The following is a 56,438-nucleotide window of genomic DNA, read 5'->3' as shown; positions in this document are numbered from 1 at the left end:
ACGGTGAAGGATGCCGCCGCCGCGCGGCAATCGGTTTTCTATGCCACCAGCATCATGGGGTATTTCTATATCCTCATCCTGATCATCGGGCTGGGCTCGCTGAGCGTCTTGGCGGGCCATGCGGATTATGCGGATGCGGGCGGTGTTCTGATCGGCGGCGCCAATATGGTGGCGATCCACCTGTCCCACGCTTTGGGCGGTGATCTGATGCTGGGCTTCATGGCGGCGGTCAGCTTTGCCACCATTCTTGCCGTGGTGGCGGGGCTTACGCTGTCCGGCGCGGCCACCGTGGCGCAGGACCTGTATGCCAGCCTCAGCGATCATGCCAGCGAGGAACGCACCATGGGCGTCAGCCGCATCGCCACGCTGGTGATCGGCGTAGTGGCGGTGATTCTGGGCTTCGTGTTCGAGGGGCAGAATGTGGCCGTGACCGCCGCTTTCGCGCTGGCCGTGGCGGCCAGTGTCAATTTTCCCATCATCATCATGGCCATGTACTGGAAGGGTCTGACCACGCGCGGCGCCGTTGCGGGCGGCCTGATCGGGCTGGTGGTGGCGGTGGTGCTGATCCTGCTCTCTCCCGGTGTGATGGTGGATGTGCTGGGCAAGCCGGCGGCGATCTTCCCCTATACCTATCCCACCATCATCGCCATGCCGCTTACGTTTCTGGTGATTCTTGTGGTATCCTGGCTGGACCGCAGTGACCGTGCCGGGACCGACCGCGCCCTGTTCGAGGCACAGCGCCAGCGCTCGGAACTGGGTACCGGCATCGAATCCGCCAGCGATCACTGAACGCCAACCGGATCGGGGGCATGATGCACCGGGCCAGAACCAGCACTGCCAAAACCGGCAAGGGCGCCACGGACGGGGCGGACAAGCCCGCCAGCGGCTCGCTCAGCGGGCTTTACAATCAGTTCCCCGTGCTGGGCGAACATGCCCGCGCCGCGGCGGAGGCGGTACGCGCGCTCGGCACCCCCGCGTTCGAGGACAGGCTGATGGCTTTTCTGTCCGCCGTGGTGCCGGTGGATCACTGCGCCGTCTTCACCTATTCCCCAAAGGGGGAGGCGGGCCACCTTTTCACCCACAGCACCATGCCCGATGCAAGGGCGGAGGCGCTGGCGCGGGACTATGTGGAACGCTTCCACGATCAGGACCCCAATTTCGAGGCCCTGCGCGAGATGGGCGGGCAGGACTATGCCGCCCTGATCCACCGCCGCCCGGACGATATGGACCCGGCCTATCGCAACCACTTCTTCGACCGCACCGGCCTGATCGACAAGACCGCCAGCGTGGGGCGAATCGAAGATGGGCAGGTCTATTGCAACTTTTATCGCATGTCCGGTTCAGCGCCGTATTCCAGTGAGGACATGCACGCCCTGGAACAGGTGATGCCGCTGGCCACGGCGCTGGTGGCGGCGCATTACACGCTGGCCCGCGCGCGCGGCGACGTGCATCTGGACAATGGCAGCGAAAACCTGCACCGGCAGTCCATCGTGCACAATGTGATCAGCCGGGACGCCCCGCCCTTTGACCGGCTCACCGACCGGGAACGGCAGGTGTGCGAGCGTATCCTGCTGGGCTATACCACCACCGGTATCGGGCTGGACCTGGCCATTGCGCCCACCAGCGTGGCCACCTATCGCAAGCGCGCCTATCACAAGCTGGGCATCGCCAGCCAGAACGAGCTGTTTTCCCTGTGCCTGAAGGCGGCCAGCGCCGGTTGAGGGGCCTTGCGCCGCTGTCCCTTTTTCCGACGACAGCCGGGCGCGCGCCGCTGGGGTATGACAAGAGCGTTGGCAAAAGAGGGGGAGACTTTGGCCATGCCGTATGTACCACCCAGATATGAGCCCAGTGTGCCGCCCGCCGTGGCGGCGGGCGAGACGGAAGAAACCGACGTGGCCGTTGTGGGCGCCGGGCCGGTGGGGCTGGCGCTGGCGCTGGACCTGGCCCGCCACGGCGTGCGCGTGGTGCTGCTGGACCGGGATACCCAGCTTTCCGACGGGTCCCGCGCCATCTGCTATGCCAAGCGCACGCTGGAGGTGATGGACCGGTTGGGCTTTGGCGAAACCATGCTGGATAAGGGCGTGAGCTGGGATGTGGGCCGGGTCTTTTTCGGCGACGCGCCGGAACCGGTTTACAGCTTCGATCTGCTGCCGGTGAAGGATCAGAAATTCCCCGGCATGATCAATATCCAGCAATATTACAACGAGGGTTACAATGTGGCTCTGGTGCAGGACCATGACCGGGTGGACCTGCGCTGGGGCAATGAAGTGGTCGCCGTCATGGACGAGGCGGACGGCGTGCGCCTTGACGTGCGGACCCATGCCGGGTCGTATGGCCTGCGCGCCCGCTGGCTGGTGGCGGCGGATGGCTGCCACAGTCCGATCCGCAAGATGCGCGGCATTCCCTTTGAGGGGGAGACCTTTCAGGACAACTTCCTGATCGCGGACGTGAAATTCTCCCGCCCCTATCCCAGCGAGCGGCATTTCTGGTTCGATCCGCCCTTCGCGCCGGGCCGGAGCGTTCTGCTGCACAAGCAGCCGGACGATGTGTGGCGGATCGATTTTCAACTCGGCTGGGATATCGACCGGGACGCGGTGGTCAAACCGGAAAATGTGACACCGCGCATCCGCGCCATGCTGGGGGACGGGATCGATTTTGAATATGAATGGATCAGCGTCTATACCTTCAATTGCCGCAAGGTGGATCGCATGGTGGACGGGCGCGTCATCTTTGCCGGGGACAGTGCCCATCTGGTCTCCCCCTTCGGCGCGCGCGGGGCGAACAGCGGCATTCAGGACGCGGACAATCTGGCCTGGAAGCTGGCGCTGGTGGTGCGCGGCGACGCGCCCGAAAGCCTGCTGGCCAGCTATGATGCGGAACGCCAGCACGCGGCCCGGATCAATATTCTCAATTCCACCCGATCCACCGATTTCATTACGCCGAAAAGCGATATTTCCCGGCTGTTCCGGGACAGCGTGCTGGAACTGGCCCGCACCGAGCCCTTTGCCCGCGCCTATGTGAATTCGGGCCGGCTGTCCACGCCGGTGCCGTATCCCGAAAGCCCGCTGAACACGCCCGACGCGGGGGAGTTCCACAGCCCCTGCGCGCCCGGCACGGTGGCGCTGGACGGGCCGGTGCGCGCGCGGGACGGGGACGGCTGGTTGCTGGACCATCTGGGCGACCGGTTCCACCTGCTGCTGTTCAAGGCGGACGGGGTGCTGGACAAGGCGGATTACGAGGCGTTGAGCGCCCTGATGGCGGACAGCCCCGTGCCGGTTCAGCCGCTGGTGATCAGCGACGATCACCCGGACGGCGGCGCGATCCCCGTTCTGGCGGATGAAAAGGGGCTGCTGGCCCGGCGCTATGATGCCCGTGACGGCAGTTGTTATCTGATCCGCCCGGACCAGCATGTGGCCGCCCGGATGCGCAGCTTCGATGCGGGGGCCGTGCGCGCCGCGCGGGATCAGGCGCTGGGCCGCGATGCGCGCGTGGCGGCAGCCTGACAAGGGGAGGACATCCATGAGCCAATTGGCGCAAACCACACGCCCGGAAGACCCGGATCGGGTCTATAATCTGATCATCGACATGCACCGGGACATGAGCGAGGCGGAAAGCCATGCGGCCAATGCCCGGCTGATCCTGACGCTGGCCAACCATATCGGCGACGGCGACGTGATCGCCGAGGCCACCGCCCTGGTGCGCCGGACCATGGGCCACAGTGTGGCGGACCCGGTGGATCATATCGCATCCGATGCCTTGAAAGGGGAACCATCATGACCAAGCCATTCGCCTCATCAGCGGACCTGACGGAAAAGACCGAAACCCTGGAAGTGCTGGCGGACGGGGTTTATGCCCTGACCGCGGAGGGCGACCCCAATGTGGGCGCCATCGAGGCGGAAGATCATCTGATCGCCTTCGAGGCCCGCGCCACGCCCAGCGCCGCGCGCGACTGGCTGGCACAGCTTCGCCAGCATACGGACAAGCCGGTGCGCTATCTGGTGTTGTCCCATTATCATGCGGTGCGGGTGCTGGGCGCCAGCGCTTTCGAGGCCGACAGCATCATCGCCCACGACATGACCCGCTTTCTGGTGGACGAGCGGGGCAAAGAGGACTGGGACAGTGAGTATGGCCGGATGCCGCGCCTGTTCCGCCAGCCGGAGGAAATCCCCGGCCTGACCCATCCCGACATCACCTTCAACGACCGGCTGACCCTGCCGCTTGGCGGTGACCGGGGGGATCTGGTGCTGGAACATTGCGGGCGCGGCCATACGGCGGGGGATATCATCGCCTGGCTGCCCCGGCACAAGATTCTGTTCGCCGGTGATCTGGTGGAAGCCGAAGCAGCGCTTTATACCGGCGATGCCTTTCACATGGAATGGGCCGCCGATACGCTGAACCGGATCAAGAGCTATCAGGCCGAGGCACTGATCGGCGGCCGCGGCGCGGTGGTCAGGGGCCGTGATGCGGTGGACAAGGCCATCGAGCAGACCCGTGGCTTTCTGACCGGCATGATCGAGGAAGTGGGCGCCGTGCACAAGGCGGGCGGCACGCTGAAGGAAGCGTTCGACAAGACCCATGCCCGGTTGGCGCCCAAATTCGGGGCGTGGCCGATCTTCGAACACTGCCTGCCCTTTGACGTGCAGCGCCTGTGGGATGAATTCGACGGCGTGGACTGGCCCCGCATCTGGACGGCGGAGCGCGACCGCGAGGTTTGGGACCAGTTGCAGGATTAGGCCCGCCGCGCACGTTTGCGCGAGGCTGCGTGCCGCCTGAACGCGGGAGGGCAGCATGACGGCGCATCAGGAAAGGGTGCCCGAATTTATGCAGGGTCTTGATGTTGAACCAGGGCGTGACCACGCCCCGCGCACGTTTGCGCGAGGCTGCGTGCCGCCTGAACGCGAGAGGGCAGCATGACGGCGCATCGGGAAAGGGTGCCTGAATTTATGCAGGGTCTTGATGTTGAACCAGGGCGCGACCACGCCCCGCGCACGTTTGCGCGAGGCTGCGTGCCGCCTGAACGCACACAGAAAGAGAAAGGAGCCATGCCATGCTGAAGGGCATTCACCATGTGGCCTATCGCTGCCGGGACGCCAAGGAGACGGTGGACTTTTACCGGCACTATCTGGACATGGATTTCACCGTCGCCATTGCCGAGGACAAGGTGCCGTCCACCGGTGAGCCGGACCCGTATATGCATGTGTTCCTGGACGCGGGGCGGGGCAATATTCTGGCCTTTTTCGAATTGCCCACCCAGCCGGACATGGACCGGGACCGCAACACGCCCGAATGGGTGCAGCATATCGCCTTCGAGGTGGACAGCGTGGACACGCTGAAAAAGGCCAAGGCCCGGCTGGAAGCGGACGGGATCGAGGTGGTGGGGTTGACGGATCACACCATTTTCCAGTCGATCTATTTCTTCGATCCCAATGGCCACCGTATCGAACTGGCGGCCCAGACGGCGCGGCCTGGTATGGAAGAGGAACTGAAACGGGTTGCCGAAGACATGCTGGAAGAATGGTCGCGCACCAAGAAGGCACCGCGCCATGCGGCCTGGATGCATGGTGAGGGATCGTTTCCCGGCGCGCTGGACTGAGCCCGCCGGGGCATGGGCGTGTGGATACGAACAGCAATTTTGAAGGGGGAGTGTGATGAAACTGGCAAGCCTGAAAGAGGGCCGCGATGGCCGGCTGGTGGCGGTGAGCAGCGACCTGACGCGCATGGCGAGCGCGGCGGATATCGCGCCCACCCTGCAAGCGGCGCTGGATGACTGGGCCAGTGTGCTGCCACGGCTGCGCGCGCTGTCGGAAAGTCTGGACAGTGGCGCCACCAAAGGCGAGCCGTTCGACGAGGCGGACTGTCACAGCCCCCTGCCGCGGGCCTATCAATGGGCGGACGGTAGCGCCTATGTGAATCATGTGGAACTGGTTCGCAAGGCGCGCGGGGCCGAGATGCCGGAAAGTTTCTGGGATGATCCGCTGATGTATCAGGGCGGGTCGGACAGTTTTCTGGCGCCGCATGATCCCGTCACCCTGCCGCAGACCGAGGGCTGGGGCGTGGATTTCGAAGCCGAGGTGGCGGTGATCACCGATGACGTGCCCATGGGGGCCGATCCGGTAAAGGCGCGCGATCACATCAAGCTGGTGATGCTGGTGAACGATGTGTCCCTGCGTGGCCTGATTCCCGGCGAACTGGCCAAGGGTTTCGGGTTTTTCCAGAGCAAGCCGTCGAGCGCCTTTTCCCCGGTGGCGGTCAGTCCCGACGCGCTGGGCGATGCTTGGCATGGCGGCAAGCTGCACCTGCCGCTTCTGTCCACCTATAATGGCCGCCTGTTCGGCAAGCCCGACGCGGGCGTGGACATGACCTTCGATTTTGGCCGCCTGATCGCCCATGCGGCCAGAACCCGCCCGCTGACGGCGGGAACCATCATCGGGTCGGGCACGGTATCCAACAAGCTGCATGGCGGCGCGGGCAAGCCGGTGGATGCGGGTGGCGCGGGCTATAGCTGTATCGCCGAAATCCGCATGATCGAGACCATCGAGACCGGCGAGGCGAAAACGCCCTTCATGGCCTTTGGCGACCGTATCCGCATCGAGATGCTGGACCCGGCGGGCAACAGCCTGTTCGGCGCCATCGACCAGACGGTGGCGGTCACCGGCTGACCGGAGCCGCACCTTTCATCCTTGATGGTTGCGCCCGGTGTGATCTTTCCTATGATCCCGTTCTGGCGTGTGATTCGTGTTTCATATCTGCGGGGTCAGCCGGTCAATGCAGGATCAGAAGCGTGTGGACGTGGTGATGGAAACGAGTGTTTCCGCCATCACCATTGTGGACGCCGCGGGTGCCATCATCTACGCCAATCCGGCGGCGGAGGCATTGTACGGGCTGACGCGGGACAGCCTGACCCGGCGTGGCTATAACGATCCCGAATGGCATATCACGGCGCTGGATGGCGGCCCCATGCCGGATGAAGACCTGCCGTTCCGCCGCGTGATGGCGACGGGGGAAGCGGTTCATGATATCCGCCATGCCATTGTCTGGCCCGATGGCAGGCGGCGGTTTCTGAGCATCAATGGCGCCCCCTTCGCCTGGGAAGGGGACCGGCTGCGGGAAATGGTCTTTTCCGTGCAGGACATCACCCACACGCTGGAACAGGCACGCAGTCGATCGGCGGGAGAGGCTTTCTATCGCGGCCTTCTGGACGATCACCCTTTTCCGGTGGTGCATTACGGGCCGGATACCGGCATCCTTTTCTGCAATCGTGTCACGCTGGAATTTTTCGGCCTTGAACTGGGCGATGTGCTGGGCCGCCGCTGGTCCGACATGCTGTCGGATGCGGCGGCGATGGAGGATGCGCGGGCGGCGCTCGCGCGTCTTGAGCCGGATGCCGCAACCGTCGTGCTGGAGCAGCAGCACCGGGATGCGGAAGGCCGCCTGCGCACCGTGCGCTGGACCAATCGGGGCTTTTTCGATGCCGAAGGCCGGCTGGTGCGCGTTCAGGGCGTTGGCGAGGACATTACCGACCATCTGCACGCCAGGCGGGAACGTGAACGCAGCGAAGTGCGGTTTCGCCGCCTGTTCGAGACCACGCCGGACGGCCTGATACTGGTGGATGAAAACCGCACCATTGTTGAGGCCAATCCGGGCGTGCGCACCCTGCTGGGCTATGAGCCGTCGGACCTGGTGGGCACGTCGGTGGAAACCTTGGTGCCGGCGGATTTTCGGGAACACCATGCCGCGCTGGCCGAGCATTTCATGGTGCAGCCGGGGGAGCGGGCGCACATGATGGCCATGATGCGGCAGGTGAGCGCCGTGCGCGCCGACGGACAGCGGCAGCCCGTGGCGATCATGCTGAAAAAGATGGAACTGGGCGGGGCCACAATGGTGCTGACCATCATTCGTGACCGGGAGGAACTGGAAAACCGCAATATCGAATTGCTGGAAATCAGCCAGAAATTACAGCGCGAAGCCCGCCGCGCCGAGGAGGCGAGCGCCGCCAAGACCCAGTTCCTGGCCACGGTCAGCCATGAATTGCGCACGCCGCTCAATGCCATTCTCGGTTTTGCCGACCTGCTGGACAAGGGCCAGTATGGCGCCCTGTCTGACGAGCAGCGGGAAGTGATGGATATTGTGCTGACCCAGGCGCGCCACCTTCTTTCGCTGATCAACAGCATTGTGGATGTGGCCGGGTTGTCCCGCGCGAAAGGGCCGCCGGTGGCACAGGTGGAAATAGATCTGGCGGCCCTGTTGCAGGACATCGTGCGCGCCTACCGGATGCAGCCGGATGCGCGCCATCACAGGTTTGCAAGCCGTTTGCCGTCAGAGCCGGTGACGGTTTATGCCGACCCCACGGGGGTTGCCCAGATCGTCAATAATCTGTTGAGCAATGCGGTGAAATTCAGCCGCGACGGCAGCACCGTCACGGTGGGTCTGGAACGGGGGGAGCAGTTTCACGCCATCGCCATCACGGATGAGGGCCAGGGCATGGCGCGGGAGCAGGTTCGGCAGGCCACCGCCCCTTTCTGGCGCGGCGCCAATGTGCTGCAAAGCCAGGAACAGGGGCTTGGGCTTGGGCTGACACTGGCCAAGGGGCTGGCGGAGGCGCAGGGCGGGCGGCTTGATATCGAGAGCGTGCGCGGCCACGGCACCACCATGCGGGTCTACCTGCCCGTTTCGGCGGCGGATGTGTGTGACGAGGATGCGGACTTCATCTGATGGTCGCGGCCCTTCGCCCTTCAGGGGCCTGCCGGGGTAAAGGCGGGGTCATCCGTACCTGCGTCGGACAGCGGGGGGGTTAGCCGCCCTGCTTGAAAGGCGGGCCGCTGATGCTGGATGCGGTCTCGCCAAGCGCATGAAGTGCCGCGGTCACGTCTGTCAGATCATTGCCCTGGCCGGGGTGGTTCATGCCTTCTTCCGAGGCCACGGACAATTCCCGCGCATCATATTCCCAGATGCGCAGCAGGGCCACCTTGTCGTCATGGGAAAGGGCCGTGTCGTCCACAATGGCCTGCGGCGCATCATAGCGCTTCAGGGCGGCCCGGAGCGCGCCCGCCGGGGACAGATCCTTCTGGCCCGGATCATGCTGATGATGGCTCATGGCGCCCTCCTTTCGTCTTGTCCGTTTGCCGCGAGGGGCCCGTTCATCCGGGCCGCCGCACGGGATGGCAGGACTCATGTGGGGCTGAAAGGCGGCGCCGTAAAGGGCCCGGCCCCCGAAGAGGCCGGGCGGAACACGGAATTCAGGGAGGCGATCAGTCAGCGCCCGCGTCATTCTTTGGCATGTCGGACCACTCGCTTTCGGCGCGCTTTTGAAGGTCCATCAGGTCGGAATTCCACATGTTTTGAACGCGATCGTTCAGGTTCAGGTACAGCTTGCCGTCCACGATGTCATAGACCGTGGGATCGGCGATCACCTTGTGACCCATGGCGATGCCATAGGCGCAGTAGCCGTCATAGGCCGGCAGGTATTTTTCCGGGTCAGCCTTGAATGTGTCGGCGTTTTCTTCCGTGGCAAAGAGATAGTTCTTGCCGTCATGCACCACCACATGATTGCCGGTGCCCCGTTTCGGGCCGCCTTCCTGATGATAGGACACCAGGTCATAGCCCCAGACGGCCACGGTGCTGCCTTTCGGGGCATCCCCCGCATGGGCGGAAAAGGTGAACAGGGCCAGTGCGAGGCCCGCGATCAGCGTGCGGATAGCGGTCATTGGGGTGTCTCCCTTGTTTGGGGCGAAAATCGCCCATGATGGCAGGGAGCCTAAACCTTTATCCCCAAGAGCGCCAACAAGCACTCACGGGGATGTGAAGGGCGGCCGGCACGTATGCCGACCGCGGTTTCAAAGGCCGCAACAATCAGGAATTGGTCATCTTGTCCCAGTTGGTGCGGGCTTTTTCCAGGTTCATGTCCAGGTTCTTTTCCCACATGCCCTGAACCTTCTTGTCCAGATTCAGGTAAAGCTGCCCGTCAACGATCTTGTAGGCCAGCGGGTCCACATGCAGCTTCTTGCCCATGGCCATGCCCATGGCGCAATAACCGCCAAAGGCGGGCAGATATTTGTCGGGGTTCTGCTTGAAGGTTTCGGCGTTTTCCGCATTGGCGAACAGATAGGTGGTCCCGTCGTGGGTCACGGCGTTGTGGCCGTTGCCGCGCCGGGGCTCATCTGCCTTGAAATAGGACACCAGGTCATAGCCGCCCACGGCGACGGATGCGGTGGGGCCATCCGCCAGGCTGGCGCTGGTGGCCAGGCCCAGAAGGGCCAGCGATACAGTCAAAATCTTGATCATCTTCATCGGTTCGTCCTTTTATTGCGAAGCAGTTGCTGTCGGATCGCCGTCATCATGACAAGTCTGGCGCGCGGCGCCCAATCACGATGCCTTGAGGTGCGGTTTCGGGCACAAGCGATTGCATCCGCGCCGCCCAGCGCTTAGACAGGACGCTGGTTGCAACCCGAAACATGTATCGAGGCCATGGCAGACACCGCATTCAAAGCCGTTATTTTCGATCTGGACGGCGTCATCACCGATACCGCCCATTATCATTTTCTGGCCTGGCAGAGGCTGGCCCACCAGTTGGGTGTGTCCTTCGAGGCGCAGGACAACGAAGCCCTGAAGGGCCTTGGGCGCCGGGAATCGCTTGAAGAAATCCTGAAAAAGGGCGGCATTGCGCTGGATGAGGCGGAAAAGGATCGCCTCGCCGCTGAAAAGAATGCTCATTATCAGGATCTGATCACCGCCCTGGGGCCGGATGACCTGCTGCCCGGCGTGGCGGCGGCGTTCGATCAGATCAGGGCCGCCGGGTGCGCCATCGGCCTGGCCAGCGCCAGCCGCAATGCGGCCACCGTGGTGCGGGCGCTGGGCATTTCGCATCGGTTCGATGTGATGGGTGACGCCGCGAAGGTGGCCAACAGCAAGCCGGCGCCGGATATCTTTCTGGCCAATGCGGAGGCGCTCGGCCTGGACCCCGCCCATTGCCTGGGGGTGGAGGATGCCGCTTCCGGCGTGACGGCCATCAAGCGCGCGGGCATGACGGCGCTGGGCGTGGGGTCCGCCCATATCCTGGCCGAGGCGGACTATGTGATCCCCGCCATGACCGCCTTTGACCTGGCGGACTACAGCCCCGCCTGACAGGGCACCGCCTTGCGGGCGCCTCTGCGGGGGCTCTGTGGGTGCCCGCCGGGCCGGTTTATCGGCTGATTCCCCTGCTTCCCCCGCGCAGGTCTTCTTCGGCGTCTTCCTGCGTGGGTTCGCCGCCACAGCTTCCGCGTACCACGAGCCGACCATCCAGCAGCACCGACCGGGCCGGACGGCCCTGCAGGATTTCCAGCAATACCGTGACCAGGGCGTGTGCCCCTTCCGCCATGTTCTGGCGTACCGTGGTCAGGGTGGGGTTGAAGTAGCGCGCCATGGGCACATCGTCATAGCCCACCACGGAAATATCGCGCGGTATCTTGTGACCCGCCGATTCCAGCGCGCGGATCGCCCCCATGGCGATGGCGTCACTGGCGGCCAGAATGCCGTCAAATCCGAATGTTTCCTTGCTCAGCAGCGCCTTGACCGTCCGATAGCCGGATTCGATGGTGAAGGATGCGGGCGTCTGCGTAAGCTGGGCATCAATGCCCACCTTGAGCGCCTCGGCCATGGCCCGCTGTGCCCCGCGATAGCGCAGCTCGATTTCCGGGTGTTCGATGGAGCCGAGAAACAGGATGCGGCGGCGCCCCACATCCAGCAGGTGTGTCATGGCCTTGCTGGCGCCCAGGGCATTGTCCGTCCCCACGGTGGCGTAATTGGCATCGGGCAGTTGCGCGCCCCAGACCACGAAGGGCGTTCCCTCTGCGGCCAGGGCTTTCAGCCGGTTGTCCCGCGCGCCCTGACCCACGATGATCAGGCCGTCCGCCCGCTTGGTCTGAAGGAAATAGCTGTTCCAGTCCTGATCCGCGATCAGCGCGGTGGACAGCAGCATGTTATAGCCTTCCTGGCCCAGTTCCTCCGCCAGACCACCGAGCATTTCCAGCATGAACGGGTCGGAGATGGGCTGGCCGGTATCCTCGTCCTTCAGGATGATGACCGCCACCGTCTGGGTGCGCTTCAGCCTCAGATTGCGGGCGCTTGTGTTGACATGAAAGCCCACTTCGTCCGCCAGCGCGCGAATGCGCCGCTTGGTCCGTGCATTGACCAGCGGGCTGTCGCTCAGGGCGCGGCTGACCGTGGCCTCGGATACGTCCGCCAGTCTGGCCAGGTCGGCCAGTGTGCGTGGTTTCGATGTTCCCTGATCCTGTGTCACACGCCCCCCTCCGCGTTGGGCCGCGGGGGCGCCCTTCCCCCGATCGGCAGATACGAACCCACAAGCCGGGTTGCCTCCCTCGTCCGGCTGTGCCAAACCACCCCATGGCTGGCTGCCGCCCCCGTGCGGGGCCAGCGGGCCGGATACTAAGCCAGATGGAACGGGGGTGCAATCGTTTGCACCCATGGTTTGACCGAGCGGTCATGTTTTGTGCCGCCCGCGGCGGTGAAAAGCGTGGAAGTGAGAGCATGGAGACAGGCAGGATCAATGGCGGGGTCAATCTGGTGGGGGATATTGGCGGCACCAATGCCCGCTTTGCCCTTGCCGATGTGGACAGCGACGCGATCCACAGCCCGCGCACATTGCCGGTAGCGGACTTCCCCACACTGGAAGATGCCATGCGCGCCTATCTGGACGGGCAGGGCGTTTCCGGGGTGGATCGGGCCTGCGTGGCGGTGGCCGGGCCGGTTTACGGCGACCATTTTTCCCTGACCAATGCCCACTGGTCCTTTTCCTGCTCGGCGGTGCGAAAGCGCATGGGCTTCCGCTCGCTGGACCTGCTGAATGACTGGGCGGCCATGGCCTATGCCGTGCCGCCCATGCCGGATGAAGCTCTGTGCCCGGTGGGCAATGGCGGCCCCCGCCCGCGCCGGACGCTGGTGGCGCTGGGGCCGGGCACCGGGCTCGGCCTGGCGGCGCTGACACCGTTCGGCCATGAAAACTGGGCCCTGATATCGGGTGAGGGCGGCCATATCGCCTTCGCCCCCCTGAACGCCCGCGAACGGGATCTGCTGGCCGTGCTGGAAGGCATGGTGGGTGGCCGCGTATCGGTGGAGCGTCTGCTTTCCGGCATGGGGATCGAATCGGTCTATCAGGCGCTCGCCCGGCTGGACGGGGTGTCCGCGCCCCTGAATACCGCCGCTGACATTTCGCAGGCGGGGCAGGATGGCACCGATCCGCTGGCGGTGGAGACCCTGAAAATATTCTCGGCCACCCTGGGTTCTTTCGCGGGCGATGTGGCCCTGTTGATGGGGGCCTATGGCGGCGTTTATCTGGGCGGTGGCATATTGCCCCGCATGAAGGACACCTTCCTGAAATCGGACTTTCGCGCCCGGTTCGAGGACAAGGGCCGGATGCGCCCCCTGATGGAAGCCATGCCCACTTTCCTGATCGAGGAAGACTATCCCGCCCTGCACGGCGCGGCGGAATTTCTGGCCCTCAAGGATGCGGACTGATCATGCCGGGAATGGCCGTTCCGGGAATGGCCGCACGCAGCGCCTGAAAGGGGTGGGTCAGGACGTGTCCATATGATCCATATACCGCGCGAGAAGGTCCAGCGCCACGGGGCCGGGCCGGCCGGCGGCGATGGGGGTCCCGTCCAGCGACACGATGGGGGTCACGGCGCTGGTGGTGCTGGTCAGAAACAGTTCCCGGCCCGCGCGGGCCTCTGCCGGGGTGAAGCCGTCCTCCACCACGGGCAGGCCCGCCTGATCCGCCAGTTTCAGCACCACCTGCCGGGTGATGCCGCACAATATGTTGGCGCTGAGGGGGCGGGTGCGCAGGGTGCCGCCCGCGTCCACCAGCCAGATATTGGTGCTGCTGCCTTCGCTGATGGTGCCGCCCGCATCCACCATCACTGCCTCAAAGGCGCCGGCTTCCGCCGCCTGCTGTTTGGCCATCACATTGGGCAGCAGCGAGATGGACTTGATATCGCAGCGCGCCCAGCGCTGGTCCGGCGCGGTCACGGCGGCCACACCCTTGCGGGCGCGGGCGGCCACCGCATCGAAATTCAGCCGCTTGACCGTGACCACCAGCACGGGCCGGAGATCGTCGGGGTATTTGTGGTCCCGGCTGGCGGCGGTGCGGGTGACCTGCACGTAAACAAAGCCGTCCCGGTGGCGATTGCGCCGCACCACCTGTTGCAGAACCTGTCGCAGCGGGCCACGGGCCATGGGCGCGGGAATGGCCAGTTCGGCCAGCGACCGGTCCAGCCGATCCAGATGCGCCTCCAGGTCCACCAGGCGGCCCCGGCGCAGGGCGATGCCTTCATAAACGCCGTCGGCGAACTGATAGCCGCGATCCTCGATCGAGACCCCCGCCCGCGACACCGGCACATAGCGCCCGTCCACATAGGCAATACCGGGGGTCAGGCGCGTGCTGCGCCGGGGATGTGGGTTCATGGTTCGCCCTCTCTGTCCGCATGGCCGGGCAGGCTGTATAGCAGCACAACGGCCAGCCATGCCAGCCCCGCCACCACGGCGGTAAGCGGCAGCAGGCCGCGTTCCACAAAGGGCGCGATGGCGGCGGTCATCAGCGCGGCGATGCCGGTGACCGACAGCAGGATCAGCGCCGACCCCCGGTCATCATCGCCGCCGGTGGCCCTGAGCGCCGCCACGAAGCCCGGCCCCACCCGCAGACCAAGCCCCGCATTGAGCAGCCAGAACAGATATTTCAGGTCGCCCGCGTCGCCGCGCCCGGCAAGGGCATAGCCCAAAAGGGCCGTGCCGCCCAGCGCGGCCACCAGTGTGCCGGCGCGGATCATCGCCTCGGCACCGGTGCGGGCCACCAGCCAACCGGCGCCATTGGCGGCCAGGATGAAGGTGGTCACGCCGATCATCTGCATCAGGATAAAGTCGCCAATGGTGCCGCCCATGGCGCGCACCATCACGGCGGGCGCGCTGAAAACAAAGGTGAGCAATGCGGCCAGCACCAATGTGTGGCCGCTGGCATAGCGCAGGAAGCGGGGGTTGCGCAGCAGCGGGCCATAGCCGCCTTTGCCGCTGGCGCTCTGGCCGGTGCCCACGCGCGGCAACAGGCCGCGCCAGCCCAGCGCCACTCCGGTCAGGGCCAGTGCCACCGCGCCGGTCAGCCAGAAGGCGGCGGGCCATGAAAAATGCTGGAACAGCCAGGCGCCCAGCAAGGGCGCAAAGCCGGGGATCAGGGCTTCCACGCTGCCCATGAGCGACAGCGCGCGTATGGCGCCCGCATCGCTGAACAGGGACCGGATCAGCCCCGGCGCCAGCACCGCCGGGCCGCTGGATGCCAGCCCCTGTGCGAAACGCACGGCGATCAGGCCATCAATATCATTCACCAGCCCGCCCGCCAGCGATATGACGGCAAAGGCGGCCAGCGCGGCGATGAACAGGCGCCGCCGCCCCAGCCGGGCCGACAGGGCGCCGAACAGCGGCAGCCCCAGCGTGGCCCCGGCCACGAAGGCGGCCATGATCCACTGTGCGCGCGCCGTGCTGGTCTGCATCAGGTCCGGCAGGGCGGGGACGGCGGGCAATACCAGGTCCACGGCGCTGAGCGCGGTGGCGGTGGCGGCGATGATCAGCAGGCTGGCAAGACGGGGCCGGACGACCGGCGACAGGGGTGGGGTCACGCGTCGGGCCTTTCACCGCCGGATTTCCGCGCCTTGCTTTCCTTTTTGCCCGCGCCCGTACCCTTTTTGTCAGGCCCGGCCCCTTTACGATCGGCGAACAGGAAGCCGATGGCGAGCGGTGCCACCTGGTCGGGCGCTTCCACTTGCGGATAGTGGCCAACACCCGCCAGCCTTTCCACTTTCATGTCCGGCACCCGGATGGACAGCACATCCGCCATGTGCACGCCGGATACCGGATCATCCAGCCCGTTGATCATCATCAGCGGCACCGTGGTGCCCTTCAGCGCCCCCACCCAGCGGCTTTCATACGCCTTGCGTTCCGCCATGTAGCGGATGCGCCGGGCCAGCGCCGGGCGGCCCTGTTTGCCCATGATTTCGTCCCAGAACAGGTCCAGCAGGGCCGCATCCGGCTGATGCTTTTTCGAAAACACAGCGGCAAAGGCTTTCTTGAACCGATCCGCCGCCATCAGGCGGGCCACAAGCCCGCCCAGCGGGCTGGCCAGCAGCTTTTGCGCCCGGCGCGGGCGGTGCAGTTCGGGCACGATGCCACCGTTCAGGAACAGGCAGCGGGTGATGCGGAAGGGCAGGCTTTTTTCCAGTTGCCGGGCCAGCAGTTCCTGCGCCACCGTATCGCCCACATCATGGGCCAGCAGGCGAATTTCCGTCAGCCCCAGATGCTCGGCGAGCGCCGTGACCATATCCGCCTGTGCCATGATGCTGGCCGCCTTGCCGTGCTGGGTGGTGCTGCGGCCATAATCCAGCAGGTCGGGCAGGATCAGCCGGTCATGGGCGCTGAGCGCATCGCACAGCCACACCCAGTCGAACGAGCTGGTGGGAAAGCCGTGCAGGCAGATCGTGGCCCCGCTGCCGGGCTCCGCGGCGTCTGAGTCCCCGCTTCCGCTGGCGCTGTCATCGCATTCGGCGGCGTCTTTGGCGGGAATGTCCCGGAAAAACACCTGGTGGCCGTGCAGGCTGACGGTTTCGCCCGCCCCGGCCCATTGATCCGGTGTTTCCGGTGGCGGGGTGATGGGGGCGTTTCCGCCGTCGGTGGGTGTGGTGCTTTTCCGTGGCCCGTTCATAGCCTGCATACTCCGCTTGCCGTGTTGTGTACCCTGCCGTCGTTGTGTGCCCCGTGATGTGGTGTCCGTTCATCAACCCCGCCTGCCACCGCGCCGGGGTGCCGTGCGGCGGTGGAAGTCGGGCGGTTTTCCCCTGAGCCAGCGTGTGAAGGCGGCGATGTCCCCGTCCTGGCGCAGGGTATCCAGCCGGTGATGGGTGCGGGCCAGCGTGGCATTGTCGAACAGGGAATGGATCTTGCGGTGGCAGATCGGATGAAGCCAGACGGTTTCCGTGCCGCCACGGGCCTTCGGGATCAGATGGTGTGCTTCCCGCCTGCGGCCCAGGGGCCTGTCACAGAGCGGGCAGATATCCGTGCTTTCCCGCATTGGCGGCCAATCCGTCTTGCCCATTCCCTGTTCGGTTCGCTTGCGGCCCGCCCCTTGTCCGGGCGTGGCCATAGTTAATCAGGCCGCTTCCCCAGGTTCAAGTTTTCCTGGCGGTGGACTTAAGGAAATGTTCATTACCCCCGACTAAGCTGCGCCTGCACGAGTACGGTAATTGAAAAGTGGTATGGCGTAGTATGACAGGCTCCACAAATCCGTTGACGGCTGGCGATCAGCCCGGCCCTTTGTCCAGTCCCGTGGGGACATCGCTGGCCGTGCGCCGTTTCTTCCCGGAGGAGAGCCACGGTCTGCCGGGCGCGTTTCAGCCCGTTCTGGCCTGGTGGAAGCATTTGCGGGGGGACCGGCAGATGCCGTACCGGGAGGACATGAGGTTCCGGGATCTGCGCGGCTGGCACAGCTCCGTTCTGCTGAGCGAAGTGACCGAATGCGCCACCGATTGCACCTGCCGCCTGGCGGGGGAGGACGTGCGCACCGCCTTTTGCGGGCGGATCAGGCCCGGCACCCGCTACAGTTCGCTGGACTTTCTGCCCGATGAAACCCGCAAGGATCATATCGCCGCCCTTGTGGAAGATGGCGTGCTGGGCCATGGCGTGGGGCAGGTCACCATGGGGGAAGGGCGCACCGTTCCCCTGGATGTGCTGGACCTGCCGCTGGCCGACAAGGCCGGCAGAGCCGCCTTTATCCTGGCCTTTTTTGCCTTTCCCCTGCCCATTCAGCTTACCTGACGGGCCCCTGACGGGCCGTTGCCGCGTACACCCCCTTGATCCCGGCGCGCGGGCAGGTCACGTTGTCGTGGTCGACCACAAGGCCGGAAGGGGGACATATGGCCGAGATCGCGCGCCTGACGGGCGGCCCCGTGACCACGCTGGAATGCAGCCTGACCGGTGAACAGGGCTATGCCCCAGGCCAGGTACACGGCCTGTCCGCCGCCGGGCGCCCCCTGCTGGTGCGGTATGATCTGGCCCGGCTGGCCGATACGCTGGACCGGGATGCCATCGCGGCGCGCCCCGGCGGCTTCTGGAAATGGCGCGAATTGCTGCCGCTTCAGGACAGCGCCAATCTCATCCGACTGGGCGAGATGGATACGCCGCTCATTGAAACCCCTGAACTGGCGGCCCCCGGTGGCCTGGTGGCGGTCAAGGATGAAGGCCGCCTGCCCACCGGCAGCTTCAAGGCGCGGGGGCTGGGTGTGGCGGTATCCATGGCCAGGGAACTGGGCCTTGAGCGGCTGGCCATGCCCACCAATGGCAATGCGGGGGCGGCACTGGCCGCCTATGCCAGTCGGGGCGGGCTTGAAAGCTATATTTTCTGCCCCGAAGACACGCCGGAAGCCAATGTGCGCGAAATCGCCCTGCAAGGCGGCCATGTGTGGCGTGTGAACGGCCTGATCAATGATTGCGGCAAGATTGTCGGCGATGGCAAGGCGGCGGCGGGCTGGTTCGATCTGTCCACATTGAAAGAGCCCTATCGCATCGAGGGCAAGAAGACCATGGGGCTGGAACTGGCGGCGCAGCGCGGCTGGCGGCTGCCCGATGCGATTTTCTACCCCACCGGTGGCGGCACCGGCCTGATCGGCATGTGGAAGGCTTTCGACGAGATGGAGCGACTGGGCTGGATTGGCGCGCACCGCCCGCGCATGTTCGCGGTGCAGGCACAAGGGTGTGCGCCCATCGTGCGCGCCTATGAGGCGGGTGACCGCCACGCGCCCCTGTGGCAGGATGCCCACACCTTCGCCGCCGGGATTCGCGTGCCGGTGGCGGTGGGGGATTTCCTGATTCTGGACGCGGTGCGCGAAAGCGGCGGCGCGGCCCTGGCGGTGAGCGATGCCGCCATCGAATCCGCCCGCGCCCGTGCCGGGGTGAAGGCCGGGTTGTTGCTCTGCCCGGAAGGGGCCGCCACACTGGCGGCCTATGACATGGCCGTGGACCGGGGCCTTCTGGCGCCGGATGCGGATACGGTTCTGTTCAATTGCGGCAGCGGGCTGAAATATCCCATGCCGGATCGGGCGGGCACGCTGGACCGGTTTCAGCCGATCGATGCGGCCCGACTGGTAAAGACCACGCAAAAGGGGGATGATTGAATGACGGCGATTGTGAAACGGCTGTCGGCGGCGCTGGCGCTTCTGGTGATGATGATTGGGGCCGGTACGGCGGGCCGGGCGGCCCCGCTGGATTATTTCCTGGAGGCGGACACCACCTATGAATCCGCCATTCCCACGCCGGAAAGCGTGCTGGGCCATGAACTGGGCAGCCAGCCCGTGCGGCACGATCTGATGGTGCGCTATATCCGGGCGCTGGGAAAGGCGAGTGACCGGCTGTCGGTGGAGACCATCGGCTACAGCCACGAGAACCGCCCCATCCTGTTCATCACCGTCACCTCACCGGACAATCGCGCCCGGCTGGACACGATCCGCGCCAATCATCTCAAGCGCACCGATCCGGCAAGCGCGGATCAGGCGTCTGACGATCTGCCCGTGGTCACATGGCTGAATTATGGGGTGCACGGCGCCGAGGCGAGCGGCATGGATGCCGCCATTCCCACGCTGTATCATCTGGCCGCGGCGCAGGGGGAGCGGATCACCGCGACGCTGGACAACAGCGTTATTCTGATCACCGCCATCTTCAACCCGGACGGCCATGCCCGCCGCGCCGCCTGGGTGACCAGCCGGATGTCGAAGATAACGGCCACCGACCCCGCGGACGAGGTGCACAATGCCCGCTGGCCGGGCGGGCGCACCAATCATTACTGGTTCGATCTGAACCGCCAGTGGCTGTTGCAGACCCAGCCGGAAAGCCGGGCCTGGCTCAGCGCATGGCACAAGTGGAAACCCCATGTATCCGCCGATTTCCACGAAATGGGGCCGAATTCCACCTATTATTTCCACCCCGGCGTTCCGGCGCGGAAATATCCGCTGATCCCGGATCAGGGCCGCAAGCTGCTGCATGACATGGCGGATTTTCATGCCGACGCGCTGGACGCGGCGGATCGGCTTTATTTCTCCGAGGAAGGCTTCGACAATTTCTATATCGGCAAAGGCTCCACCTATCCGCAGGTGAATGGCGGGCTTGGCATCCTGTTTGAGGCCGGGGGCCAGATGGGGATTGCCCGCGACAGCGATCAGGGCCTGAAAACCTATGCGGACAATGTGCGCAAGCACTATCTGACCTCGCTTTCCACCATTCGCGGGGCGGCCAGTATGCGGCAGCGGCTGCACGCCTATCAGGCGGCCTTTTTCCAAAAGGCGGCTGAACAGGCGGGCGATGACAAGATCAGGGGCGTTGCCTTTCGCGCGCCGGAAAATCCCACGCGCCTGGCCCGCTTTATCGATCTGATGGGGCGGCACGGGGTGCGTGTCCATCGGCTGAGCGAGCCCGTGAAGACAGACGATGGCCGCCGCTTCGAGGCGGGCAGCTATGTGATCCCCTATGACCAGCCGCAATATCTGATGGCCAAGGCGGTGACCATGCGGATCACCGACTTCCCGGAAAACATCTTTTATGACGTGTCCGGCTGGACCCTGCCGCTGGCCTACAATCTGGACCATGGCATGGTCAGGGAACGCCTGAAGGGCAAGCTGGGCGAGGTGGCGAGCGCCGATATGCTGGCCAACCCCACGCGCAGCGTGGCCGCGCCAAAGCCCACCCCTTATGCCTATGTGATGAGTTGGGACGACGACCTGGCCCCGCGGGCGCTTGTGCGGTTGCACCGGGCGGACATCCATGTGCGCATGGCGCTGCGCCAGATCATGGTGGAAACCGAAGCGGGGGCGGTGCGCCTTGATCGGGGCGCGCTGATCGTGCCGCTGGAAGACCAGACGGTGACCCCCGACCGGCTGCATGAGGTAATCGCCACCATCGCGGAGACGGACGGCATCCGCGTTCATGCCGTCGTCAGCGGGCGCACGCGCCAGCCCGGCGGCGATCTGGGCGGGCGCAACAGCGTGGCGGATCTGAAGCCGATCAAGCCGCTTCTGGTGGTGGGGGATGGTGTCTCCCCCTATGACGCGGGGGAGGTCTGGCACGCGCTGGATGTGCGGCTGGGGCACCCGCTGGTGAAGGTGGGCGCTGACCGGCTGGATGAGGTGCGCTGGGCCGATTACACCCATCTGATCGTGGTGGGCGGGCGCGGCCTGTCCTTCGGGGAGGACGTGACCCGCCGCATCCGGGACTGGATGCATGACGGCGGCACGGTGGTGGCCCACAGCGAAGGCGCCGAATGGGCGCTGGAGCATCTGACGGATGACGACGAAGGGTCGGATGACGGTGGATCGAATGGCGCCAATGGCACCGCGCCGCGCCTTGCCTATGAGGACAAGGCCGTGCGGGACGCCGAGCATGTGATCGGCGGGGCGGTGTTCGACAGCAGGGTGGACATCACTCACCCCATCGGCTTCGGCCTGGTGCGGGGCCGGGTGGCCACCAACCGGAACAGCACCTTCACCCTGCCGGTGCCGGATGACCCCTACGCCCGCGTGGCGGTCTATGGCGACGAGCCGCTTACGTCCGGCTATGCCTCCGACGAGCGGCTGTCCCGGATCGCGGGCACGCCCGCCGTGACGGCCCAGCGCAAGGGCCGGGGCTCATTGATCCTGTTCGCCGACAATCCGCTGTTCCGGGCCACTTATTTCGGTTCGCAGCGCATGTTCTTTAACGCGCTCTTTTTCTCAAAGGCGTTCAGCGGCGCCTATGGCACCCTGTACGGGGCGCACTGACAAACCCGCCAGCCGGGCGGGGGTATCGCCCCCGCCCGGCCTTAAAGGGCGCGACCCCCATCACGCCGGGGTGTGGCGTTCAGGGTGGCGTTCCGGGGGGCGGATCAGTCCTTGGTGATGCCTTCTTCGAACAGGCGGATTTCGTCCTTCAGCCATTTGATGAAGTCCTGCACGCGCTCATTCTTCAGGTTTTCCTTGGGCGCCACCACATAATTGGCGAAGTCCACCGGCACCGCCTCCCCCAGCGGCTTGACCAGCCGCCCGGCCTTGATGTCCTCCTCCGCGATGGCGGAGCGGGCCAGCGCCACGCCGCGCCCGGCGGCGGCGGCCTCCACGGCCAGCGAATGGGTGTTGAAATGCAGCGCCGGCTGGCCTTCCCGTTCCGCCACACCGGCGGCTTTCAGCCACATGGACCAGGTGGGCGCGCTGTCGTCGTCGCTCAGGGAATCATCATGGATATGGGTGAAGGTGAGCAGGTCTTCGGGCCTGTGAATGTCGCGGGCCAGGTCCGGCGCGCAAACGGGGAACACGGTCTCGCGCAGCACTTCCTCCACATACAGGCCGGGATAGTTGCCGCCGCCATAGCGGATGGCCAGGTCCACATCGTCCTGTGCGAAGTCGGTCAGCGCCATGGTGGCGGAGATTTTCACCACCGCATCGGGGCGGGTTTCGTAATAGCTGGCGAGCCGTGGCACCAGCCACTTGCTGGCAAAGCTGGGATAGACCGATACGCGGAGTTGCTTGGCATTGCGGTTTTCCGTCAGGATGCCGACGCTTTCCTCCATCTTCTCGAAGGCTTCCTTGAGCGGCGCCAGCGCCAGTTGCGCCACCTCGGTCAGCACCAGGGACCGGTTGGTGCGCTTGAACAGTTCCACGCCCAGAAATTCCTCAAGACTGCGGATCTGCTGGGAAATGGCGGCGGGGGTGACGCTGAGATCCTCGGCCGCCTTCTTGAAGCTCATATGGCGCGCGGCGGCATCGAAGGCACGCAGGGCATTGAGCGGCAGCAGGGATCGTTTCATTGTCAAAACCAATCTTTGTCAAAACCAGATCAAGGGCTGAACCTTGAATCACCATAGGGCCGGAGGGGCGCTCTTGCCAACCATGGCGGGGCAGGCTGGCTTGCCCATGGTTCAGGTGCCGGGCCCGGCCAGTTCCTCATTGCGGGCATAGGACAGGTGAATGCCGCATTCGCTCTTTTGCTGGCCGCGCCAGCGCCCGGCCCGGCTGTGTTCGCCGTTCCTGACCCGATCCGTGCAATGGGTGCAGCCCACGGACGGGAAACCCTGCGCCTCCAGCGGGTGGCGGGGCAGGTCGTGAAAATCCAGATAGGCCTGCACATCCTCCCGGCGCCAGTGAGCCAGCGGGTTCACCTTGACCCGGCCATCGGCGGCCTCGAAATGAGCCAGCGTGCTGCGCCGCCCGCCCTGATAGCGTTTGCGGCCATTGGCCCAGGCCCGGAAATCCCCCAATGTTTCATTGAGCGGCTTCACCTTGCGGATAAAGCAGCAGCGATTGGTGTTGGTCCGCCACAGATCGCCGCCGGGGTCGTCCCGGTCCAGATCGGCGGGCGCGGGGCTGATATCCCGCACATCAACCAGGCCCAGCCGGTCCACCAGCGCATCGCGATAGGCGCGGGTTTCGGGAAACAGCTTCAGCGTGTCCAGAAACAGGACCGGAAGTTCCTTCGAGACGGAGGCCGCGATATGCAGCAGCACGGCGGACTCGGTGCCGAAGCTGGAAACCAGGGCAAACCGGTCCTCCCAGCGATCGCGCGCCGCCGCGATCACCTGTTCCGGTGACGCGGTGCCGAAGCGCCATTCCATGGCCAGCGCCTCCGACTCCGCATTGAAGCCATCTTTCCGGGCCAGATGTTTGGCCGCGGCGGTCATGATACCTCCCGCGCTCCGGGAGCGGCGCTGTTGTGGCGGTGGCGGGCAATGGCCGTGCCGCCCGTATAATCGCTCTGGTAAAAGGCCTGATAGCGGTCCACGGCGCGGCGGAAGGCTTCTTCGCGTTCCGGTGCCGCTTCCACGCTGTCGAATCCGGCGCGCAGCAGGAACTGCGCCTGATCGGGGATCACATGGCCCACCGCCCGGATTTCGCCGCGAAAGCCCAGATCCTTGCGCAGCCGCACGGCCAGCGAAAAGCCGCGCCCGTCCGCGAAGCCGGGGAAATGCACCAGCACCAGCTTCACCTTGTCATGGGCGATCGGCGCTTCCAGCCGGTGGAAGTCCGTGTCCGTCTCCACGATCAGGCCGATCCGGCCAGCCCGCGCCAGAAAGGCATCGGGGTTGTCCTCGAAAGCGGCCAGCGGCACGGCCACGCGCGCGCCTTCGGCCACGTCCTCGGCCTCAGTCACGGTTTCCAGCGGCTCGACGGCGATGCCGCTCAGACTAAGCAGTGCCATAGACCGCCTCCTTGAAGGGTGCCGGGCCAAGCCGGCGATAGGTTTCCAGAAAGGTCTCGTCTTCGTTCCGCTCGCCCAGATAACAGGTGACGGTGCGCTCCACCGCATCGACGATGTCGTCATAGGTGAAGCCACGGCCCAGAATCTCGGCCTTGCTGGCGTCCTCCGCGCCGCTGCCGCCCAGCAGAATCTGGTACATTTCCTCGCCTTTGCGATCCACGCCCAGAATGCCGATATGGCCCGCATGGTGGTGGCCGCAGCTATTGATGCAGCCGGAGATTTTCAGCTTCAGCGGGCCGATTTCCTCCAGCCGGGCCATGTCGTCAAAGCGTTCGGCGATGCGTTGTGCCACGGGGATGGACCGGGCATTGGCCAAGCTGCAATAATCCAGCCCCGGGCAGGCGATCATGTCGGTCAGCAGGCCCGCATTGGGGCTGGCGAACCCCTGTTCGGCGAGAGCGTCGTACAGCGCCGACAGCGCGCTCAGGGGCACATGGGGCAGGATCAGGTTCTGTTCATGGCTGACGCGAATCTCGCCCTGGCTCCAGCGGTCGGCCATGTCCGCCACGGCTTCCATCTGGCTGTCCGTGGCATCGCCCGGAATGCCGCCATGCGGCTTGAGCGAGATGGTCACATTCACATGGCCGGGCACTTTGTGGGCCAGGGTGTTGTGGCGCACGAAGCGGTCAAAGGTGAAATCCGCCCTGCGGCGCTCTTCCACGCCCGCATCCTCCAGCGGCCCGGTTTCCAGCGGCGGCAGGGTGAAGAAGCGCTTGATGCGGGTGATCTCGTCTTCCGGCACATCGATGGGATGATGGCGAATGGCCTGCCATTCCGCTTCCACCTTGCGGGCGTATTCCTCCGCCCCCAGTGTTTCCAGCAGAATCTTGATGCGCGCCTTGAACTTGTTCTGGCGGTTGCCTTCCTCGTTATAGACCCGCAGCATGGCATCCAGATAGCTGATCAGGTCCGCTTCCGGCAGGAAGTTCCGCACGGTCTTGGCGATCACCGGGGTGCGCCCCATGCCGCCGCCCGCCAGCACTTCAAAGCCCAGCTCGCCCGCTTCGTTCCGCTTCAGGATCAGGCCGATATCGTGCCATTTCACCGCCGCCCGGTCTTTCGGCGCGGCGGTCAGCGCGATCTTGAACTTGCGCGGCAGAAAGGAAAATTCCGGGTGCAGGGTGGACCATTGCCGGATCAGTTCCGCATAGGGGCGGGGGTCGGCGATCTCGTCCGCCGCGGCGCCCGCGAACTGGTCCGTGGAGACATTGCGGATGCAGTTGCCGCTGGTCTGGAAGGCGTGCATTTCCACCTTGGCCAGGTCCATCAGCAGGTCCGGCACCTCCACCAGTTTGGGCCAGTTGTACTGAATGTTCTGGCGTGTGGTGAAATGGCCATAGCCCTTGTCATAGCGCCGGGCGATATAGGCAAGCTGGCGCATCTGGCCCGATGACAGCGTGCCATAGGGAATGGCCACCCGCAGCATATAGGCGTGCATTTGCAGATACAGGCCGTTCATCAGCCTTAGCGGCCTGAACTCTTCCTCGGTCAGTTCGCCTTTCAGGCGGCGGTCCACCTGGTCGCGGAATTCCGCCACGCGGGTCTGGACCATGTCATGATCGAACGGGTCATAGGCGTACATGGCGCCCTCCTTGTCAAAATCTCGCTTGCCGGGCTCGCGCCGGTCTCAGGCGTCGAATCGCAGGCGTTTAATCTCAGGCATCGAACCCTTCCGCCTGATAGCCCAGATCCCGGCGTACCGTGGGGCCCAGGGTTTGCAGGCGGCGCTGGATATGTTTCGGGGCCGCGCCGGGCTCGGTGCTTTCCGCCTCGATTGGCAGCACATCGATCACCTTGTTGGCGGCCTCAAAGGCGGTGGCGGCTTCCAGTATCGGCTGGATCGCGGTTTCGTCCGGCGCAAGGGCCGCTTCGCGGTAGTCCGGCGACCAGCCCTGACCGGTGAAAAAGACAGCCCGCCCGTCTGTCAGCCGGTTGGCCATGACCATTTGCGGGCCCTTGATTTTCTTCGCCATGACAACGTCCTCGTTGCTTGATGTTCCGGGTGTTCGCAGGCCGTGGATCAGCCGGTGGCGGCCAGCGCGGCATCCCGCACCAGATGGTCCAGGCCCGGCCAGTCACGGGCCACCTGCACCACGTCCCCGATGATCAGCAGGGCGGGGCTTTGCACCGCTTCCCGCGCCACCAGGGCGCCCAGCCCGTCCAGTTGGCCGTAGAGCCGCCGTTCGTTCGCCCGCGTGCCGTTTTCCACCACCGCCACCGGTGTGGCGGCGGGCACGCCGTGGCGTATGAGCCCGTCGGCAATGGCATTGGCGGAGCGCACGCCCATATAAACCGCCAGCGTGCGGCCTTCGCCCGCCAGGTCGGCCCATTCCCGCATACTGCCGTCTTTCAGCCGCCCGGTGGCCAGGGTCACGCTGGAGGCATGGTCCCGATCCGTCAGGGGAATCTGGCTGCTGGCGGCGATTCCGGCCAGCGCCGTGATGCCGGGGATGATCTCCACGCTGACACCCCGGCCCCTGAGGGCGGCCAGCTCTTCCCCCGCGCGACTGAAGGTGAGCGGGTCGCCGCCCTTGAGCCGCACCACGCGCTTGCCCGCATGGGCATGGTCCAGCATGAGCTGGTTGATGCCGTGCTGGCCGATGCCGTGTTCGCCTTCGCGCTTGCCCGCATAGAGCAGCTCCGCATCCCGGCGTGCCAGTGACAGCACATCCCGGCTCACCAGCCGGTCATAGACCACCACATCCGCCTGTTGCAGCGCGCGGTGCGCCTTCAGCGTGATCAGCTCCGGGTCGCCCGGCCCGGCGCCCACCAGTTGCACGATGCCGTCGCTGCCCGCCCGGCCATGGGCGCGGGCGGCCTCCAGAATCGCATCACGGGCCTGCCGGGGGGTCAGGCCGTCATGATCGCCCGCCCGATCGAACAGGCTGTCCCAGAACAGGCGACGACGGGTGCCGTCGGGGATCAGGCGCTTCACATCGCCGCGCACGTCGCCCGCCGCTTCGGCCAGAACGCCCAGCGAGCGGGGAACGATCCGCTCCAGCAGGGCGCGCAGGCGGCGCACGAACACAGGCGCCACCCCGCCAGAGGAAAACGCCACCCGCAAGGGGCCCCGGCGGAACTGTGCCGGGGTGATGAAATTGGATTTGGCGGGCTTGTCCACCACATTGACCGGCAGGCCCCGTTCCTGGGCCTGTCGCCGGATGCGCTCTTCCGACAGGTCATCCCCGGTGGCGATGTAAACCAGCGTCTTGCCCGACAGGTCATCCGCGTGGAAGGGGCGGTCCACCAGATGCAGGCGGTCATGCCCCAGGCCGTCCGGGGTCAGCCCCGCTTCGGCCAGCGCATCGCGCACGCCGGGGCCCACAACGGTGATGGCCGCGTCCGTCTCGCTCATCAGGGCCAGCTTGGCGCGGGCCTCGTCGCCCGTGCCCACGATCAGCACATGATGCTTTTCGGCGGTCAGGAATATGGGAATGGTGCTCATGGCGCGCTCCAATGGCCGATGTCTTCGCGGCGGGCCCGGTCGGGCGCGGGGTGCCCTTGTGGCAGGCCGCCATGACACATCAGGTACGCATCCGCGCGCGCTGTCACAAACGATAAGAATTATTGCAGGGGTTAGAAATTTTTTATCCCCGGCCCCGCGCGGTGGTGGGGCCATCGGGGCGTGTTTGCGGGGAAACCGGATCGCATTGGAAAAATTTTCCAATATTGTGCGGTATGGTGCAATCAGATTGGCCTGATGCGCCTGCTCATGGGTGGCCAGACGTGGGCGGGCGGCGCCGTGCCACCCGCCCAGCAATCGCTTATGGCGTGGTCGGTTCAGTCCTCGGCCGCGCCGGTGTTGCCATTGCCGTGCAGTTTTTGCAGCGCATAGCTGGTCATCAGCGCCGCATTGAAGGCCCGCTGCTTCAGATTGGCCGACGCCGCATGGCCGCCTTCCGTGTTTTCGTAATAGAGCACGTCATGCCCCATTTCCCGCATTCGCGCCACGAACTTGCGGGCATGGCCGGGGTGCACCCGGTCATCGCGGGTGGAGGTGAACACGAAAGGTTCGGGATAGTCGGCTTCCGCCTTCAGGTTCTGATAGGGCGAATATTGTGCGATCCAGGCCCGTTCCTTCGGGATGTCCGGGTCGCCATATTCGCCGACCCAGCTTGCGCCCGCCAGCAGCTTGTCATAGCGCAGCATGTCCAGCAAAGGCACGCCGATGATCACGCCGTTCCACAGGTCCGGGCGCTGTGTCAGCATCACGCCGGTCAGCAGCCCGCCATTGCTGCCGCCGAAAATGCCCAGATGCCTGGGGCTGGTCAGGCCGGTTTCCGCCAGATGCTCGCCCACGGCGATGAAATCGTCATAGGCGCGCTGGCGGTTTTCCTTCAGCGCCGCCTGGTGCCAGGCGGGCCCGAACTCGCCGCCGCCGCGGATATTGGCCACCACATAGGCGCCGCCCCGCTCCACCCACAGCATGGGGAAGCCGCCGAAATAGCTGGGGGTCAGCGCGATTTCAAAGCCGCCATAGCCATAGAGCATGGTGGGCGTGCTGCCGTCCATGGGGGCATCCTTGGGCCGTATCACGAAATAGGGTATTTCCGTGCCATCCTTCGATGTGGCGGTTTTCTGTTCCGTGATCAGGCCATCCGTGTCGAAGCGGGCGGGCAGGCGCCTGATTGCTTCCGGCTCGGCGCCGTTCGCCATCAGAAACAGCGTGTCCGGTGTCAGGAAGCTCTGGAAATTGATCAGGGCGTTGTCGCTCCAGCCATCGGTGGAAACGATGTCCACGCTGCCATTGTCGCCAATATCCCGTTCGGTCAGCGCCCAGCCGTCGCTGCCCGGCGCGGCGGTGACAAGGCGGCCCTTCACATTGTCCAGCATGGCGATGAACAGCCGGTCCCGGCCAATGGATACGCTGTCAATGCTCTGGCGGTCGCGGGGGGCCAGGATCACCTCAAGCCCGCTGGCCGCGCGCCCGGCGCGGGCATCCGCCACGGACAGGGCTACCAGCGACCCGGCGGGCGCGGGGCTGGCGCCGCTATCCGTGGGCCAGTCCTTGCGCATCTGAAGGATGATCCGGTCGCCCAGAAAGCCCTGGAAATTGATGGCGCGGGGCAGGTCGAGCTGTTGCAGGCCATCCGGCCCCATCAGATGAATGATCTCGGTGAAGAAATCCGGCCCCTGAATGACGCCGCTATAGCTGTGATCCGGCCCCCTATGGCTGAAGGGGAAGTTGAAGACCACCTTTTCGCTGCCTTCCAGCACCAGTTCCGCATCTGCAAGCGGGGTGCCGCGCTGCCACCGCCGAACCTGCCGGGGATAGCCGCTTTCATTCATGGTGCCGTCGCCAAAATCGGTGGCGATCAGAAGGGTGTCTTCATCCTGCCAGGTGGACCATTGCTTGGATTCGGGTGTCTTGAAGCCGTTTTCCACAAAGGCGCGTTCCGCCACGTCAAACTCCCGCACCACCACGGCGTCGGCGCCGCCGCGGGACAACTGCACCAGGCAGCGTGTGTGATCCGGCGGCAGGCAGGAGCGGCCTTTATAGACCCAGTTCTCGCCTTCCTGCTCGGCCAGGGCGTCCAGGTCCAGCACGGTTTGCCATTGCGGGCTGTCGGATTTGTAGTCGGCCAGGTCCGTCATGCGCCATATGCCGCGCACATGCTCCGAATCCTGCCAGAAATTGTGCACCTGGCCGCCCAGCAGGCTGCCATAGGCGATCTTGTCCTCGGCGTTGTACACGTCCAGCGCCCGTTGGCGCATGTCCTCGAAATCCGGGTGGCCGGTGAGCACGGGCAGGCTTTCGTCATTGCGCGCCTCGGCCCATTGAAGGGCCTTTTCGCCCTCCACCTCTTCCAGCCAGCGGTGCGGGTCCGTGTTCTGGCTTTCGCCCCTGGCGGCGGTCTCGGTCTTCATGCCGGTCTGGTCCTTTTCGCTGTTGCCGTCCCCATTGCCGCAGGCGCCCAGTAACAGGGTCAGCGGCAGCGCCAGCAATAGGGCGCGGCCGGCCCGAAGGCCGGTGGATGCGTGTGTGGTCATGGTCATTCTCCCCCCTTGTTGTCGGTGCGGGCATGGAACGGGTGCCCGCGGCCCGGTCAGAACGTGTCCTTGCGGTGGCGCACCTCGGCGAACACTTTGGTCAGCGCCGCGCCGGTCAGCCCCACTTCCTGTTGAATCTCAGGGCTCATGGGGCGCAGAAAGGGGTTGGTGTCCTTTTCTTCCCCGATGGTGGTGGGTATGGTGGGTTTGCCCGCCTCCCGCAGGGCTTTCACCGCCTCCATGCGGCGCCTGAGCGCGTCATTGTCCGGTTCCACGCTCAGCGCGAAGGTACCATTGGCCAGCGTGTATTCATGGGCGCAATAGGCGCGCGTGTCATCGGGCAGATCCATCAGCCGGGTCAGCGACCGCCACATCTGGTCCGGCGTGCCCTCGAACAGGCGGCCACAGCCCATGGCGAACAGGGTGTCGCCGCAGAACAGGGCCTTTTCGGATGCGAAATGATAGGCGATATGGCCGCTGGTATGGCCCGGTACATCAATCACCAGGGCTTCCCTGTCGCCCACATGGATATGGTCGCCCCCGGCCACCGCCACGTCGATGCCGGGAATGCGGTCCCGCTCCCCCGCGGGGCCGGTGACGCGCGCGCCATACCGGCCTTTCAGGGTCTCATTGGCGCCGGTATGATCCCAGTGATGATGGGTGTTGATGATCTGTGTCAGGGCCCAGCCGCGGGCGTTCAGCGCCTCTTCCACCGGCTCGGCCACGGCGGGGTCCACCACAGCCGTTTCACCGCTTGCCGCGTCATGGATGAGATAGACGTAATTGTCCCGCAGGACAGGGATCTGGACAATGTCCATGAAACTTCCCCCTTTTCGGCTATGGTCGCCACCGCGTTGGCGATGGCCTGTGGGGGGTGACTATAGGCGCCCGGTCGGGGTGCGACAAGCGCAGCGCGGCCATCAGCGGACGCGCGCGGCGAGCCGGGCGCGGTTGGCTTCATGCACGGCGCGGGTCAGCGGATAGCGTATGATCAGCGCCAGCGTGATTCCCTTCAGGATCACCGGCGCCACGCCGTACAGAAGCGCCAGCACCAGCTTGGAAAAGGCGCTGTTGTCGTCCGCGCCGGCATCGAAACCGGCCAGATCCAGCAGGGGGAAGGTGATCCCCACGGCCAGCGCGAAGGCCAGCTTTGAGGCCATGCCCCACAGCGCGAAGAACTGCCCCGGCCGGGCCTGGCCGGTGTCGGCGGCGTCCCAGTCCACGATATCGGCCTGAAGCGCTGACGGCATGGCCAGGTCCGCGCCGGTGGCAAAGCCGGATATGACGACGATCAGCAGATAGAAAAGATGGTCGCCCGGCCCCAGAAAGGGCACCCAGACAAAGCTGAGGGACGCGATCACCAGCCCCGCCGCCCAGCTTCGATGTTTGCCGATCCGGGCCGACAGCCAGACCCATAGCGGTACTCCGGCGGCGGCGCAGGCGAAATAGAGGAACAGCCACACCCCCACCTTGTCGCCGCCCTCCAGCACCCGGCCCGCGAACATCAGGAACAGCGTGGCCGGGATGGCATTGGCGGTGGCATTCAGGGTGAAGGCGATCAGCAGGCGCCGCGCCGGGCCGACCCGCAGCACGGCCATCAGGGCGCCAAACGGCCCCTCGCGCCGGGTGGGTGTGCCGCCCCGATCCGGCACCTGCCAGATCAGCAATGCCAGCGCCGCCACCAGCGTGCCCGCCACCAGCCAGGCGGTGGCATTGAGCGCCGGGCCGAGCGCGGTTCGGCTGGCGCCGTCCAGAACCACGGGCAGGGACAGCGTGACCAGCACGGCGGTCAGCCCGGTAATGACCCGCGCGCCGGAAAGGCGGCTGCGTTCGTGATAGTCCCCGGTCAGTTCCGAGCCCCAGGCATAGAGCGGCACCACCAGCATGGTGCCCGCCAGATAGATCAGCACCGTCCAGACCAGCAGATAGCCCCAGCCGGGGTCCACGGGTGGCAGGAACAGCTTGAAGGCGGCAAGCAGCAGCAGCGGCGCGCCCGCAAGAACCCAGACGCGCCGACGGCCCAGATGGCGCGGCGTGCGGTCGCTCAGCCAGCCGATCAGCGGATCGGTCACCATGTCCCACAGCCGGGCGGCCAGCAGCACCGTGCCGATGGTGGCCAGCGTCAATGGCGTGCTTTCGCCGAAATAGGTGGGCACATAGACCTGAAGCGCCAGCAGGCCCGCCGCGATCGGGAAACTGGGCGCGGCATAGGCGATCAGCCGCAGGATGGACAGGCGGTCGCGGGCTGGGGCGATGCCGGGGTCATGGGTCATGCGGGGGTCTGTCTCCGGGCCTTGGGGTCGCCGCAGGGGTGGCCGTGGGGGTGGCCGTGCCCCGTGGCGCCTTGTCTGTTTCAACTTATCCTGTTCCTGATACGGTGGCGCCTGCCATCCGGTTTGCTTTCGCCCCATGATCGGGCGCCTCATGATCAGGCCCCTCCATGGGGCGCCAGGCCATCACGGTCAGGCGTTCCGGCCCCGTGGTGTCGCCGGGGGGCGCCAATGCCCAGTCCCATGTCTGACATGAGGCATGGGGGGTTATTCGCCCCTGCGGGGCAGGGGGGTGCAGGTCCGGCGGAATGGTGTCCACGGCCTTGTTCGCGGTGCCCTGGTGAAGCCGTACGTCGGAAATGACGAGCGCGGGCAGGGCTGCCAATGCCGCCAGATGGGCCCTGATCAGCGCACGGGCCAGTGCCGATGCGGCGGAGTCGTGCGGCGGCGCACCCACAAAGGGGCGCGGAAGCTGGGACAGCAGGTTCAGGCTGATCACGGCACCGGGGGGCGGCATATCCCTGATGGGTGCCAGCAGGGGCGCCGGGTCCGGCACGGTGATGGCGGCGCCGTCCGGCAGGGCGGCATAGGTGCCAAGCAACCCCGTGGCATCGCCGCAATGCAGCCGCATATGCGGCCAGCGCCCGGCCCGGCGCCGCAGCGACAGGGGCAGCACCGCATCCGCCAGCACCACCCGATCCGGCCAGCGGGCGAGGGCATCAAAGGGCAGGTCGTGGCCCGCCCCGGCGCCCCAGATCAGCAGCGGGCCGGTGCCCGCCTGTCGGGTCAGAAAGGTCTGGATCGCGGCCTTGCTGGCGGCCAGATGGGGGTGCCACTGTTGTGTCAGCCGCCGGGCGCGGGCGGTGATGGCGGCGCTTTCCCGCACCAGCCCAAGCCGCCGCGCGCCCGGTGCGGCGCGGGCGGTCAGGGCATGGGCCAGTTCCGTCAGCATGGGATCAGTCCCCGGCGGGTGTCAGGCGGGGCGGTGTGTCTTCCGGCGCGGCGCCGATGGGCAGGCTGCGATAAAAGCAGGTGGGGTGGCCCACATGGCAGCATTTGCCCCCATGCTGGGTCACGATCATCCACAGCGCGTCCTGATCGCAGTCCACCCGCAGGTCATGCACGGTCTGATATTCGCCGGATGTGGCGCCCTTGTGCCACAGGCTCTGGCGGGAGCGGCTGAAATAGTGCGCCTCGCCCGTTTCCATGGTGCGGGCCACGGCCTGATCGTTCATCCATGCCTGCATCAGCACCCGCCCGGTATCCGCGCAGGTGGTGACCACCGGGATCAGCCCCCGGTCATCGAACTTCAGCGCCAGCAGAGTGCCGGTTTCCACCTGTGCCCGGTCATCGCGCGGGGCAAGGGGCAGCGGGCCCGTCATCGCCCGCTCCTCATGGCCGGTTGTTGGCGGGGTGGTTGCGCACCAGATCCCAGAAGCGCCGCTCGGTCCGCTCCTCGCGGAAGCAGCCGCGCAACTGGCGGGTGATGGTGTACACATCCGGGTTTTTCACGCCCCGGCAGGTCATGCACTGGTGGGTGGCATCGATCACCACGGCCACGCCCTTGGGCTTGAGATAGCGTTCCACCGCATCGGCGATCTGGGCGGTCATGGTTTCCTGTGTTTGCAGGCGCTTGGCATAGACCTCGATCACGCGGGCCAGCTTGGATATGCCCACCACGCGCCCGTCGGGCATATAGGCGATGTGCGCCCGGCCCGCTATGGGCACCATGTGGTGCTCGCAGTGGCTGTTCACCTGAATATCCCGCAGCACCACCATGTCATCATAGCCGCCCACCTCTTCGAAGGTGCGCGACAGGATGTCTTCGGGGTCCTGATGATAGCCGCTGAAAAATTCTTCATAGGCCCTGGCCACCCGCTTCGGGGTTTCCTGCAAGCCTTCCCGGTCGGGATTGTCACCGGCCCAGCGGATCAGGGTACGCACAGCCGCTTCCGCTTCCTCGCGGGACGGTTGGTTGCTGGCCCGACCACCGGATACCTTCAGTTCCAGCTCGTCAGAGACGCTTTCAAGTACGGCATCCATTCATCTGTCCTTTCTGTTTCCGACCCGGCGGCCTTTTACCGGGGCCGCGCATGTATTGCGTGCTTACGCGGCCAGCCGACAACTGGATTTAAGGCCGGGGTCGTCAACGTCAATATGGGGCGCAAGAGGGGGCGGGATCAAGCCCAGCACCCATAAGGGGATCAGAAGTCGGCGGGATTTCTGGTGCCGCGCCCCCTTGCGGACCTTGGCAAACACCGCGCGAGCGTCTAGCTAGGAAGGCAGGAACGCCCCACATTCAGCCCGGACGGTCTGTCATGAGCGAGCTTTACACCAGAGACATTCTGCGCTGGACCACCCGGCTTGGCCATCAGACGCCGCTGGCGAACCCGGATGTGACCGCCCGCCGCACCAGCCGCATCTGCGGCAGCCGGATGCGCGCCGCCGCCAGGCTGGACGGCGATAGAATCACCGATTTCAGCCAGGAAGTGACCGCCTGCGCCCTGGGGCAGGCGGCGGCGGCCATCATGGAATCGCAGGTGATCGGGCTGGACCGCGCCACCTTCGAGGACGTGGACCGCCGCTTCCGGCACATGATGGAAACCGGGGAAGCCGACTTTCCCGAAGCCTTCCGCGATCTGGCCCTGCTGGCCCCGGTCGTGCACCATCCGGGCCGCAAGGGCTCCGTCAGGCTGCCGTTTCAGGTGATTGGCGACCTGTTCCGTGCCGCCGGGGGCGACAATGGTGCGGCGGCGCAAACGGACATCTGAGGGCGCGTCCCGCACCCCTTGGCCCAGCGGTGGGCGCGGCGCGGCCCCTAGCGGTGGCCGAGCGCTGCGCCCATGGCCCTGATGCGATCCAGCTTGTGGTTCAGGGGCTGCCAGTCATCATCCCGGTCGATGGCGGCCCACAGCGCTTCCACCTCGTCGATCAGCAGGGTTTCCGGGCCGGTGGCGTTGAAATAGGGCTGGTCCAGCGCATCGCGGCGTTTCGGTTCCGCCGCCAGAAGGTGCGGTTCCAGCGCCTTGAAGCGATCCGTTTCATACTGGTCCGCGATGGGGCTGTGCTGTGCCCGGTCGGCGGACAGGGCGCCGCCATACCAGTCGAAGAAGAATCGCTCGAACGGGATTTTCCCCTCGATCATGAAATCGTTGAGGGCACCGAGCATCGCATCGTCGCGCTCAGTGCCAAAGGGCTTCAGCCCCAGCCGGTGGAACAGGGCCTTTTTCAGCGCCGCCACATAGGTTTTCGGGAAGGGGGCCAGCACGTCTTTCAGCGCGTCTTCCCCGGCCAGGTCCACCAGCGCGCCCGCAAGCTGATAGATGTTCCAGTGCAGCGCGTCCGCCTGTCGGCCAAAGGCATAAAGCCCGGTTTCGTCGAAATAGGCGGCGGTGAAGGTCAGGTTCATTTCGGGCAGGAAGCGCCAGGGGCCGAAATCGAAAATCTCGCCGGTGATGTTGATATTGTCCGTGTTCAGCACGCCGTGCACGAAGCCGGTGGCCATCAGGTCCGCCGCCTGATGGGCCACCCGGTCGGCCACCAGCGCCAGAAGGCGGCAGGCGCGCGCGGCGGCGTCGCCTTGCGGGGTTTCGCCGAAATAGGTTTCAAGGCTGAAGTCCACCAGTTTTTCCAGCTTGTCCGTTTCGCTGAAAAAGGCGTGGCGCTGAAAGGTGCCGATGCGGATATGACCGTGATTGAGCCGCACCATCACCGCCGAGCGCGTGGGGGAGGGCTCGTCATGCCGGGTCAGGTGCTCGCCCGTTTCCACCACCGACAGCACGCGGGATACATGCGCGCCCAGGCTTTCCAGCATCTCGGCGGCGAGGATTTCCCTGACCGCCCCCTTCAGGGTGAGCCGCCCGTCCCCGAAGCGGCTATAGGGCGTGGTGCCGGACCCCTTGGTGCCCAGATCCATCAGGCGACCCGCCCGGTCCCGCATCTGGGCGAACAGAAAGCCCCGGCCATCGCCCAGGTCCGGGTTGTAGCTGCGGAACTGATGGCCGTGATAGCGCATGGCCAGCGGCTCTGGCAGATTGTCGGGCAGGGGCTCGAAGCCCGCCAGATGGCGGGTCCATTCCGCATCCGACAGGGTGTCCAGCCCTATTTGTGTGGCGGCGCCGTCATTGCGATAGCGCAGAATGTGCGCCGGAAAATCCGCCGCCGTCACCGGGTCGGCAAACCCGTCACCAAGCCGGAGAAAGGCGGGGTCGGGGCGGTATGCCGATCCGAAGGGCATGGGGTCAGGCTCCGTGGCTGGTGTGGGGCAGGCCGAAGGTGGCCACGTCTTCAAGCGCCGGGCGCTCCCGTTCCGTGGGGGGTGTGTCCGGCGGCGAGCCAAGGAAAAGATAACCCGCGATCCGGTCCATCCCGCCAAGGCCCAGCTTCGCGGCCACGGTGGGGCTGGTGGCCGCCCAGCCGGTGAGCCATTGCCCCACAAAGCCCAGACTGTGCGCGGCAATCAGCAGGGTCTGGCAGGCGGCCCCCATGGACAGGTGCTGTTCCCATGCGGGGATGGGCTTTTCCATGCTGGGCGTGGATATGGCCAGCACCACCGCCGGGGTCTGCAAGGCATAATCCGCCATGGCGCGGGCTTTGCGCTCGGACCCTTCCTCGGCCATCATGGCGTCGTGAAGCAGGTCGGCCAGTTGCTGCCGGTCGTCGCCGATAAAGGCATGAAAGCGCCACGGCGTCAGCTTGCCATGGTCGGGCACGCGGGTGGCGGCGGTCAGTATCTTTTCCACATCCGCCCGATCCGGGCCGGGGCCGGTCATGTCCCGCGTCTTGACCGAGCGGCGCGTGGTCAGCAGATGATAGGCATCGCGGCTGGCCGGGGCCGGGGCCGTCATGGGCGATTGGTCTTCGGGCATGGCGGGGGGCTCCTGACGGTGAAGAAGGGCTTTCCGGCCCATATGGGGCTGGCCGCTTGCCAGACAAGGGTATGCGGGTTAGCTAGAAACAACAGGTGTGCGCCGCGGGCTTTGGGATCGGCGGCGGGATCACCGGGCAAGTCGGATCAAGGGAGAGGGGTATGACACGGATGAAAAACGGGATCAAAGGCGCGCTCGCCGCCATTATGGGCGCGGGCATCGGCCTGACCGGGGTTCAGGCACAGGTTTCCGGGGTGCCGGACGATGCAGCGCGGAACCCCGATACCGGCGTTCGGCTGGCGCCCGGCTTTGAGGCCACCGTGTTCGCCGATGGCATTGGCCGCGCCCGGCACATGGCGGTATCCGCTGACGGCTGGGTCTATGCGGCGCTGATGCGCCCCACGGAGGATGGTTTCGGTGCCGTGGCCCTGAAGGACACGGACGGCGACGGCAAGGCCGACCGCACCGAATATTTCGCGCCTGGCCTGTCCGGCACCGGTATGCGCCTGCATGATGGCGCGCTCTATTACGGGGATGACACCAGCATCGTGCGCTTTTCGCTGGCGGACGGCCCGGTGCCTTCGGGTGCGGGCACGGTGGTGATGGATGGCTTTCCCGAACAGCGGGCGCACGCGGCCAAGTCGCTCGCCTTTGACGGCGAGGGGATGCTGTATGTGAATGTGGGCGCGCCCAGCAATGCCTGCATGACGGAAACCCGCGTGAAGGGCTCGCCGGGCGCGCGCCCCTGCCCGGATCTGGAGCTACAGGCCAGCGTGTGGATGCTGAACCCGGATGGGGACGATCAGACCTTCCCCGATGATGCGGTGCGCCATTCCACCGGCCACCGCAATGCCGTGGCGCTGGAATGGAACCATCAGGCGGATGGTCTGTATCTGGTGCAGCATGGCCGGGATCAGTTGCATCAGTTCTTCCCCGACATCTACAGCGTGGCGGAAAGCGCCGAACTGCCGGCGGAGGAATTCCACCGCGTGGACCGGGGCGACGATCTGGGCTGGCCGTTCAGCTATTACGACCACCGCAAGGGCAGCCGCATGGTGATGCCGGAATATGGCGGCGACGGCGATACGGTCAGCGATCATGGCAAAAAACCGTTGCTGGGCTTTCCGGGGCACTGGGCGCCCAATGGCCTGCTGTTCCGGCAGACCGGTGCCTGGCCGGATGGCTGGCGCACGGGCGCCTTCATCGCCTTTCACGGGTCCTGGAACCGGTCGCCGGTTCAGGAAGGCTACCGGATCGTTTATGTGCCCATGGATGCCGACGGCACAGTCACCGGCGATTGGGTGACCTTTGCCGATGGCTTTGCCGGGGAAGACAAGGTGACAAGTCCCCGGCAGGCGGAGCATCGCCCCACCGGGCTGACGGAAGGGCCGGACGGGGCCATGTATGTGTCCAGCCTGATGTCCGGTGGCCGGATCTGGCGGGTGACCCATGCGCAGGATTGATGCTGGCCGGATCGGCCTGAGTGGTCTTGCTGGCCTGACGGGTATGGCACTGCTGGCGCTTCTGGCGCCCGCGCGCGCCCTTGCGGCGGACGGCGAAGCCCTGTACCGGACCCACTGTGCCAGTTGCCATATGGTCGATGGCGGCGGGGTGCCCATGATGCAGCCCGCCCTGATCGACAGCCCCCGCGCCAACGGGGACAAGGGGGCCGTGGTGGCGCTGATCCTGCGGGGCAGCGCGGCGGTGGAAAACAGCCAGTTCAATAATGAAATGCCCGCTTTCAAACAGTTGACGGATGATGAGATTGCCGCGCTTGCCACATATGTCCGCACCCATTTCAACAATTCCGGCGGCGCTGTGGGCGCTGATCTGGTGCGTCGGCAGCGGGGTGGCGGCTGAGTCTACCGCGCTGGAAACGCTGACCGTGACCGCCCGTCGCCTGCCGGTGGCGGATGCGGGCCAAAGCGTGGTGCGCCTGTCGCCGGAGAGCGCTCCGCTGGGGCGGCTGGATCGGGTGCTGGGCCGTGTGCCGGGGGTCGGCCTGTTCCGCCGGGCGGACAGCTATAGCGCCCATCCCACCACGCAGGGTCTGACCATGCGCGGCATTGGCGCCAATGCAGCGGGCCGGGTGCTGGTCACGCTGGACGGAATGCCCCTGAATGATCCCTTTGGCGGCTGGATATACTGGAGCGCGCTGGCGCCGGAAACCCTGGCCGAGGCCACGGTGCGCAAGGGCGGCGCCCCCGGTGCGTTCGGGGCGCAGGCGCTGGCCGGGGCGGTGGCGCTGAAAAGCAAGGCGCCCGATCGCACGGGCGGCTCGTTCACCGGTACGGTGGGCCGTTATGACAGCCTTGGCGGACGCGGCGCCCTGGCCTTCAAGGGCGACAGCGGCCATGTGCGGCTATGGGGTGGCGTGGATCACAGCGACGGCTTTTTCCTGGTGCCCGAAGACCAGCGCGGCCCGGTGGATGTGCCCGCCGCCCAGACGGTACGCCATGCGGGCGGGCGCGGCGTGCTGGCGCTGAGCGACACCTGGACACTGGAAGCCAGTCTGCGCTGGTACGAGGAGGAGCGGGTTAACGGCCTGTCGCTGGCCCGCAACGATACGCGGGGCGTGGACAGCCAGATCCGCCTTCTGGGCCGCTTCCCGGATGGGCCGGATGCGGAAGTTAACGTGTTTTTCCGGGACCGCACATTCGTTAACACATTCGCCAGCGCGCGGGATGAACGCACCACCGAGCGCGCCGTGCTGGACCAGTTCGATCTGCCCGGCTGGGGCGCGGGCGGCATGGTGCGCTTGCAGTGGGACGGGCTGGAACTGGGGCTGGATGCCCGCCGCCTGTCGGGCGAAACCAATGAGCGTTTCCGCAATCTGGGGCAGGGCTTTACCCGGCAGCGCACGGCGGGCGGGGACCAGTTGATTCTGGGCGGTTTCGCGGAAGCATCGGGCACGCGCGGGCCGGTGGCATGGGCCGCGACGGGCCGCATCGACCGATATGAGGTGTTTTCCGGCAGCCGGGTGGAGCGTAATACGGTATCGGGCGAGTCCTTGCAGGACACCAGCTTTGCCGATCAGTCCGGCTGGGTGGCCAGCGGGCGGCTGGGCGCGGATGTTAACCTGTCGGGGGCCATAAAGGTTAATGCCGCCCTGTTTCGAAGCTGGCGCCTGCCCACCATTAACGAATTCTACCGCCCTTTCCGCGTTGTTAACGATATCACGGAGGCCAATGCCCGCCTGATCCCGGAAAAGGCCACCGGGCTGGAAGCAGGGGTGCGCTATCGGCCCCTGTCGTCCGTGTCGCTGGGGGTGACGGTGTTCCGTAGCTGGCTGTTCGACGGGGTGGGCAATGTCACCCTTGGCTTTGGGCCGGGCGTGTTCGATCCCGGTGGTTTCGTGCCCCCCGGTGGCGTGCTGCGCCAGCGCGCCAATATCGCCGAGAGTGTCACCGATGGCCTGGAGGTGGACCTTGAAGTGTCGCGGCGCATGGGCGCGGGCGTAACGGCGGCGTTGACCGCGCGCTATTCCCTGAGCGATGCCCGCATCACCGAGGCCCCGGCCAATCCCGCCCTGGTGGGGCAGCGCCCGCCGCAAACACCCGTGCACCGGGGCCAGGCCCGGCTGGCGTTTGAGGGGGGCGCATGGTCCGCGGCGGTGCGGGTGGATGCCTCCGCCGGGCAGTTCGACGATGATCTGGGTACCCGGCGCCTGCCGGGCTTCGTCGCGCTGGGGCTGGATGGCAGTCTGGATGTGGGGCGGGGCGTGTCCGTTTTTGCCCGGATCGACAATCTGTTCGGCGAGCGGGTGATTTCCGCCATCAGTTCGGACGGCCTGCTGACTTTGGCGCGGCGCCCGCGCTGGCAGTTGGGCGTGCGCACCCGGTTCTGAGCCAGCCAGTCAGGGCTGGGGTTGTTGGGGCGCGTGACTGTTCAGCATGGCGGGCGGGCTCAGCGTGCCCTGATAGAGCCGGGGCAGGTGCAGTGCCTGGATTGTCTCCGTCCAGTTGAGGATATGGATCGTCTGGCCGTCCTGCCGGGTGTGGCCGTCCTCATCAAGGGAACGCATGACACGGCCCACATGGCTTTCGGAAAGTCCCACCACCTGGCCGATCTCCGCATTGGTCAGGGGCATTTCGATGGTGTGGGGCACCAGTCTGCGGCCGCCGTTCAGCGTGTCGTGGCCGTTTCCGGTGCGAACGCTGATTTCCGCCAGCAGGATCATCACCGCTTCCCGTGCGTTCAGGTGCCCCATCACGGACCAGCGCCGCCGCGCCACCAGCAGCTTGCTGGCCATCAGGGTCAGCAGATCATCCCGGAAGGTCTGGTCCTCATTGATCTTTTCCCGTATCCGGTCGGCACTGACGGCGATTGCCGCGCAATCGGTTCGTGCGCGAATTTCCGATGGATCATGCAGGAAAAGGCCGCTCAGCCCCGGTGCCAGTTCCTGTGTGGTATAGAATTGCGCGATGCTCGGCCCCTTCTCCGGCAGGTCGTCATACATGAGCAGCCAGCCCGACTGTACCAGCAAAAAAGGGTCTGCGGGTTGATGGCCTGCCTTGATCAGAGAGCCGCGGGGAAAGGTTACGGGGTCGCCCTCCTGCTGGAACCAGGTCTGGATATCCGGGCTTGCTTTCAACATTCACGGGGTCTCTGACGCTAAAATAAAGGACGTTGGAAACTATGAACCGGACCAGTTAAGGGTGTGCCGCTCTACCCTTTTGCGGGCAAGCGCCATACACTTGCAAAAGCAAGATGCACTTCACAGTGAGTATTACGTGCACAAGGGGGTCGGGTGGGCGGCTGGTGCCGCTGCGTCCGCCGCCGAGCGGAAAATGCCGGGATCAGGCGGCTTCGGGGCGGCCTGCGTTCAGGCGGATGATGTCGCCATACCCGGGGCGGATTTCCATTTGGTCATGATAGCCCCGCTCCCGCATCAGGCGATGCAGACGGGGAAGATGATAGCAGGGCACGAAGGGCATCAGGTGATGCTCGATATGGAAATTGACGAAATAGGGGGCCACCAGCGCCCGCTCCACCGGGCCGGCCAGCGTGGTGCGGCTGTTGCGCAGGGGGTCGCCCAGGTCCGGGACGGTGGCGTGCTCCGCCATGTTGCGCACCCGCAGGAACAGATTGTAGCTGGTGACAAAGGGCAGCAGCCACACCACCAGATACACATCGCCCCGGCCCGCTGCCATGGCGGCCCCGGCCATCAGGGCGTTGACCAGCAGGCCAGGCCCGTAAAAGCGCAGCATCCGCGCCGCGCGGCCCGCCGGTTCCCCCGGCCCCTGATGGCGCCAGTGGTGCATCAGCTCGCCGAAACGCACGCGCAGGAAGGTCAGGCCGGTAATGTCCCGCAACAGCTTGCGAGCCATGCTGGCCCGGCCCACGGGGAAGGGCGCATAAAGCCCTTCGTCCGGGTCTTTTTCCGTGCGGGTGAAGCGGTGATGCTGCATGTGGTGAATGCGGTAGGCATCCATGTCGATTAGCATGGGGGCGGCGGCCAGCCACCTTGTGAGATGCTCATTGAGCGCGCGGGTTCTGAACAGCAGGCCGTGGCTGCCATCATGCATCAGAATGGCCAGCCCCAATTGGCGCCCGCCCACCAGCAGCAGGGCGGCAAGCCCGGTCCAGAAGCCGGGAAAGACGGCATAGAGCGCGGCGGCAAACCCGATCACGGCCCAGGCATGAAGCAGCAGCCCGGCACCTTTCAGGTCGCTTTTTGCCCGCAGGCGGGCGATCTCGTCCCGGCTGGCCACATCGGATGGTTTCAGTTTCTGCCAATGGGTGGACATGTGCCTTGTCCCCTTCGGGGCTCTCCAATTCGCGGGGCAGGTGCGCCCGCTTGCCCTTTCCGTCCGCTTCTGTATTGTCTCAAAAATAAACTGGAATGGCCAGTATGAAAATTCGCCCCCCCCCCCCCCAAGGCGCGTGCCCTGCCTGTGGGACCGCGGCCCGAAACTGCGCGGAGACTGCCTTATGACCACCACCAATGTGCCCAGCATGGATTTTCTCGGTGGCCGCTATCTGAAGCTGGATATGGATGCGGGCGAGGGATTGCTGGAATTCCGCCCCACGGCGGCCATGTGCAACCCGCACGGCCATGTTCAGGGCGGCCTGATCGGCGCCATGCTGGATGATGCCTGTGGCATGATCACCTATATGGCGGCGGGCCAGCGCCCGTTTTCCACCGGCACCATGGTAACGGACTATTTCCGCCCGGTCATGCCGGACAGCGTGCTGATCGCCCGCGCCCGGCTGGTGCGTGGCGGACGGCGCCGGGCCATCGCCGATGCCACCCTGTTCGAGAAAGGCGCCGAGGAGCGCCCGCTGGCCCGCGCCACCTGCCACCAGACCTTTCTGGACGTGGACCGGCAGACCCCGGCGGATGCCGGCAAGGACGCCTGATGGCCGCCGACCGTTCCGGGCGGGGCGACAGGCTTCCAGCGCGCCGGGGCGCGTGATAGGCTACCGCCCATGCGCCCGGTTCTGATTGTTCTTGCCCTGCTTATCGCTGTTCGGCTTCCCGCTCTCGCCGAGGAGCCCACGCGCGTCAAGCCCATCGAGGATCGCCGCCCCGTCACCGGTGTGGCGCTGCTGGACCGGCTTGTGGCCACGCCGCCGCTGTCCGGTGCGTCCCTGTCGCCGGACGGGCGGTTTCTGGCCGCTTTCCGGCCCGGTTCCAAACCGTTGCAGCGGCGCTATCTGGCGGTCTGGCGCGTGCCCGATAGTCTGGCGGATACGCCCGATGACGGGCTGTGGCTTGAGGATGCGATGCTGACCGGTTTTTCCCGGCACCGCATCCACTGGACCGGCTGGGGCGGGGGCGCAAAACTTCTGATCGCGGATGAATCAGGCGGAATCACCCTGTTCGATGCGGACCAGGGCCAACTGACCCCGCTGGTAGCCGCGGATGAGGGGGGCGGGGAGCGCCTGCTGCCCCGGCTGCTGAGCTCGCTGGGCGATGACCCGGATCATGTTCTGGTCCAGATGGCGGACCCTTCAAAGCCGCGATTTCCCGCCGTTTTCCGCCTGAATCTGAAGACCGGGGCGCGTACCCGCCTGATCGGCGCCTGGCCGCCCGTCATCACCTGGTTCGCCGCGCCCGATGGCACCGTGGCGCTGGGTGAGGGATTTCGCGGGCGCACCCGGCTGCTCTATGGCCGCAGCGGCGGCGGCACATGGCGCCCACTGGCGGAGGGGGATTATTTCGCCGACGAGACGCCGGTGCCGCTGGGTGTGGAGGCCGGGGCCGCCACCGCGCTGGTGCTGAGCGCAAAGGGCCGCGACACCCGCGCGCTCTGGCGCATGGATGTGAGCGACGGCAGCCTGATCCAGAAACTGGCGGCCCATGACCGGTTCGACGTGAAGGCCGCCCTGATGGACCCGGCCAGCCACCGGGCCGTGGGCGCCATATATGACGCCGACCGGGCGGAGCAACTTGTCTGGCGCGATTCCCTGCGCACCCTGATCGCCCGCGTGGCGCGGCGCTTTCATGTGGATCAGGTGGTCAAGGCCGATGTGTCCCATTCGGGGGACCGGCATTTGTTTCGGTTGGTAAACGATCAGGGCCGGGATGGCTATGCGCTGGTGGACAGCGCGGCGGATGCGGCCTCTGGCGGTGGCTTTGTCATGGTGCGCATCAAGGCGGCGCCGGACCCGGCCCGGCCCCTGCCGCAGGTGAACCGGCGCGGTGTGTGGATCGACCTGGACCGCTACGGCGCGGGGGAGGGCGAGATGCACGCCATTCTGTCCACGCCGCCGGGAGATGCCCCGCCGGATCGGGGTGTGGTGCTGATTCATGGCGGGCCGGTAAGCCGTGTCACGCTGGGTTTCGAGCCGCTGGTCACCTGGCTGGTGGCCAATGGCTATACGGTGTTGCAGCCGAATTTTCGCGGCTCCAGCGGGTTCGGGCGACGCTGGCGGCAGGCGGGTTATCGCCAGTGGGGCCGCGCCATGCAGGATGATGTGGTCGCGGCGGCCCGCTATCTGTTCGACCGGGGCCATGTGGCGCGCGGGCGGCTGTGCGCCGCGGGCGGCAGCTATGGCGGGTATGCCGCCCTGATGGCGGTGGTGCGGGATCGCAGGCTGTTTGCCTGCGCCGCCAGCCTCAATGGCGTCACCTCCCTGCCGCATCTGGTTAACTATCTGGACAGCCGCCGCTTTGGCGCGCTCAGCGTGCCGCGCATTCAGGGGGACTGGAACCGGGAGCAGCTCAAGGATGTGTCGCCGCTTTATCTGGCCCCCCGTTTCCGCCGCCCCGTTCTGCTGCTGCACGGCAACCGCGACAAGGTGGTGCTGCCCGGCCATTCGGCGGTGATGGCACAGGCGCTGGAGGGCGCGCGCCGTCGTGTCAGTCATGTGGTGCTGGACGGGGCGGGCCACCGGCTGCACCGGGCCGATCATCGCCGCCGGTTTTACGGCACGCTGATGACCTTTCTGAACCGCCATATCGGCCCGGCGGGCGATGACTGACCGGGCAGTGCGGTGCGGCGCGCCCCGATGCAGGGTGGTTTTTCCTTCTGTCAGGGCGGAATCTGTGCTTTTTTTCGCTACGGTACATGAAACTGAAACGCAAAATACCCTGACACGCAGAACACAGGGATAAACCGTAACAGTAGGGGGGATGCATGGTTGACGAGTCCGGCCAGGCGATCAAAAGCCAGGAGCGGGAGTTCCTGGGCCATCCGATCGGCCTGACCATTCTGTTCATGACGGAAATGTGGGAGCGCTTTTCCTATTACGGGATGCGGGCGCTTCTGGTCCTCTATATGACCAAGCATTTCCTGTTCTCCGCCAAGGATGCCAGCCTGTTTTACGGCGCTTATACGGGGCTGGTCTATATCCTGCCCGTGGTGGGCGGCGCGCTGGCCGACCGCTATCTGGGCAGCCGCAAGGCGGTGACCTATGGTGCGCTGTTGCTGGTGCTGGGCCATTTGATGATGGCGTTCGAGGGGCCGCCCGCCTTCACAGAGGACGGGGAGGTGATCCGCTCGGATGTGCACCTGAACATCTTTTTCCTGGCGCTGGCGCTGATCATCACCGGTGTGGGCTTTCTGAAGGCCAATATCTCCACCATTGTGGGCGCGCTTTACAGCACCGATGACCCGCGGCGGGACGGTGGCTTCACGATCTTCTATATGGGGATCAATCTGGGCTCGCTGCTGTCCACGCTGACCGTGGCCTATCTGGGGGAGACCTATGGCTGGGGCTATGGCTTCGGCCTGGCCGGGATCGGGATGCTGTTCGGGCTGGCGGTGTTCATCTGGGGGCAGCCCCTGCTGGAAGGCCGCGCCGATCCGCCCGATCCCGCGCTTCTGAAAGAGCGCCTGGGCGGCATCATCAGCCGCGAGCATGGTATCTATCTGTTCGGCATCGCGCTGGTGGGGCTGAGTTGGATCATGGTGCAGAGCCCGGTTCTGGTGGGCTTCATGCTGAACGGGTCATCCGCCGCCATCGTGCTGGTCGTGCTGATCTACGGCTTTCTGAAATGCACGCGGGAGGAATTGCAGCGGCTGGTGGTGGCCACCATTCTGACCGCCTTTTCCGTGGTGTTCTGGGCCCTGTTCGAGCAGCAGGGCAGTTCGCTGACCCTGCTGGCGGATCAGCAGTTCAACCGCACCCTGTTTGGCGGCACATGGCTTGAATTCACGCTGACCGCCGGGCAGGTGCAGTTCATGAACCCGCTGTTCATCGTGGTTGGCGCGCCCATCATGTCCGTGGTCTGGCAGAAGCTGGCAAAACGCGGCTGGGAACCATCCACCCCCACCAAGTTCGCCCTGTCCATGTTCATCATTGGCGGTGGCTATGTGCTGTTCGGCATGGGGCTGTCCATGGATGAGGGGCCGGGCAAGTCCTTCTTCTGGCTGATCCTGATCTATTTCGCGCTCACCTTCGCGGAACTGTTCATCAGCCCGGTGGGCCTGTCCATGATCACCAAGCTGTCGGTTACACGCATTGTCGGCATGATGATGGGCATGTGGTTCCTGTTCACTTCGCTGGCCAATTATGTGGGCGGGGTGATCGCCTCTCTCACCGGCAGCGACGCGGCCCATGGCAGCCCCGGCAGCGACAAGCTGGACGTGGGCAACACGGTCACGCTTTTCACCGACCTTGGCTGGCTGGCCATGGGGGTCGGCGTGGTGATGCTGGCGCTGGTGCCGCTGTTGCGGCGCTGGATGCACGGCATCCATTAGGCAACCGGGCCGGGGACATTCCCCGGCCCCACCCGTTGTTTTCCGGCAAAGGATGGCCGTGTTGGAACCGCCCGTTTTCCTGATCGGCACCTATCACAAGACCGGCACGGTCTGGATGCGCGATAGTGCGATCGCCGCCGCGCAGGCGCTGGACTGGCCCCTGTTCGAGGGGGCGGACGGCTTCAACGGGCCCGGTATCTATTTCGACGATCACACGGCCTTCCCCGCACCCTTGCTGAAAGCGGCCACGGGGGGCTTTCGCCTGATCCGGGACCCGCGTGACGTGGTGATCGCGGGGGAACAAGTGCACCGGCGCGGCAAGGAAGCCTGGCTGCTGGAGCCACAGGACCGGTATGGCGGGCGCAGTTACCGCGATGCCCTGTTGGCCACGGGCAGCCCCCATGACGCGCTGGTCTTCGAGATGGACGGCGCCGCCGGGGACACCATCCGCGCCATGGTGAGCCACAGTGACACCGCGCCGCTGGCGCGCGCCCGGTACGAGACGCTGGCGGACGATGCGTCGGGCGTGGAAACCCGCGCTTTGCTGGCCGCCGCGGGGTTGATCGGGTCGTCGCTCGATGCCTTTCTTGAGGCCATCGCCGCCCATGCGCCCTATGCCGGGGGCCGTGTGAGCCTCAATCAGGTGCGTTCCGGCCATATCGCGCTCTGGCAGGGGGTGTTCGATCAGGCGCTGGGCCGGGCCTTTCAGGCGCGCTTCCCCGATGCGCTGGAGCGGCTGGGCTATGAGCATGACACCGCCTGGCTGACCCACCTGCCGGTTGATGTGCTCTAATTCCCGCCGCCCCTTTCCCGCCCCCCGCGTGACAGTATCGATCCGCGCTGCTAGCATCCCGTCAGCCTGCGCATATGGCAGGCACCAAGTCAGGGGAGATGACACGTGATAACATGCAGAGGAACTGGCCGTCGCGGCCCAATGGCGGCGGCCCTTCTGATTGCAGCCGGTGTGCTGGCATGGGGGCCGACCGGTGCGTCGGTTGCCGAACCGGTGAGCATTGATCGCAACCCGTTCCCGTCCAGCTATACGCCGCTGGACAGCGAACCCACCCTTATTCGCGGCGCCACCGTGCTGGATGGCAAGGGCGGTCGGCTGGACAATGCCGACGTGCTGATGGTGGACGGCGACGTGAAAGCCGTGGGCCGCAATCTGAAGGCGCCGGATGGCGCCACCGTGATCGACGGTGGCGGCAAGTGGGTCACGCCCGGCATCATCGATGTGCACAGCCATCTGGGGGTGTATCCAAGCCCCGGCACCCAGTCCCATTCCGATGGCAATGAAATCGGCGAACCGGTAACGCCCGACGTGTGGGCCGAGCATTCCAACTGGCCGCAGGACCCCGGCTATGGCCGTGCCGCTGCCGGGGGGATCACGGCGCTGCAATTGCTGCCCGGCTCCGCCAATCTGTTTGGCGGGCGCAGCGTTACGCTGAAGAATGTTCCGGGCCGTGTGGCGCAGGACATGAAGTTTCCCGGCGCGCCTTACGGCCTGAAAATGGCCTGCGGGGAAAATCCCAAGCGGGTTTATGGCACCAAGCGCGGCGAATATATGAGCCGTCCGCATACCCGCATGGGCAATGTGGCGGGATATCGGCAGGCATTTGCCGATGCCGAGCATTATATGCGCCAGTGGGAGAAATACCGCCGCGATGTGAAGGCGGGCAAGGATGTGCTGCCGCCCAAAAGGGATCTGAAGCTGGATACGCTGGCGGGCGTCCTCAAGGGCGATATCAAGGTGCACATGCACTGTTACCGCGCCGATGACATGGGTACCATGCTTGACGTGATGGACGAGTTCGGGGCCCGGATCACCGCTTTCCACCATGCGGTGGACAGCTACAAGATCGCTGACAAGCTGGCCGAAAAAGACGTGTGCTCGGCCATGTGGGCGGACTGGTGGGGCTTCAAGATGGAAGCCTATGACGGCGTGCGGGAAAACATCCCCATGGTCCATGCGGCGGGTGCCTGCGCCATTGTTCATTCCGATAGCGAGGTTGGCATACAGCGGCTCAATCAGGAAGCGGCAAAGGCGCTGGCGGATGGCCGCAAGGCCGGGCTGGATATTTCCAAAGCCGAAGCCTGGACATGGCTTAGCCTGAACCCCGCCAAATCGCTGGGCATCGCGGACCAGACCGGCACGCTGGAGCCCGGCAAGGACGCGGACGTGGTGCTGTGGGACGGCGATCCGTTCAGCACCTATAGCCGTGCGGAGAAAACCTTTGTGGATGGTGCCATCATATTCGATCGCGCCTCCGGCATTGCGCCGGTGAGCGATTTCGAACTGGGCCAGCCCGGCGAGGGAGATGAAAAATGAGCATGAAACAGCAAGCCAATCGTCTTCTCGCCCGCCTTGGGGCGGCCACGCTGGCGCTCGGCCTGGTGGCCGGTGCGGCGTCCGCCGACCGGATCGCCGTGGTGGGGGGCACCGCCTATACCAAGGGCGGTTCCGGCAAGGTGGAAAACGCCACCATTCTGGTCAATGACGGCATCATTGAAAGCGTGGAAAGCGGCGGCGATGTGCCGCCCGGCTACAGCACGGTGGATGCGGACGGCAAATGGGTCACCGTTGGCCTGATGGCGCCGATGACCACGCTGGGCATGGGGGAAGTGTCCCTGTCGGCAGGCATCAATGATGCCCGTGTGAAAAAGGCCGAGTCCCCGCTGGCGCTGGACGCGACCCACGCCATCAACCCGGACAGCACCCTGATCAAGGTGACCCGCATGGAAGGTGTGACCCGTGCGGTTACCGGCTTTGCCGGCACCGGCTCCATGTGGCAGGGGCAGGGCAGCGTGATCACGCTGGGCGATGGCCCCGATCTGGTGGTCAGGCCGCGGGCCTATGTGGGGCTGGATATCAGCGAAGGTGCGGCAAGCGCCGAGGGTGGCAGCCGTGCCGCGCTGTGGCAGAAGCTGATCCACAAGCTGACCACCGCCCGGAAGGCGCGCCGCAAAAAGAGCGGTGATGATGCCACCGAAAAGGCCGATGGCTGTCAGAAATGCCAGAAGATGGGCGAGAAGATGGGCAAGAAAGGTGGCAAGCCCGGCAAGAAGAAAGGCAAGAAAGGCGGCAATGGCCTGAAGGCGGAGAAAGAAGCGCTGGATCGCCTTTTGGCCGGTGAGGTGCCCCTTGTGGTGACCGCCCATCGCGCGTCCGATATCCGCCAGGCGCTGGCGCTGAAATCCCGCTTCGGCCTGAAGGTGATTCTGAAGGATGCCGAGGAAGGCTGGCGCGTGGCCGATGATATCGCCGCCGCCGGGGTGCCCGTGATTCTGGACAGCATGGCCAACCTGCCGTCCAGTTTCGAGACGCTGGGCGCCACGCAGCAGAATGCGGCCCGCCTGCACCGGGCCGGTGTGACCATCGCTTTCCTGTCCGGCGGTGTGGGCGGCAGCCACAACACCCGCCTGCTGCCCCAGTTCGCGGGCAATGCGGTGGCCCACGGTCTGCCCTGGGAAGCGGCGATGGATGCCATGACCGTCAATGTGGCCGAGATGTTCGGCGTGGCGGACAGCTATGGCACGCTGGAGCCGGGCAAGGTGGCCGACATCGTGGTCTGGAACGGTGACCCGATGGAGGTGATGACAAGCCCGGATGCGGTTATGATCGCGGGCAGGAACCTGCCCCTTGAAAGCCGCCAGACCAAGCTGCGCGACCGTTATCTGGAGATCGACCGCAGCCCCGCCTATGACCATTAGGCTTGGCAGCGGGCCAGAGCATCCATAAGCTGTCGGGGCGGGCCGGGAATATCGGCCCGCCCTTTTCTGTCTCAAGCCATGAAGAAGCGGGATCATGACCAGATGGGCCATGGCAACTCTCAGTGCCTTATGGGCAAAAGCCGATCGGGCGCGGCGGGTGGCCCGGCGGCCGATTCGCCTGAGGCCCCTTGGCCCCCGCGATGCGCGCGCCTTTCTGGCCGTGGTGAGCGACAGCGATACGATCCGCAATGCGGCCACCCTTCCCATGCGGCCCGACCTGGCCTGGGCCCGTGCCCGGCTGGCGGAACGGCTGGGCCGCGACCCCGCCATTCACCGGGAATTTGCCGTGATGGCGGGGCGGCGGATGGTGGGTCATGCGCTCTATTTCCTCAATCTCAGGGATGAGCGGGAAATCGGCTACAGCATCCACCCTGACTATCGTGGCCACGGTCTCGCCAGCCGGGTGGTGCCGCTGCTGCTGGCGGAGCTTCAGGCCGCCACCGGGCACAGCGGCCCGGTCACGGCCCTTTATGCGCAGGATAATCCGGCCAGCGGGCGGGTGCTGGAAAAGGCGGGGTTCCGCATTACCGGCGCACATGCCGCGCCCAGCCTTGGCCGGGGCAATGAACTGGTACCGCTCTGGCGGGCGGAAATCGTGCTGCCCGCACAGCCGGATCAGCTATGAACGCGCCCATAGCTGATCACCTGGTCCACCTGGGTACCGCCTTCACGCAGGGTCAGCGGCACATAGGCCACCAGAACGGATTTGTGAAACCGGGCGGATGAGAATGTGCCCATCACGCAGACCGGGGCGCCATCCGTCACCACCATATGCAGGGCGGCCAGCACGCGCTCCCGGATTTCGCGCTCGGAATAGCCGGAAACATAGGTGCCCGCCACTTCGCCATAATCGGTGGCCGTTTCCGTGCCCACCAGCCGGATCAGCGCATCGGCCACGCCGCCATTCTCGATGATGGGCTCGAAGATGGTCATGCCGCTAAGAAACCGGCGAAACCGGCGCGGTGTTACCAGATCCCGGTGCAGAAGCGGCCCCTGCCGGGTTTGCGCGCACAGGTCCAGAAAGGCGTCGCTATGGGGTGACAGGCCGTTCACATCCGCGCCGCGATACAGGGTGCCGCGGGTGTTCAGCAGTGTCTGGGCAAGTTTGTTCAGGCCGGTCGGTCTCTGGGTGGTCACGGTTTCGCCATCCCTTCCGGGCGCCTTTGGGCGCTGCTCCACCTATCATGGCAAACTTGGCGGATCATTGCGAGTCCGTCATGGGTGGTGTGGACGGGTCGGAAGCGCTTTTGGCGATATGGATATCCCGCTGCGGATAGGGAATCTTGATGCCGTGTTCCCGGAACAGATGCCAGATGCGCCGCAACACCACGTCCGCCACATTGGAGACGCCGTTTTCCGGGTCTTCGATCCATATTCTCAACTCGAAATTCACGCTGCTTTCGCCGAATTCCTTCAGCAGGCAGTTCGGGGGCGGGTCGCTCAGCACGCGGGGAACGCCCTCTGCGGCGCTCAGCATCAGCTCCGTGGCCTTGTCTATGTCGCTGTCATAGCTGATCCCGACGGGGATTTTCCGGCGCACTTTCTGATTGGTATAGGACCAGTTGGTCACCGGCTGGGTCACCAGGGTTTCGTTGGGAATCAGGTGTTCCGTGCCGTCGCGGGTGACCACGCTGGTATAGCGGGCGGAAAAGCTGTTCACCCAGCCATAGGTATCGCCCACCTCGATCACGTCACCGGGTTTCAGCGAGCGATCCGACAGCAGGATGAAGCCGCTGACAATGTTGGACACCACCTTTTGCAGGCCGAAGCCCAATCCGACGCCCACGGCCCCGCCCAGAAAGGCCAGCGCCGTCAGGTCGATGCCCACGCTGTTCAGGGCGGTGATGATGGCCGCCGCCACCAGAACGAATTTCAGCGCCTGGCTGACCAGTAGCCGGATGGAGGGGGACAGGTCCCCCATCTGCTCCACCTGCGCCTGAATGATCCGCGCCATGGTCAGCGCCAGCCAGACCAGCGCCACCCCCACCACGACGCCCTTGGTCACGCTGTAAAGCGAGATGCGCCCATCCCCCACCGACATGCCGAAGCCGTCCATGATGGCGATGGTGGGGTCCAGAAGGCGCAGTATGTTGAGGGCCGCGACCAGCCAGACCAGCCCGGCCAGTGCCCGTACCCAGGGCTGGCCGGTCATCAGCCCGCCCAGCAGGCGAATGATGATCCAGGCGCCGATCAGGCTCCACAGGATGCGCAGAACGTCCGGCGTGTGCCCGGCAGCCTGAAACACGGCCCCGGCCAGCAGCACCACGCCGCCCCAGATGATCGGAAATGTCACCGAGCCCAGCGCCTGCCCCAACCGCTCCAGCGGCCATCCCGCCATGGGGGCGTGGCTCAGGGCGCGAAAAGGGCGGCGCACCAGCCGCCGGGCCGGGCCGGCCATGGGCAGGGCGATCAGAAAGCCGATCAGTGCGGCGGTGCCTTCAAGCAGAACGCCCAGGGTGAGTACATGGCTTTGAAGCCAGATCAGAAGGTCGCCCAGGGCCGCCTGCGCCTTGCCGGACAGGCTCTGCCAGTCCAGAAAGGCCAGGTCTTCCTGTCGGCCCGGCAGGTCGCCGCCGTTCCGTGGTCCCGCACCGTCTTCCGGGGTCGCGCCACCGGCCTGCGTGGCGGCGCGCCCCGCATGGCCGGTTTGAAGCGACACTGTTTCGCGCATGGGTTTTTCCTCAGGCGCTCAGCCGTTTGCGGGTGGCCGGGCCGCTTGCGCCGTCTTGCGTGCCAGGGGTTCGGGTTTCGCCGCTCTGGCCCGTGGCGGTCATCACGTCCACGATCACCTTGCCCAGGGCCTCAAAGGTGGGCTGGCGCGGATTGGTGGGCCGCCAGATCAGGCCGATGGTGCGGCTGGGGCTCAGATCGCTGAAGGGGATCGCGTCCACGCCCGCCGTGTCCGCCACGCCCGCATCCACGGCCATGCCGGGCAGCAGGGTTACCCCGGCGCCCGCGCCCACCATGTGGATCAGGGTGTGCAGGCTGGTGCCCGACAGGGTTTCCCGCGCGCCATTGTCCAGCAGGCGGCAGGCGGACAGCGCATGGTCCCGCAGGCAGTGGCCTTCTTCCAGCAGCAGCAGGCGCACATCGCGCAACTGATCGGTGGTCACGCTGTCGCCCGGCGCGCCGCCGCGGGGATAGGCGGCATAGAAGGGGTCTTCAAAAAGCGGCATTTCGGTTACGTCGCCACAGGCATAGGGCAGGGCGAACAACACCGCATCCAGCCGCCCGTCTTTCAGCTTGCGGCACAGATCGGCGGATTTTTCCTCGATCAGGTGCAGTTCCAGATCGGGCAGCGCATCGGCCAGGGCGGGCATGATGCGCGGCAACAGGAAAGGCGCGATGGTGGGGATGACCCCAAGCCGCACAACGCCGCTCAGCGGGTCGCGCGCGGCGGCGGCCATGGCGGTCAGGTCGTCCACATCATTCAGTATGGCGCGGGCGCGGCCCGCCACCTCCTCCCCCAAAGGCGTGAACATCACGGTGCGCCGGGTGCGCTCCACCAGTTCCGCATCCAGCAGGCTTTCCAGTTCCCTGAGCCCGGCGGACAGGGTGCTCTGCGTCACATGGCAGGCTTTGGCCGCGCGGCCAAAATGCAGGCTGTCATGCAGGGCGGTCAGATAGCGCAACTGTTTCAGGGTAGGCGGGTGGTGCATGGGGCATCCTCCGGGGGCGGTCTCTCGTGCCGGTTGCAACGGCCTGTCACGGGGCTGACGCACAGTCTAAACCCTTTTTCATGACAACCCAAGGGGTTAGGCACGCAAGGGGCGGGCCTGTGCCGCAAGGCGCGTGATCGCGTGTGCATGACAATCGGGCGCACAAAAAAAGGCCGGGTTAAAAAACCCGGCCCGAGTCACGACAGCGAGGATAGTGAGGCTGCATAGACAGCCACACCGGAGTGGACGTGAAAAATCACGCCCTCTCGCCCTTAAAGGTTAAGCAGTTTTGCCGCGGGCGGTCAAGAAAACTCTTAACATGGCGGGGGTCACATCCCCACCAGATCGTCTGAAATCCGGCAGGTGGCCGGGCCCAGCAGCACGATGAACAGGGTCGGCAGGATGAACACGATCAGCGGCACGGTCAAGGTGGCGGGCAGGCGCGCGGCCTTTTCCTCCGCCGCCATCAGCCGGTCATTGCGGAATTCGGCGGCCAGCACCCTGAGGGCGGCGGCCAGCGGTGTGCCATAGCGCTCACTTTGTATCAGGGTGGTGACAACGCCCCTCAGCGCGGGCAGGTCCACCCGTGTCATCAGATTGGTCAGCGCCTGGCGCCGATCCGGCAGAAAGCCCAGTTCTATGGCGGTCAGCTCGAATTCTTCCGACAGGTCGGGCGCGGCGGGTTTCATCTCCCGCGCGACGCGACCAAGGGCCGCATCCAGCGTCAGCCCGCTTTCCGCGCAGACCACCAGCAGATCCAGCGCATCGGGCAGGCTGTTGCCGATCGCTTCATGGCGCTTGCGGCGCCGGTTTTCCACCATCAGGTCGGGCAGCTTGAACCCCAGCAGCACGAAAGTCGCCGCGATCAGGGGATGCCAGGTTTTCAGCCCCGGCAGGATGCCCACGCCTTTGAGCAGCACCAGCGCCACCAGCCCCAGCACCAGCGGCCCCGCCAGCCGCGAGACCTGATAGATCACCAGCGCATCCCGGCTGCGCCAGCCCGCGGCGGCCAGCTTGTCCGTCAGTGTGCGGGTTTCCCGCGATTGCAGCAGTTTCAGTTTGTGGGCGATCGCCCGCATCAGCGACACGCCGTCCACCCGCTTCACCGAGCTTTTGCGGCGCGTGGGGCGGCTCAGCCCCTGAATCAGGGCCTGGCGGCGTTCGTTCAGGGTGCGCAGGCGGCCCCGCATGGGGTCGCGCAGCAACAGGCTGTTATAGACGGCCACCATCAGAAGAAAGGCGGCGCCCCCGCTCATCCATGCCAGAAGATCGATCCATGTCAGGCCAAGGGGTGCGTCCATTGGTCCCTCCTGTTTGCTGTTCCCGCTGGCAGCCCGCCCCCGATCATTGCTCGAAAGCGATCATCTTGCGCATTACCAGCACACCCAGAATCATCCATATCAGCCCCCCCACCGCCGCCACCAC

General features: G+C 65.6%; 53 protein-coding genes (2 of these 53 cut by a window edge). 24 read left to right on the top strand and 29 right to left on the bottom strand.

The annotated features are described in order from the left end of the window. From WGH93_RS07230 to WGH93_RS07195, 8 genes are all read left to right on the top strand, one after another. Window positions 1-789, top strand: the final stretch of a protein-coding gene (locus tag WGH93_RS07230) for a sodium:solute symporter family transporter (RefSeq protein WP_374764197.1). It extends 864 nt beyond the left edge of the window; only the last 789 of its 1,653 coding nucleotides appear in the window; its start codon lies off the left edge, out of view; its stop codon occupies window positions 787-789. A 20-nt stretch (window positions 790-809) separates the two neighbouring features. Further along, on the top strand, window positions 810-1,721 hold the full coding sequence (locus WGH93_RS07225; RefSeq protein ID WP_374764196.1) for a helix-turn-helix transcriptional regulator: 912 nt from the start codon (window positions 810-812) through the stop codon (window positions 1,719-1,721). Between the two features lie 96 nt (window positions 1,722-1,817). After that, window positions 1,818-3,503, top strand: coding sequence for an FAD-dependent oxidoreductase (locus tag WGH93_RS07220; protein WP_374764195.1), 1,686 nt, complete (start codon window positions 1,818-1,820; stop codon window positions 3,501-3,503). A gap of 16 nt (window positions 3,504-3,519) precedes the next feature. Continuing rightward, window positions 3,520-3,777 (top strand): DUF2783 domain-containing protein, encoded by a 258-nt coding sequence (locus WGH93_RS07215; protein WP_374764194.1) that lies wholly within the window; start codon window positions 3,520-3,522, stop codon window positions 3,775-3,777. After that, the gene (locus WGH93_RS07210) at window positions 3,771-4,733 is read left to right on the top strand and encodes an MBL fold metallo-hydrolase (protein ID WP_374764312.1); all 963 of its coding nucleotides are present in this window, start codon (window positions 3,771-3,773) and stop codon (window positions 4,731-4,733) included. The genes WGH93_RS07215 and WGH93_RS07210 overlap by 7 nt, the downstream gene beginning before the upstream one ends. A gap of 314 nt (window positions 4,734-5,047) precedes the next feature. Next, window positions 5,048-5,593 carry a VOC family protein gene (locus WGH93_RS07205; RefSeq protein ID WP_374764193.1) on the top strand — a complete coding sequence of 182 codons (546 nt, stop codon included), beginning with the start codon at window positions 5,048-5,050 and terminating at the stop codon, window positions 5,591-5,593. A gap of 55 nt (window positions 5,594-5,648) precedes the next feature. Beyond that, a complete protein-coding gene (locus tag WGH93_RS07200; protein ID WP_374764192.1) occupies window positions 5,649-6,659 on the top strand; it encodes a fumarylacetoacetate hydrolase family protein in 1,011 nt (336 codons plus the stop codon). A 106-nt stretch (window positions 6,660-6,765) separates the two neighbouring features. Beyond that, window positions 6,766-8,712 (top strand): sensor histidine kinase, encoded by a 1,947-nt coding sequence (locus tag WGH93_RS07195; protein ID WP_374764191.1) that lies wholly within the window; start codon window positions 6,766-6,768, stop codon window positions 8,710-8,712. A 79-nt stretch (window positions 8,713-8,791) separates the two neighbouring features. Here the strand turns inward: WGH93_RS07195 and WGH93_RS07190 are convergent, their stop codons facing one another. From WGH93_RS07190 to WGH93_RS07180, 3 genes are all read right to left on the bottom strand, one after another. Continuing rightward, window positions 8,792-9,094: a hypothetical protein gene (locus WGH93_RS07190; protein WP_374764190.1), complete on the bottom strand. Its 303-nt coding sequence runs from the start codon at window positions 9,092-9,094 to the stop codon at window positions 8,792-8,794. A gap of 154 nt (window positions 9,095-9,248) precedes the next feature. Continuing rightward, on the bottom strand, window positions 9,249-9,704 hold the full coding sequence (locus WGH93_RS07185) for a YHS domain-containing (seleno)protein (protein WP_374764189.1): 456 nt from the start codon (window positions 9,702-9,704) through the stop codon (window positions 9,249-9,251). Between the two features lie 145 nt (window positions 9,705-9,849). Beyond that, on the bottom strand, window positions 9,850-10,281 hold the full coding sequence (locus WGH93_RS07180; protein ID WP_374764188.1) for a YHS domain-containing (seleno)protein: 432 nt from the start codon (window positions 10,279-10,281) through the stop codon (window positions 9,850-9,852). A gap of 183 nt (window positions 10,282-10,464) precedes the next feature. On the opposite strand from WGH93_RS07180, the gene pgmB reads away from it, so the two are divergent. Then, entirely contained in the window at window positions 10,465-11,121 is a 657-nt protein-coding gene (gene pgmB, locus WGH93_RS07175) for a beta-phosphoglucomutase (protein ID WP_374764187.1), read from the top strand. A gap of 58 nt (window positions 11,122-11,179) precedes the next feature. Here the strand turns inward: pgmB and WGH93_RS07170 are convergent, their stop codons facing one another. Continuing rightward, window positions 11,180-12,277: a LacI family DNA-binding transcriptional regulator gene (locus WGH93_RS07170; protein ID WP_374764186.1), complete on the bottom strand. Its 1,098-nt coding sequence runs from the start codon at window positions 12,275-12,277 to the stop codon at window positions 11,180-11,182. Between the two features lie 248 nt (window positions 12,278-12,525). Here WGH93_RS07170 and glk point away from each other — a divergent pair, with 248 nt between their 5' ends. Next, on the top strand, window positions 12,526-13,512 hold the full coding sequence (gene glk, locus WGH93_RS07165) for a glucokinase (protein ID WP_374764185.1): 987 nt from the start codon (window positions 12,526-12,528) through the stop codon (window positions 13,510-13,512). A gap of 57 nt (window positions 13,513-13,569) precedes the next feature. Here the strand turns inward: glk and WGH93_RS07160 are convergent, their stop codons facing one another. The 4 genes from WGH93_RS07160 to WGH93_RS07145 form a co-directional block, all read right to left on the bottom strand. Continuing rightward, the gene (locus WGH93_RS07160; protein WP_374764184.1) at window positions 13,570-14,457 is read right to left on the bottom strand and encodes a D-amino-acid transaminase; all 888 of its coding nucleotides are present in this window, start codon (window positions 14,455-14,457) and stop codon (window positions 13,570-13,572) included. Continuing rightward, a complete protein-coding gene (locus WGH93_RS07155; RefSeq protein ID WP_374764183.1) occupies window positions 14,454-15,659 on the bottom strand; it encodes an MFS transporter in 1,206 nt (401 codons plus the stop codon). Before WGH93_RS07155 ends, WGH93_RS07160 begins: the two co-directional genes overlap by 4 nt. Then, window positions 15,656-16,738, bottom strand: a complete 1,083-nt coding sequence (locus WGH93_RS07150) for an alpha/beta fold hydrolase (RefSeq protein ID WP_374764182.1) — start codon at window positions 16,736-16,738, stop codon at window positions 15,656-15,658. Before WGH93_RS07150 ends, WGH93_RS07155 begins: the two co-directional genes overlap by 4 nt. Window positions 16,739-16,810: 72 nt before the next feature. Beyond that, the gene (locus WGH93_RS07145; RefSeq protein ID WP_374764181.1) at window positions 16,811-17,104 is read right to left on the bottom strand and encodes an HNH endonuclease signature motif containing protein; all 294 of its coding nucleotides are present in this window, start codon (window positions 17,102-17,104) and stop codon (window positions 16,811-16,813) included. Between the two features lie 194 nt (window positions 17,105-17,298). Here WGH93_RS07145 and WGH93_RS07140 point away from each other — a divergent pair, with 194 nt between their 5' ends. From WGH93_RS07140 to WGH93_RS07130, 3 genes are all read left to right on the top strand, one after another. Further along, on the top strand, window positions 17,299-17,847 hold the full coding sequence (locus WGH93_RS07140) for a PAS domain-containing protein (RefSeq protein ID WP_374764180.1): 549 nt from the start codon (window positions 17,299-17,301) through the stop codon (window positions 17,845-17,847). Between the two features lie 98 nt (window positions 17,848-17,945). Next, a complete protein-coding gene (locus tag WGH93_RS07135) occupies window positions 17,946-19,202 on the top strand; it encodes a threonine synthase (RefSeq protein ID WP_374764179.1) in 1,257 nt (418 codons plus the stop codon). Beyond that, window positions 19,203-21,833: a M14 family zinc carboxypeptidase gene (locus tag WGH93_RS07130; protein ID WP_374764178.1), complete on the top strand. Its 2,631-nt coding sequence runs from the start codon at window positions 19,203-19,205 to the stop codon at window positions 21,831-21,833. Window positions 21,834-21,937: 104 nt separating this feature from the next. Here WGH93_RS07130 and gcvA read toward each other — a convergent pair whose 3' ends face one another. The 12 genes from gcvA to folE all read right to left on the bottom strand — a co-directional run bounded on the left by gcvA (window position 21,938) and on the right by folE (window position 34,607). Further along, window positions 21,938-22,855 (bottom strand): transcriptional regulator GcvA, encoded by a 918-nt coding sequence (gene gcvA, locus WGH93_RS07125; protein ID WP_374764177.1) that lies wholly within the window; start codon window positions 22,853-22,855, stop codon window positions 21,938-21,940. A 111-nt stretch (window positions 22,856-22,966) separates the two neighbouring features. After that, window positions 22,967-23,725 (bottom strand): phosphoadenylyl-sulfate reductase, encoded by a 759-nt coding sequence (locus WGH93_RS07120; RefSeq protein ID WP_374764176.1) that lies wholly within the window; start codon window positions 23,723-23,725, stop codon window positions 22,967-22,969. Further along, the gene (locus WGH93_RS07115; RefSeq protein ID WP_374764175.1) at window positions 23,722-24,243 is read right to left on the bottom strand and encodes a DUF934 domain-containing protein; all 522 of its coding nucleotides are present in this window, start codon (window positions 24,241-24,243) and stop codon (window positions 23,722-23,724) included. The genes WGH93_RS07120 and WGH93_RS07115 overlap by 4 nt, the downstream gene beginning before the upstream one ends. Beyond that, on the bottom strand, window positions 24,230-25,885 hold the full coding sequence (locus WGH93_RS07110) for a nitrite/sulfite reductase (protein ID WP_374764174.1): 1,656 nt from the start codon (window positions 25,883-25,885) through the stop codon (window positions 24,230-24,232). The genes WGH93_RS07115 and WGH93_RS07110 overlap by 14 nt, the downstream gene beginning before the upstream one ends. 73 nt (window positions 25,886-25,958) lie before the next feature. Then, window positions 25,959-26,276, bottom strand: coding sequence for a DUF2849 domain-containing protein (locus WGH93_RS07105; RefSeq protein WP_374764173.1), 318 nt, complete (start codon window positions 26,274-26,276; stop codon window positions 25,959-25,961). A 47-nt stretch (window positions 26,277-26,323) separates the two neighbouring features. Continuing rightward, window positions 26,324-27,748, bottom strand: coding sequence for a siroheme synthase CysG (gene cysG / locus WGH93_RS07100; protein WP_374764172.1), 1,425 nt, complete (start codon window positions 27,746-27,748; stop codon window positions 26,324-26,326). Window positions 27,749-28,083: 335 nt separating this feature from the next. Continuing rightward, window positions 28,084-30,294, bottom strand: a complete 2,211-nt coding sequence (locus WGH93_RS07095) for a prolyl oligopeptidase family serine peptidase (protein WP_374764171.1) — start codon at window positions 30,292-30,294, stop codon at window positions 28,084-28,086. Between the two features lie 56 nt (window positions 30,295-30,350). Then, complete coding sequence (gene gloB / locus WGH93_RS07090; RefSeq protein WP_374764170.1) at window positions 30,351-31,112, bottom strand: hydroxyacylglutathione hydrolase; 762 nt, start codon at window positions 31,110-31,112, stop codon at window positions 30,351-30,353. Between the two features lie 102 nt (window positions 31,113-31,214). After that, window positions 31,215-32,567, bottom strand: a complete 1,353-nt coding sequence (locus tag WGH93_RS07085; RefSeq protein WP_374764169.1) for an MFS transporter — start codon at window positions 32,565-32,567, stop codon at window positions 31,215-31,217. An 85-nt stretch (window positions 32,568-32,652) separates the two neighbouring features. Beyond that, entirely contained in the window at window positions 32,653-33,516 is an 864-nt protein-coding gene (locus WGH93_RS07080; protein WP_374764168.1) for a hypothetical protein, read from the bottom strand. 4 nt (window positions 33,517-33,520) lie between these two features. Beyond that, window positions 33,521-33,946: a phosphoribosyl-AMP cyclohydrolase gene (hisI, locus tag WGH93_RS07075; protein WP_374764167.1), complete on the bottom strand. Its 426-nt coding sequence runs from the start codon at window positions 33,944-33,946 to the stop codon at window positions 33,521-33,523. Between the two features lie 10 nt (window positions 33,947-33,956). Further along, complete coding sequence (gene folE / locus WGH93_RS07070) at window positions 33,957-34,607, bottom strand: GTP cyclohydrolase I FolE (protein ID WP_374764166.1); 651 nt, start codon at window positions 34,605-34,607, stop codon at window positions 33,957-33,959. Window positions 34,608-34,882: 275 nt separating this feature from the next. Between folE and WGH93_RS07065 the strand changes: the two genes are divergently transcribed. Next, complete coding sequence (locus WGH93_RS07065) at window positions 34,883-35,335, top strand: iron-sulfur cluster assembly scaffold protein (RefSeq protein WP_374764165.1); 453 nt, start codon at window positions 34,883-34,885, stop codon at window positions 35,333-35,335. A gap of 47 nt (window positions 35,336-35,382) precedes the next feature. On the opposite strand, the gene WGH93_RS07060 is transcribed toward WGH93_RS07065, so the two are convergent. Then, complete coding sequence (locus tag WGH93_RS07060) at window positions 35,383-36,801, bottom strand: protein adenylyltransferase SelO family protein (RefSeq protein WP_374764164.1); 1,419 nt, start codon at window positions 36,799-36,801, stop codon at window positions 35,383-35,385. 4 nt (window positions 36,802-36,805) lie between these two features. Then, a complete protein-coding gene (locus tag WGH93_RS07055; RefSeq protein WP_374764163.1) occupies window positions 36,806-37,432 on the bottom strand; it encodes a nitroreductase family protein in 627 nt (208 codons plus the stop codon). A gap of 161 nt (window positions 37,433-37,593) precedes the next feature. Here WGH93_RS07055 and WGH93_RS07050 point away from each other — a divergent pair, with 161 nt between their 5' ends. Genes WGH93_RS07050 through WGH93_RS07040 form a run of 3 tightly spaced genes read left to right on the top strand, consistent with a single transcriptional unit; the run spans window position 37,594 to window position 41,279 of the window. After that, a complete protein-coding gene (locus WGH93_RS07050; protein WP_374764162.1) occupies window positions 37,594-38,895 on the top strand; it encodes a PQQ-dependent sugar dehydrogenase in 1,302 nt (433 codons plus the stop codon). Continuing rightward, window positions 38,882-39,292, top strand: coding sequence for a c-type cytochrome (locus WGH93_RS07045; protein WP_374764161.1), 411 nt, complete (start codon window positions 38,882-38,884; stop codon window positions 39,290-39,292). The genes WGH93_RS07050 and WGH93_RS07045 overlap by 14 nt, the downstream gene beginning before the upstream one ends. Then, window positions 39,282-41,279: a TonB-dependent receptor gene (locus WGH93_RS07040; protein ID WP_374764160.1), complete on the top strand. Its 1,998-nt coding sequence runs from the start codon at window positions 39,282-39,284 to the stop codon at window positions 41,277-41,279. The genes WGH93_RS07045 and WGH93_RS07040 overlap by 11 nt, the downstream gene beginning before the upstream one ends. 9 nt (window positions 41,280-41,288) lie before the next feature. Here the strand turns inward: WGH93_RS07040 and WGH93_RS07035 are convergent, their stop codons facing one another. Both WGH93_RS07035 and WGH93_RS07030 read right to left on the bottom strand, forming a co-directional pair. After that, entirely contained in the window at window positions 41,289-42,029 is a 741-nt protein-coding gene (locus tag WGH93_RS07035; RefSeq protein WP_374764159.1) for a Crp/Fnr family transcriptional regulator, read from the bottom strand. 202 nt (window positions 42,030-42,231) lie between these two features. Beyond that, window positions 42,232-43,182: a fatty acid desaturase family protein gene (locus WGH93_RS07030; protein WP_374764158.1), complete on the bottom strand. Its 951-nt coding sequence runs from the start codon at window positions 43,180-43,182 to the stop codon at window positions 42,232-42,234. Window positions 43,183-43,366: 184 nt separating this feature from the next. Between WGH93_RS07030 and WGH93_RS07025 the strand changes: the two genes are divergently transcribed. From WGH93_RS07025 to WGH93_RS06995, 7 genes are all read left to right on the top strand, one after another. Then, a complete protein-coding gene (locus tag WGH93_RS07025; protein WP_374764157.1) occupies window positions 43,367-43,795 on the top strand; it encodes a PaaI family thioesterase in 429 nt (142 codons plus the stop codon). A 69-nt stretch (window positions 43,796-43,864) separates the two neighbouring features. After that, a complete protein-coding gene (locus WGH93_RS07020) occupies window positions 43,865-45,862 on the top strand; it encodes an alpha/beta hydrolase family protein (protein WP_374764156.1) in 1,998 nt (665 codons plus the stop codon). Between the two features lie 155 nt (window positions 45,863-46,017). Next, window positions 46,018-47,583, top strand: coding sequence for a peptide MFS transporter (locus tag WGH93_RS07015; protein WP_374764155.1), 1,566 nt, complete (start codon window positions 46,018-46,020; stop codon window positions 47,581-47,583). Between the two features lie 61 nt (window positions 47,584-47,644). Then, the gene (locus WGH93_RS07010) at window positions 47,645-48,376 is read left to right on the top strand and encodes a hypothetical protein (protein WP_374764154.1); all 732 of its coding nucleotides are present in this window, start codon (window positions 47,645-47,647) and stop codon (window positions 48,374-48,376) included. Window positions 48,377-48,517: 141 nt separating this feature from the next. Next, window positions 48,518-49,912, top strand: coding sequence for an amidohydrolase (locus WGH93_RS07005; protein ID WP_374764153.1), 1,395 nt, complete (start codon window positions 48,518-48,520; stop codon window positions 49,910-49,912). After that, window positions 49,909-51,294, top strand: a complete 1,386-nt coding sequence (locus WGH93_RS07000; protein WP_374764152.1) for an amidohydrolase family protein — start codon at window positions 49,909-49,911, stop codon at window positions 51,292-51,294. The genes WGH93_RS07005 and WGH93_RS07000 overlap by 4 nt, the downstream gene beginning before the upstream one ends. A gap of 94 nt (window positions 51,295-51,388) precedes the next feature. Beyond that, window positions 51,389-51,979 (top strand): GNAT family N-acetyltransferase, encoded by a 591-nt coding sequence (locus WGH93_RS06995; RefSeq protein ID WP_374764151.1) that lies wholly within the window; start codon window positions 51,389-51,391, stop codon window positions 51,977-51,979. On the opposite strand, the gene WGH93_RS06990 is transcribed toward WGH93_RS06995, so the two are convergent. The 5 genes from WGH93_RS06990 to WGH93_RS06970 form a co-directional block, all read right to left on the bottom strand. Next, complete coding sequence (locus WGH93_RS06990; RefSeq protein WP_374764150.1) at window positions 51,970-52,491, bottom strand: PAS domain-containing protein; 522 nt, start codon at window positions 52,489-52,491, stop codon at window positions 51,970-51,972. The two genes, WGH93_RS06995 and WGH93_RS06990, sit on opposite strands and share 10 nt — an antisense overlap. A gap of 64 nt (window positions 52,492-52,555) precedes the next feature. Then, a complete protein-coding gene (locus tag WGH93_RS06985; RefSeq protein ID WP_374764149.1) occupies window positions 52,556-54,025 on the bottom strand; it encodes a mechanosensitive ion channel family protein in 1,470 nt (489 codons plus the stop codon). A 10-nt stretch (window positions 54,026-54,035) separates the two neighbouring features. Further along, window positions 54,036-55,013: a hydrogen peroxide-inducible genes activator gene (locus WGH93_RS06980; RefSeq protein ID WP_374764148.1), complete on the bottom strand. Its 978-nt coding sequence runs from the start codon at window positions 55,011-55,013 to the stop codon at window positions 54,036-54,038. Between the two features lie 329 nt (window positions 55,014-55,342). Beyond that, on the bottom strand, window positions 55,343-56,314 hold the full coding sequence (locus WGH93_RS06975; RefSeq protein ID WP_374764147.1) for a type II secretion system F family protein: 972 nt from the start codon (window positions 56,312-56,314) through the stop codon (window positions 55,343-55,345). A gap of 43 nt (window positions 56,315-56,357) precedes the next feature. Beyond that, window positions 56,358-56,438 carry the end of a type II secretion system F family protein gene (locus WGH93_RS06970; RefSeq protein WP_374764146.1) on the bottom strand. It continues 918 nt past the right edge of the window, so the window shows 81 of its 999 coding nt (coding positions 919-999); its start codon lies off the right edge, out of view — the gene reads right to left on this strand; its stop codon occupies window positions 56,358-56,360.

Source organism: Yunchengibacter salinarum (assembly GCF_037658235.1).
Taxonomy (GTDB): domain Bacteria; phylum Pseudomonadota; class Alphaproteobacteria; order Sphingomonadales; family Kordiimonadaceae; genus Yunchengibacter; species Yunchengibacter salinarum.
Note: the sequence above shows the minus strand (reverse complement) of the source record. Positions and strands in the feature narration are given on the sequence as shown.

What these genes read in the sequence shown, in the direction of transcription:
- WGH93_RS07225 (WP_374764196.1), top strand. Translation starts at nt 810, where the DNA reads ATGATGCACCGGGCCAGAACCAGCACTGCCAAAACCGGCAAGGGCGCC.
- WGH93_RS07220 (WP_374764195.1), top strand. Translation starts at nt 1,818, where the DNA reads ATGCCGTATGTACCACCCAGATATGAGCCCAGTGTGCCGCCCGCCGTG.
- WGH93_RS07215 (WP_374764194.1), top strand. Translation starts at nt 3,520, where the DNA reads ATGAGCCAATTGGCGCAAACCACACGCCCGGAAGACCCGGATCGGGTC.
- WGH93_RS07205 (WP_374764193.1), top strand. Translation starts at nt 5,048, where the DNA reads ATGCTGAAGGGCATTCACCATGTGGCCTATCGCTGCCGGGACGCCAAG.
- WGH93_RS07200 (WP_374764192.1), top strand. Translation starts at nt 5,649, where the DNA reads ATGAAACTGGCAAGCCTGAAAGAGGGCCGCGATGGCCGGCTGGTGGCG.
- WGH93_RS07195 (WP_374764191.1), top strand. Translation starts at nt 6,766, where the DNA reads ATGCAGGATCAGAAGCGTGTGGACGTGGTGATGGAAACGAGTGTTTCC.
- WGH93_RS07190 (WP_374764190.1), bottom strand. Translation starts at nt 9,094, where the DNA reads ATGAGCCATCATCAGCATGATCCGGGCCAGAAGGATCTGTCCCCGGCG.
- WGH93_RS07185 (WP_374764189.1), bottom strand. Translation starts at nt 9,704, where the DNA reads ATGACCGCTATCCGCACGCTGATCGCGGGCCTCGCACTGGCCCTGTTC.
- WGH93_RS07180 (WP_374764188.1), bottom strand. Translation starts at nt 10,281, where the DNA reads ATGATCAAGATTTTGACTGTATCGCTGGCCCTTCTGGGCCTGGCCACC.
- pgmB (WP_374764187.1), top strand. Translation starts at nt 10,465, where the DNA reads ATGGCAGACACCGCATTCAAAGCCGTTATTTTCGATCTGGACGGCGTC.
- glk (WP_374764185.1), top strand. Translation starts at nt 12,526, where the DNA reads ATGGAGACAGGCAGGATCAATGGCGGGGTCAATCTGGTGGGGGATATT.
- WGH93_RS07160 (WP_374764184.1), bottom strand. Translation starts at nt 14,457, where the DNA reads ATGAACCCACATCCCCGGCGCAGCACGCGCCTGACCCCCGGTATTGCC.
- WGH93_RS07150 (WP_374764182.1), bottom strand. Translation starts at nt 16,738, where the DNA reads ATGAACGGGCCACGGAAAAGCACCACACCCACCGACGGCGGAAACGCC.
- WGH93_RS07145 (WP_374764181.1), bottom strand. Translation starts at nt 17,104, where the DNA reads ATGCGGGAAAGCACGGATATCTGCCCGCTCTGTGACAGGCCCCTGGGC.
- WGH93_RS07140 (WP_374764180.1), top strand. Translation starts at nt 17,299, where the DNA reads ATGACAGGCTCCACAAATCCGTTGACGGCTGGCGATCAGCCCGGCCCT.
- WGH93_RS07135 (WP_374764179.1), top strand. Translation starts at nt 17,946, where the DNA reads ATGGCCGAGATCGCGCGCCTGACGGGCGGCCCCGTGACCACGCTGGAA.
- WGH93_RS07130 (WP_374764178.1), top strand. Translation starts at nt 19,203, where the DNA reads ATGACGGCGATTGTGAAACGGCTGTCGGCGGCGCTGGCGCTTCTGGTG.
- gcvA (WP_374764177.1), bottom strand. Translation starts at nt 22,855, where the DNA reads ATGAAACGATCCCTGCTGCCGCTCAATGCCCTGCGTGCCTTCGATGCC.
- WGH93_RS07120 (WP_374764176.1), bottom strand. Translation starts at nt 23,725, where the DNA reads ATGACCGCCGCGGCCAAACATCTGGCCCGGAAAGATGGCTTCAATGCG.
- WGH93_RS07115 (WP_374764175.1), bottom strand. Translation starts at nt 24,243, where the DNA reads ATGGCACTGCTTAGTCTGAGCGGCATCGCCGTCGAGCCGCTGGAAACC.
- WGH93_RS07110 (WP_374764174.1), bottom strand. Translation starts at nt 25,885, where the DNA reads ATGTACGCCTATGACCCGTTCGATCATGACATGGTCCAGACCCGCGTG.
- WGH93_RS07105 (WP_374764173.1), bottom strand. Translation starts at nt 26,276, where the DNA reads ATGGCGAAGAAAATCAAGGGCCCGCAAATGGTCATGGCCAACCGGCTG.
- cysG (WP_374764172.1), bottom strand. Translation starts at nt 27,748, where the DNA reads ATGAGCACCATTCCCATATTCCTGACCGCCGAAAAGCATCATGTGCTG.
- WGH93_RS07095 (WP_374764171.1), bottom strand. Translation starts at nt 30,294, where the DNA reads ATGACCACACACGCATCCACCGGCCTTCGGGCCGGCCGCGCCCTATTG.
- gloB (WP_374764170.1), bottom strand. Translation starts at nt 31,112, where the DNA reads ATGGACATTGTCCAGATCCCTGTCCTGCGGGACAATTACGTCTATCTC.
- WGH93_RS07085 (WP_374764169.1), bottom strand. Translation starts at nt 32,567, where the DNA reads ATGACCCATGACCCCGGCATCGCCCCAGCCCGCGACCGCCTGTCCATC.
- WGH93_RS07080 (WP_374764168.1), bottom strand. Translation starts at nt 33,516, where the DNA reads ATGCTGACGGAACTGGCCCATGCCCTGACCGCCCGCGCCGCACCGGGC.
- hisI (WP_374764167.1), bottom strand. Translation starts at nt 33,946, where the DNA reads ATGACGGGCCCGCTGCCCCTTGCCCCGCGCGATGACCGGGCACAGGTG.
- folE (WP_374764166.1), bottom strand. Translation starts at nt 34,607, where the DNA reads ATGGATGCCGTACTTGAAAGCGTCTCTGACGAGCTGGAACTGAAGGTA.
- WGH93_RS07065 (WP_374764165.1), top strand. Translation starts at nt 34,883, where the DNA reads ATGAGCGAGCTTTACACCAGAGACATTCTGCGCTGGACCACCCGGCTT.
- WGH93_RS07060 (WP_374764164.1), bottom strand. Translation starts at nt 36,801, where the DNA reads ATGCCCTTCGGATCGGCATACCGCCCCGACCCCGCCTTTCTCCGGCTT.
- WGH93_RS07055 (WP_374764163.1), bottom strand. Translation starts at nt 37,432, where the DNA reads ATGCCCGAAGACCAATCGCCCATGACGGCCCCGGCCCCGGCCAGCCGC.
- WGH93_RS07050 (WP_374764162.1), top strand. Translation starts at nt 37,594, where the DNA reads ATGACACGGATGAAAAACGGGATCAAAGGCGCGCTCGCCGCCATTATG.
- WGH93_RS07045 (WP_374764161.1), top strand. Translation starts at nt 38,882, where the DNA reads ATGCGCAGGATTGATGCTGGCCGGATCGGCCTGAGTGGTCTTGCTGGC.
- WGH93_RS07035 (WP_374764159.1), bottom strand. Translation starts at nt 42,029, where the DNA reads ATGTTGAAAGCAAGCCCGGATATCCAGACCTGGTTCCAGCAGGAGGGC.
- WGH93_RS07030 (WP_374764158.1), bottom strand. Translation starts at nt 43,182, where the DNA reads ATGTCCACCCATTGGCAGAAACTGAAACCATCCGATGTGGCCAGCCGG.
- WGH93_RS07025 (WP_374764157.1), top strand. Translation starts at nt 43,367, where the DNA reads ATGACCACCACCAATGTGCCCAGCATGGATTTTCTCGGTGGCCGCTAT.
- WGH93_RS07020 (WP_374764156.1), top strand. Translation starts at nt 43,865, where the DNA reads ATGCGCCCGGTTCTGATTGTTCTTGCCCTGCTTATCGCTGTTCGGCTT.
- WGH93_RS07015 (WP_374764155.1), top strand. Translation starts at nt 46,018, where the DNA reads ATGGTTGACGAGTCCGGCCAGGCGATCAAAAGCCAGGAGCGGGAGTTC.
- WGH93_RS07005 (WP_374764153.1), top strand. Translation starts at nt 48,518, where the DNA reads ATGGCGGCGGCCCTTCTGATTGCAGCCGGTGTGCTGGCATGGGGGCCG.
- WGH93_RS07000 (WP_374764152.1), top strand. Translation starts at nt 49,909, where the DNA reads ATGAGCATGAAACAGCAAGCCAATCGTCTTCTCGCCCGCCTTGGGGCG.
- WGH93_RS06995 (WP_374764151.1), top strand. Translation starts at nt 51,389, where the DNA reads ATGACCAGATGGGCCATGGCAACTCTCAGTGCCTTATGGGCAAAAGCC.
- WGH93_RS06985 (WP_374764149.1), bottom strand. Translation starts at nt 54,025, where the DNA reads ATGCGCGAAACAGTGTCGCTTCAAACCGGCCATGCGGGGCGCGCCGCC.
- WGH93_RS06980 (WP_374764148.1), bottom strand. Translation starts at nt 55,013, where the DNA reads ATGCACCACCCGCCTACCCTGAAACAGTTGCGCTATCTGACCGCCCTG.
- WGH93_RS06975 (WP_374764147.1), bottom strand. Translation starts at nt 56,314, where the DNA reads ATGGACGCACCCCTTGGCCTGACATGGATCGATCTTCTGGCATGGATG.